Origin of the sequence: Thermococcus sp. (genome assembly GCF_026988555.1) — an archaeon.
In the GTDB taxonomy this organism is placed as follows: Archaea; Methanobacteriota_B; Thermococci; order Thermococcales; family Thermococcaceae; genus Thermococcus.
Genome location: NZ_JALSLB010000025.1, coordinates 1 through 56147, shown reverse-complemented (window position 1 = coordinate 56147; position 56147 = coordinate 1). Strand labels below are relative to the sequence as shown.

Here is a 56147-nt window from a genome sequence, read left to right as displayed (position 1 = left end):
TTGAAATCAGCGAGCCCTTTGGGAAGAGGCAGGTGGGCTCTTCAACAATGCCCCACAAGAGGAACCCCATACTGAGCGAAAAGGTGAGCGGCTTAGCGAGGGTTCTCTACTCCAACGTCATTCCTGCACTGCTCAACAATCCCCTCTGGCACGAGAGGGATCTGACGAACTCCTCTGTCGAGCGCGTTATCCTTCCTGAGAGCTTTGTCCTGCTTGACGAGATGCTCAAGAGCATGAAGAAGGTTCTCTCAGGCCTGGAGTTCTTCCCGGAAAACATTAAGAGGAACCTCTACATGACTCACAACCTCATCATGGCAGAACCGCTGATGCTGAAGCTGACGGAGAAAGGGATGGGAAGGCAGGAAGCGCATGAATTGGTGAGAGGACTGGCAATGAGGGCGTTCAGAGAGAACAGGGACCTGATAGACGTTGCCATAGGAAACAAAGATGTGAGAAAGTTTTTAACTGAGGAAGACTTTGAAAGCCTGAAGCTGGAGAACTACATAGGCATGGCACCTCGGATAGTCGAAAACATAATAGCCTGGATAGAGGAAAAAGAACGAAAAGAAGGGTTTTAATCCCTTTTTCTTTGATTTAACGCCACAATACTCTTTTTTGAATTTTTGGCCTGATGATGTCAAATGACTCTCGAATTTTTTACTAAATTTTTACTTTTTAATTTAGTTATAATAACACGTTGTATTCACAGTTCAATTTTTAATATTTTAAATATTTGCTTTTTGTTATTAAAATTTATTAGTTATAAATTACAATTTAAAAAATTAAATTTTGATGATTTTTGACCACTTGGCATAGTATAAATGGGAACGGATGTGCAGGAGTGTTCATGCTGGTGAGATGGCGCCTTCCCGTAGAAAAGTGCTACTCTGCCTATACGGCAGTACCTTCTCTCCCATGAACCCTTAGGGGAGAGTTATCATCTAAGCTTCTTAGAGTGCTAAAAGTTTATTCTGAGATCGGGCTTTCATGGAACAAAATTCGGTTACAATTAAAGGTGGTATATATGTAACCCTGAAGTCCTGGCATCATGACCCGGGTTTATCAAGTCCTTCATAAAGCAGTAGTGGGCCCAATGACAGCGGAACCTTATAGTTTTGAGTCTTGAGTTACTCCCATCACGGTGGAAACCTCTATCCGCTGGTTAGTGTCGATTTAGGAATGTACGGAGGGGTAGACCCCAAGCGCTGGGAACCTGGCGGAATGTCTGTACCAGCTGTCCTTTCTATGGACATGGTTGTACCTTAATTTTGGATATAAGGTACATTATATCCAAAACCGACGTACATTAAGATACATTATCAAGCGAGTATGAGCTTGATATAGCGCCGCGTTTGCTCCAATCTCTCATTTCTGTGCCCGCTCAAACAAAAGATCCGTTATGTAATTCGTTGCAGCTGTTAAGGTCTTAAACCGGTGTATCCCATAATGAGGTGAGCAATTGCCTTAAACGAATGGACAGCAGATAGAAACTCCAGTTGCAATGACGTATCAGCAAGGATGTCTGGGAGAATCTAGTGGAGAACGCTGGTCTCTCTCGGACGTCTCTCAAGCTTGTCCAATAACAGCAATAACGCTCGAAGCTGGCGAGAAAATAACACTCCCGCAGGTGTTCGTACTAGCTGTAGCAGAACTTTCTCATCATTATGGTTATTATAGACTCCCCCTTCTTTTTCTTTTTTAACTGGTTCACTGCACTTGTCACGTCAGAGCTGTTCATTTTACTACTTTTTCCGAACAGATATTGTAAATTTTTTGGATTTTTTACTATTATAAGTTTATTATTTAAAACTTTTATTTAATGTTATTTATTAGTGAATTAATATTTAAAAATTTTTAAACTTATATTTTAGTAATTTTAATAAAAAATCTAAACTTTTTATGTTAACTTTCTATTAAAGTTAAAACCCACTAGAAACTTTGAGGGATAAAATGGGGTTGTGAATTAGGTTAATCTAAATCTATAAATCGGCAGGAGAACACCCGGATTGGCAAATATTCGACAATAAGAACGGCTTTTAAGGGAATAACCAACTATAATTCTTCCTCGCCGGGGGTTTTTGGGACCTCGTTTCCCTGGGGTAAAATTATGAGTTCCCTCCCCTCAACCAGCATCTGGGCGACCTTCTTTCTGGCTGAGCTCAGCGCCCTCCACACCGTACCTCTGGAGACACCCATCCTCTTTCCCGCCTCCTCCTGCGTCAAGCCTTCATGGTCGACCAGTCTGAGCGCTTCGAATTCCTCATAGGTCATGAAAATCGGAGGCTTGGGCTGGCCCATCGGGGGTAACGCAGGATAGAAATGTCTAACCTCTGGGACGAATCCTATCATCCTCAGCTTCCTTCTCCTTCCCCTCCCACGGCCCCTGCCAGGTCCCATTCCCATCGGCATAGTTTATCGGATATCCTAACGACGGTCCACTTTATAGGCTTTCCGCCTCCAGTAACGGTTATAATACTTCAATCTTAGATTAACCTGGTGAGAAAGATGACGTTTAAACTTTCTGAGAGAAAGATAAGATGGCACAAGGACTTTGACAGCTCGCATTTCCTCGCCCTGCCCTACGAGAGCAAATGCCTCAGGATACACGGGCACACCTACAACGTGGACGTCGAGATATGGGGCGACCTCAACGAGAATGGCATGGTATTTGACTTCAACCACCTCAGCAGGCTTATCAAGCTCCTCGACCACAGGATCATCGTGAGCGAGAGCTGGGTGGTGGAGAGGAAGGAGGACATTATTGTCATAGAAAAGAATGGAAAACATATAGAACTGCCCGCCGATGAGGCAGTTATTCTAGATAAGCCCAACGTTACGGCAGAGTTCATAGCGGAGTGGTTCGCGGAGAGAATAGCGGAGAAGGCGGAAGACAACGTGGAGAAAATCCGTGTAAAAATCTGGGAAGACCCCCGGAGCTACGCCGAGGTAACCCTTGAGAAGTGACTGTTGGGCCGTTCTTGGTCTTCTCTATTTTCGCAACCTGTAAATAGAAAGACGTCGACTCTTCTTCGAGGCGATCTTATGAAGTGGGTGACCCGTGAACACGTCCACGTTGACCGTGTGGCGTGTCCCTGGCTTATAAAGCGTTTTATTGACCCCGAGGCGGAGTTTATCTTCGTGCCCCGCGATACAGACCCCGCAACAATCACCGGGGGAATACCCTTTGATTTTAAGGGGGTTGAGCTCGGTCATCACGATGGAAAATGCTCCTTTGATGCCTTCGTTGAGAAGTACAACATAACAGACCCCGCCGTTTTGAAGATTGCCGAGATAGTTCGGGAGGCCGACACTCACGTTGAGAATCCCCGGCCCCTGGCGGTTGCCCTCGATATACTCGCAAGAGGATACAGGATGATATGCAAGGATGACTATGAAACCCTTGAGAAGGAGTTTTACCTCTACGACGCCCTGTACGCCTACTTTAAGAAGCAAATTGAGGAAGGAAAGGCTTAACAGCCCTTCTCCCTTTTTTCGGGGAGTGCCTCCTCGGTTCCACAGGCCCTGTAGACATTTGCAAGCATTTCTCTAGCCTTCTTTTTGAGCTCGCTGAAATACTCATCCTCGAAGGTTTCCTCTGCTTCGATCGTTAGCAGGTAGGCGGTTTTCATGTATGTCAAACCCAGCTCGCAGTCGAACCTTTCCGCAATTTTCTCCGCTATATCCACGAGGTAGCCGACGAATGAATATAAGAGCCGCCTGTAATCGTTCTCGAAGCCGTTTTCGCTGAGCCAGCCCTTGAGGGTCAGGAAGACCTTAAACGCCGGCACTTCGACCTTTTCATCCCCGTAGCGGCGGTACCGGATGAGAAGGTACTGGAAGATTGAGATGAGAAACCTTCCAACGTCGGCCTTCGTTCCGCCGTTTTTCTCAACGAACTCCTCGAATTCCCTTAAGCCGCTTTTCCCGCTCTCGAAGAAGGCCATTAGCACTGCCGCGTAGGGTGTTGAGTACTGGGAGAAGTCAACCTCGCCGAATTCCGGAATCTCTGGAAAGACCCTCATTATCGCCCCTTTGATGTTCATTCTTTTCACCCAAACGGTTAAATCGGGGGAGGCTTATTAGCTTTGAGGTGAGTACCGTGAGGTTCTCGAGGGGGAGGAACTTCCTGTTCAGGGTTCCGGAGGGGGAGGAGCTCCTGAAGTTCATAAATGAGTTTGCAAAGAAAAACAACGTCTTAATTGGAACCGTCAGCGCCATTGGGAGTCTGAAAAACCCGAGAATAGGTTACTTCGATGAGGAAGCCGGGGAGTACAAGGTCATCGAGCTGACGGGTGCCTATGAGCTAGTCTCTCTCGCTGGTAACATAAGCCTCAAGGATGGGGAACCCTTTGCTCACATCCACGTTGCTTTAGGAGACTCCGACGGCATGATCTATGGAGGCCATCTCGTTGAAGGAGAGGTTTTTGTGGCCGAGATCTTTATACAGGAGCTCCTCGGAGAACTCCTTGAGAGGAAACTGAAGGAGAACGGGCTGGCGCTGTGGGATGAAGCCAGCCTTTAACCCTCTAACTCTTTTCGGCGAAGAATTTCTCCCACAGCAGCGCGTAGTGCCAGATTATCATGGCGAAGATCCCGATGAATTCGGCGATTGCAACGCCCGTGAAGATTTCGAAAGCCCATCTTGCGAGGAGGACCTCGGCGGTGAAAAGCAGGGTCGTGAAGGCTCCGAACTTCCGCAGGCCTTCGGGCCATAGGCCGGCTCCTGCTATCAGATATCCGACGCTTCCGGCCAGAAAGAACCCCCAGCTGACGTGGTAGTGGGGCTCAGTCCCCTCCGGGAAGAGCGCCACCCCGGCCAAGAAGGCCAGTCCGATCATGAAGAGGGCAATTCCAAGCCTGAAAACCCTGTTTTTAACTTCACCAAACAGACCGGCCGCGTAGTAGATTGCCAGAATCGCTGAGATGAACAGCGGAACGTTCATCACCCAATTGTACGGGAGGCCGACCTTTCCCAGGTCGCTTATCGCGTTGTCCGTGAGCCTCCACCAAGGGCGGTTTATCAGGATCGCTACGCCTATTCCGCCTAGGGCAATCGGGGGTGAGAGAATACCTGCCCAGAGTTGGCTCCTCTTCATCCCTTCTCACCCTTCGTAGAAGATCCTGTAGTGCTGAACGTACTTCTCCTTCTCCAGCAGGAAGTCGTCGTCCTCCGGATAGTACTTCGCTATCTCCGGGTTTTCCCCGGCGAACTTTTTGATGGACTCCATTGAGTCCCATATCGTGACGAGAAGGAAGTGGGCAACGTCTCCTTCATCCTTCCTCGTGAAGTAGAGCTTTAGAAGTCCATCGACGGAGCCGTAGTCCGGAACCGCCCTCTCGATAAGGAACTTTTCGTATTCGTCCGCCTTTTCGATTGGCACCCTTCCGTGCCAGAGCCTCATAACGGGCATTGAATCACCTCAATGTTATTATTAGGGTACCGTATAAAAAGCTGTCCAAAGGAGCTTCATGGCGTTAGTTTCCACCCAGCGCTCTTTACAAGGCTCATAACGGCAACAACGCTCGCAGGGGCTCAGGGATCATGGTAAGGGCAACTCCCAGCCGTGGCCCAGAACCATCAGTGTCTTAAATTTCATCCGGGATTCAAGAGGTTCAGTAAGATAGGGTGTTTAAACACGAGAACCTAGAGCACCATTTTCCCGAGGTCAGGGCTTCCCGATGCCGAGGGGGCTATGGGGGAGATAGCGGATGCAGAAGAGCACTACCCGCCGCGAAATTTAAATATTTTGAAAGCGGCTTACCAGCCGCCTCTGCCTCGGCCACCGCCCATTCCACGTCCCATTCCTCTACCTCGCCCCATGCCGCGCCCCATTCCTCTTCCCATTCCCCCACCGGCTCCACCGCCCTCAGGTCCAAACACAGCCGGGCTAAGCCCCCCATGCAGGAGGGCTTCAACGGCCTCTTTCACGGTCATAGGGCCTGGAACGGAGAATACCCTGATGCCTGCGGCCTGAAGGACACTGGATGCATTGGGCCCAAACTGAGGGGCCACAACTGTATCGACTCCAGAGTCTATGCAGAACTGGGCCGCAGTAACGCCCGCTCCTCTAGCCGACTGTGCGGCGGGGTTTGCCACCACCTGAACGTTGGTCACGTTTCCAGTTTCGTCGACATCAACAAGTGTAAACGTTGGTGCCCTCGCGAACATGCCAGCCACCTGATCGTCAAGTCCTCCCCTAACTGTCGGGAAAAGTATCCTCACTCCTATCACCTCCACGGGCATTAGGTTGGCCTAAGTTAAAAGCCTTGTGTTGAAAGGGAGGTCACCACCGGTAACCTCCGGGCCAAGCCGCCCTGCCGTACCCCCTTATTGCCCTCCAAACGAGCACGAGTACAATAAGGGCTACGAGGTAAACCGCGGCCACTATGAACAGTTTGAAGAGCAGGTATACCAGGATCACCAGGAACATGAGATCAAGTATCCCATAGAGACCAGAGGGAAACCCCCAGTACCCCCTTCCCCGCTGTCTTCCCATTCCGCGTGGCATCAACGACCCTCCTGGAGATTAAAAAGAAAGGGGTTCACCACCAGCCAAAGAACCTTGCGAGCCAGGTTCTCCTGCTTGGCTGACCGGTCCACGGGCAGTAACCGAGCTGGGCGCCCCAGCCCCTACCCCCTCCGCGTCCGAATCCTCTACCTCTTCCCCAGCCTCCTCCGCGGCCCCAGCCTCTACCCCTGCCGGGGCCGAAGCCATAACCGTATGCAGGGTATGCTGGGTAGGCCGGGGTGCCTGGGCCAGCTGTGGTCATTGGATACGGAGCGTACGTCGGTTGGTTGACGGGGCCCCCAACAGGTGGGGCCGGCACGTTGAACGTCTGAGCGCTTCCGCTCGCTGCAATCTTTACGGCTTCCTCGACTGGGGTTCCCGGTGCGACCTGGTAGAGCCTTACCCCTGCTGCCTGTAGGGCACCGAGGGCGTTTGGGCCAACCTGCGGGGCTATCACCGCTTCGACGCCCTCGTTGATGAGGGTCTGGACGGCCATTGGGCCGGCTCCGCCTCCTGCCATTGCTGCACCGTTCTGGATGGTTTTCTCGTTGAGTATGTTGCCGTTTTCATCAACGTCTGCTATGAGGAATGCGGGGGCACGTGCGAACACGGGGGCAACCGTGTCGTTGAGCCCTCCACCGTTTGTTGGTACTGCAACCTTCATAATCTACCACCTCCATCTCTTCATTATTATGTGCATATGCACAGTATTTAAATTTTTCGGTGGCCCTAACTCTTATAAATCCAAATCCCGAAGGCTGCGGTGGTGATGCTCATGAGCGAGGTGAGATGCCTTAAGGTTGCGTTCGGAATGGAGAATGACGAGAAGCTCGTGGATGCCCACTACGGCGACTCGGAGTTCTTTGGGATATACGAGGTCTGTGAGAACGGAACCGTCAGGCTCATTGGGAAGAGACTTAACAGGGCCAGGGGCTTTGAGGAGGATGAGAGTGGGGGGCACGGTGATCCCCGGAAGTTCAAGGCAGTTATGGGCCAGCTCCTCGACGTTGACGTTTTAGCCGCCTTCAGAATGGGGCCGAACTTTTTGAGAATATGGGACAAGACCAACAAGGTGGCATTCTTCACGAGAACGAGGGACCTTAAGACTGCTCTCCAGCGCGTCGTTGAGAACTTCGACGACCTCTGGGAGCAGGTACAGGTAAAGAAAGCTGAAAAGCCGCTGATAGAGGAGTGAGCGATGAGGTTCTGGGGAATAGAGCCAAAAGTCTCGTTTTTCGCAGTTCCCTACGCGCTCCTTGCCTTCTATCTTAATTCCACCTTTGGAATCTGGATTCCGAGGTTATCCAGGTCTGGAGCGGCTCTGGTTACCGTGGGGGTGGCCATGTGGCTCCTCTGTTATCTCCAGGTTTTGGGGGCTTACTCCAAGGGAAAACTGCTCACAACCGGCTGTTACTTCAGAGTCAGGCACCCAATTTACTCTATCTGGGGCCTCATGATAATCCCGGGCTTCTCTCTCGTCGTTGGAGGCTTCATGCTCGCTCTACCTTTTGTCTACTGGCTCGCGGTGGTGGGGTTTATAAGCGAGGAGGAGAGGGCCCTTGAGGAGAGGCTCAGCGATGAGTGGAGAAGCTACGTCAAAAGAACGGGCAGGTTCCTCCCGAGGATTTGAGCTCCCCCCGGTTCACCTCTACGTTCTGTTTCACCTCAGGAAAGCTGGAGTCGATTACGCCAGGATGATGGGGAAGATGAGCGGCCTTTCGGTCGAACTAATAAACGACGCGATAGACGATTTAATCGAGCTCGGGCTCGTTGAACGCGATTCTGGAAGCGCGATAAAGCGGAGCAAAGCACGCTTCAAGAAGGCCTTTGAGGTTCACAAGCACCACACCTATTACAAACTCTCGCGAGAGGGGGAGCTCTTCACCCGTTCGATTGGTGGGAAGTGGCTTAAGCAATACTTCAACGGCCTCTTTCCAGAAGGCTGGAAAGTCGTTAGAGCACTTGCCGAAAGCAGGAACGTGGAGGAAGCGGGCAGAAAGGTAAGCATTGACGGCGAGACCCTCGAAGAGCTGAGGGTTCTCCACTTCGTAACGGAGCAGGGCAGGAAGACAGAGTTCTTCAAGGCACTTTCCCGGTTCCTTGGATTCTAAAGGTTCAAGACGCTTCTTGTTCCTATCCCCAAAGACTTCTCCGGAGGTTTAAACCCTGCTAGAATCGTAAGCTTTCACTCCCTCTCAATCCTCATCGTCAGGTCGAGGGGTCTGGCGTAGTAAGGCGCGCTCGTGATGATTACGTCTGCAATCTCTGCGTACTCCACTATGTTCCGGGCGTTGATGTCGCCGGCGACGGCTATCTCAAGTGATGGGTTCAGCTTCCTCAGCGTCGGGACGAGTTCCCTGAGCTCTTCAAGTGAGAAATGGTCGAGGAGTATAACGTCAACGGTCTTGGCATACTCCACGGTCTCCCCAGCAGTCCTCGGCTCTAGTTCGACCTTCTTGAGTGCCTTTAGCTTTCCGAGCCGGCGGGCGACGCGGAGGTGGTTCTGCGTCACGAGTATCGAGTCGCTGAGGGAGTTCCTGTGAACCTCACCCCCTCCAGCCCTAACGGCTTTAATCTCGAAGTACCTCATCCCGGGGTGGGTCTTGCGCGTCGTCGCAACGATGACGTTCGGGTTGGTCTTCCTCGCGAGCTCTACGAGTCTCTTCGTCTCCGTCGCTATCGCGCAGGTTATCGAGAGGAACGTCTGAGAGACGCGCCAGACCCTGAAGAGCGTTCTCAGGTCGCCTTCGGCGCGCAGGATCGTTGAACCGGGTTCAAATTCACCCCCGCTCGGGAGTGACTCGACGTTCAGACCGAGGGAGGAAAGAAAACAGGAAAGCTCCTCGGTGCAGGCCGAGACTCCACCTTCCCTGGAGATTATCCTCATTACTCCCGCTCCCTTAACCCCAAGGAGCTCGGTCGTCTCGTCGAAGTAGGGGCAGTCCTCATCTAGGTACAGCTCAAAGAGCCTCACCAGGTTCATTTTATCACCCTCAGGGCGCTCGCTTTGAAGAGGGCGTAGAACCTCCTCCCAGGCTTTATCCCCATGAGCTCCACCGCGTTCGGGGTTACAACGGCGCGGAGGGAGAGACCGTCCAGCGAAAGGCTCAGCCAGACAAGCTGGCCCCGCCTTTCCATGGACTCAACCATTACTGGAACCACGTTCTGGGCCGAGCACTCACCGGGCTCCCTCGCGACTATAATCTCCTCCGGCCGTAGGGAGAGGATAACCTCCCCATCCGATCCGTCCGAGGTATATAGGATTACGTCGCCGACCTTAACCACGGTGAGTCCGCCCTTCCTCCCGGTGACATTCCCCCAGAGCAGGTTCGTCCCGACGAAGCCGGCTATGAACTCATCTCCGGGTCTTGAGAAGACCTCCTCAGGTGTTCCAAACTGAATGATTCTCCCTTCCCTCATCACCGCGACGTGCTTTGCCAGGGCAAAAACGTCCTCGAAGTCGTGGGTGACGTGGATCACCGTCGTGCCGTATTCAGCTATGACCCCCTTCACCAGCGAGCGGAGCCTCTCCCTCGTTTTTGCGTCCAGAGCGGAGAAGGGCTCGTCCATGAGGAGGACCTTAGGCCTGACGACGAGGGCCCTCGCGAGGGCAACACGTTGCTGCTCTCCACCGCTCAGCGTTCCGGGCTTCCGGTGGAGAATATGCTCAATGTGGAGCTCCCCAGCTATGGTTCGCACCTCTCTCTCGAGTTCTCCCTTGAAGAGTCTCTTTCTAAGGCCGAAGGCAATGTTGTCGAAAACACTCAGGTGGGGGAAGAGCATGTAGTCCTGATAGACTATGCTTATCCCTCTCTGTTCCGGCGGTTCTTTCGTCACGTCCCGGCCGTCGAGGATCACCCTGCCGGATAGGAGGGGATAAAAGCCAGCAATGGCCTCAAGGAGGATGGATTTTCCTGCCCCAGTTGGCCCGATGACCGTCAGGTAATCCCCCTCCTCAACCGAGAGCGAGATGTCCCTGAGGTGGAAGTCTCCAAGGTCTATGCCCAGGCTTTCAACCTCTAACAGAGCCATGCTTGCCACCCTCCAGCCTCTCGAAGAGGAGTATCGCGAGGAACGAGACCATGACGAGGACTATTCCGCTTGTTATTGCCATACCAATGTTGCCGTAGGAGAGGTTCAGGTAAAGCGTCACCGGCAGTATCTCGGTGTTCATGTAGCTCCCACCAGCCAAGATGAGCACGGCCCCGAAGGCGCCCATCGAGCGCGCGAACGAGATTATTGTCGAGGCAAAAAGGCCCTCCTTGGCCATAGGTAGGGTAACCCTTTTAAAGGTCTCGAACTCGGAGTAGCCGAGGCTCCTCGCGACGAGCTCGTAGCGCGGGCTTACCCCCTCGAAGGCTGTGTAGATCACCCTGACTGCGTAGGGCAGGGCAGTGAAGAACTGGGCCACAACAATGCCAAGCTTTGTGAAGACTATCTTCACCCCAAGGTCGCTGAGGGTTTCTCCGATGGCAGTCCTGCCGAAGAGGAGGAGCAGTGCCAAGCCAAGGACGAGCTCCGGAAATGCCATCGGAAGGTCAATGATTGATTTAACGGCGCTCTTCCCCCGGAACTCAAAGCGAGAGAGGGCATAGCCAATGGGGATTCCGATGAGGATGACGAGGAGGGTTGAGATCGATGCCGTTATGAGCGAGAGCTTGAGTGAGTAAACCATCTCCTCCGATTTTAGCGCCTCAAGGATTTCTCCCGGTCCGGGCACGAAGAAGAGGGTTGCTATCGCCATGAAGAGAAAAAACGTGAAGAGGAAGGCTATGAAAACGGTCAAAGCCCTGAAGCTCAGCCTTTCCACGGCCTGAACCCCCACTTCTCCCAGATTTCTGTATGGTTCGCTACGAACTCGTTGAAGGCCTTCGCCACCTCAACGTGGCCGTCCTTCTTTGCACAGGTTGTTACCGCGGTTGGAATTGTCTTAATCGAGTTCTGTTCTCCAGGTATTTGGATAACTTCGATTTTGCCCTTTGCTTGGGCCCACGTAACCATGTCCTCCCAGATTATCGCAGCATCGGCCTGTCCAGTGGATATGTAGATGAGAATCTGATTAACAGTCGGTGTGAAAACCACGACGTTAGGCTTCACTTCATCCCAGAGGCCGTTCTTCTCGAGTATCTTCTTGGCGACCTTGCCGATGGCGCAGGCCTTCGGGTCGCCGAGGACGACTCTAACCCCCGGCTTCGCGAGGTCTTCAAGGGAGTGAATCCCCTTTGGATTGCCCTTCGGAACCGCTATGACCGGAACGTGCTCCGTGACGTTTCTAACTGTGCTGTTGAGGATGTAGCCCTTCTTCATCGCCCCCTCCGTGTAGTACCAGGCCCCTGGGATGAAGACATCGCAGCCGCAGGTCGTCTGCAGGACGCCAAAGACTTCGCTGCTCCCGCCGTAGTGCACTTCGACCTTCGCGCCAGTCTCGTTCTCGAAGAGGCTTATCAGCCCGTTCATCGGCTTCATTAGACCCGCTCCGGAGCAGACGGTGAGGGTCTGACCTTCAAAGGGTTTCCCCTTCGTTGAGGCGTGTGCGGAGCTTATACAGCCGGCGCCGATGACGGCGCCGATAAGAACCAGAACGAGGAAGGGGGCTTTAACGTTCTTCATTAGACCACCCAAGAAGAAGTCTGAAGTTCGAATTTAAACGTTTGCGTAAATAAAATGGCTTAAAGTAAAACAAAATAGCTTAACCAACGTGCGTACTTCTGGATTAGTTTACCGCTTCCACCTCGTTGATGGGACTCCTCTTCTCGACATAAAGCTATACGTGCCGGAGTTTGGCATTAGGCCCCTAGGGTGGCTGGAGCGAAACGTTCACAAGCTTCCGAGGGTAGGATTACGGTAGGTTCGTGAAGGTGTGGTTGTTTTTATCTTCAAATTCGCGGATGAGCAAAAGGATATCCAGGCAAAAACTTTAAGCCAACTTTTTTATTAAGATGTCTGTCTGGGCATTTAGGGAGATGCCGAAAATGGTGAAGATTGGGATTATAATTTGTGACCGCTACCGCACCTGTGCGGGCGGCAAGTGTTTTAGGGCGCTGAGGGAACGCGAGGGGGCCTTCAGCATTTACAAGGGGCAGGATGTTGAGGTTGTCGGGTACACCACCTGCGGGGGCTGCCCTGGAGGGAACATCGAGTATGCCCCAGCGGAGATGAAGAAGAACGGTGCCGAGGTGATACACCTTGCGACGGGCTTTCTGGTGGGCTATCCACCCTGTCCCTGGATAGACTATTTTAAGAGGTTCATCGAGGAGAAATACGGCCTCAAGGTCGTCCTTGGAACCCATCCAATACCTCAGAAATACTACACGACCCACAGAGCTTTGGGCACGTGGGACTCACCCGACTGGGAGGAAAAACTGAAGTACGTCATCTGTGACGAGGCCACCAGAAGGAAATACGACTGAAAAGCCGGTGCCATGGCTGTACTCGTCGATCACGGCACCTCCACCACGTACTTCCTGTTCCCGTCTTCAAAGCCCTTGAAAGAACCGAGCTTGAGACCGAGAAGGGCCCTCTCCATATCGACAACCTTCATCGCGGCTAGGTGTGTAACGCGCGTTCCCCTTAGAAACTCCGGGAGAAGCTGGCCCGTTGGTCCCGTAAGGATGAAGAGCTCTGCCTTCCTCGCCCTATCGATGAGCATGTTAATCGTTCCATTGACTAGGCAGCTCGCGCTCGCTATCACTGCATCCATCTCCGGTAGAAGATGATACTCCAGGGCATCGCTAAAGGTTTCCCTGTCCCAGAGTCTGGCGTTCCGCTCGAAGACGAAAACGTTGAAGCCCCTCTCGCGCAGGGCCTCGGCCAGCGGCGGCATGTTGCCTATTAATGCGACTTTTTCAGTGTTCTCGTGCAGGAGCTCAAGGACATCAACCCACCGGGCGTTGTTCAGGTCTATGTGGTACTGAGAGACCGCGTTTATGGCAGCCAGGCCAAGGGTTCTCTCTATCACGTTCAGACTGTCGGCCTTTTCTATGAAAGCATCAATTGACGGCTCGCTTATCGGATTCCTGTAGCGCTGGACTTCCTCCGGTAGGGTCATCGCAACCCCCAGCGCTTTACATTTAGGTCCGCTCACCAGAACCCACGTGTACGGAAGGGCGAAGCCGAAATCCACGAGTTCAATACCATCGGCAAGCTTCAGAGCTTTCCCTTTGATACGGCTTAGGAACAAACCCACCACCGTTCTACATTCCACCATTCGGTATATGAAGGTTGCCTCAAAATGCTTATACGTATTTAGGTTTACCTAATTCTGGTGGTGGTATGATAGCGTTCGGACCCGTACCTTCGAGGCGGCTTGGCCGCAGTCTCGGGGTGAACAACATCCCCGACAAAATCTGCACCTACGCCTGCGTCTACTGCCAGATTGGGAAGACCCTGAAGATGGAGATTGAAAGGAGACCGTTCTACGAGCCAGAGCTGATTTTTAGGGAAGTTTCTGAGAAAGTCGAGGAGGCAATCGGGCGCGGCGAGAGGATAGACTACATAACCTTTGTACCGGACGGCGAGCCAACCCTCGACATCAACCTCGGAAGGGAGATAGACCTCATCGGACAGCTTGGAATAAAGCTCGCCACTCTCACGAACGCTTCTTTAATCTGGCGTGAGGATGTGAGGGAGGATCTCCTCAAGCTGGACCTCGTCTCACTAAAGTTGGATGCCGTCAGCGAGACGCTGTGGAGGAGAATCGACAGGCCGCACAGGAGTTTAAACCTTGAAAAGGCCCTCGATGGGATGCTCGACTTTGGTAGGGAGTTCAATGGAAAGCTCGTCACGGAGACGATGCTCATCGGTGATGTGGACTACGGTGATGAGTTTGAGCGGATAGCTGAATTTTTAAAGGAGCTGAAGCCGGATAAAGTCTACATAGCCGTTCCCACGAGGCCACCGGCTGAGCCTTGGGTGAAACCTGCCGGGGAGGAGGTCGTAAACCATGCCTTTCAGATCTTTGCAGAGTCCCTGGGTGAGGAGCACGTTGAGTACCTGATAGGCTACGAGGGCAACGCCTTTGCATTCACCGGGAACGTCGAGGAAGACCTGCTCAGCATCACGGCCGTTCACCCGATGCGTGAGGAAGCAGTTAGGGAGTTCCTGCGGAAGGCGAACGCGGACTGGAGTGTAGTTGAGGGGCTTCTGGCTGAGGACAGGCTCATAGAACTCGAGTACAATGGCAGAAGGTTTTACATGAGGAAGTTGAGGAGCAGGGAATGAACGGGATTATGCACAAAATTTAAAAGGAATTAGGTTGCCCTAACCCCGGAGGTGAGAGTTTGCAGATAGCGGTGAGCGGTGGAAAGGGAGGGACCGGGAAATCAACCGTTGCGATCAACCTTGCAGTAGCTCTCAAGAACCTTGGAATCGACCTGACGTTCGCTGATCTGGACGTTGAGGCACCGAACGACCACCTTTTGCTCGGCGTCGAGCTTGTCAATGAAGAGCCGGTGGATCAGTTCATGCCCCGCTTTGACTACTCTGAGTGTACGAAATGCCGCAAGTGCGCCGAGGTCTGCGAGGAGCACGCCATAATAACACTGAAGGACGGGACGCCCTTTCTCATGCCGAACCTCTGTTCGGGTTGCAGGGCCTGTGAGATAGTGTGCCCCGTTCCAGGAGCTATTCAGGAAGCATTCCGAGTCATAGGTCATACATACGTGACGGAGACGCCCTACGGATTTACCCTCGTCACCGGGAAGCTCAAGGAGGGCGAAGAGAGATCGATGCCGCTCGTCGTTGCGGCCAAGAGAAAGGCACAGGAGCTTCGGAAGGGGATTCTGCTTGTAGATACGGCTGCTGGAACAGGGAACACGGTTTCTAAGGCAGTGGAATTCTCGGATCTTCTCATAGCCGTTACCGAACCCACACCCCTTGGACTCCACGACACGGAGCTCATCCTTGAACTCGGGAACCTTATGGAGATGCCCACCTGGGTGGTCGTCAACCGCTCGGACCTCGGTGAGAAGGAGAGGGTCTATGAGCTTGCAGATAAATACAGGGCGGAGGTTGTCGCGGAGATCCCCTACAGCGAGAACATCGTGAGGAGCTACGTGGAGGGGAAGCCGGTGGTTCTGACGGAGTACCCTGAAGCCCAAATATTTGGGGGACTCGCCAGGAAGGTACTCGAGTTCCTTGGGGGTGATGAGTGATGCAACTGGCGATTGCGAGCGGCAAGGGCGGCGTCGGAAAGAGCACGATAACTGCCTCACTTCTCTACTTCTTGAAGGACGAGTATGGGTTGATAGCCGTCGATGCCGATGCTGAGGCTCCGAACCTTGGCCTTCTCCTCGGTGTGGAGCTCTGGGAGGAGGAGAGGGATCACATAGGTGCCAAAGTCGCGAGGATAGAGACCGGGAGCTGCATAAAGTGTGGCATCTGCATGGAGAGGTGTCCCTACGGCTGCATCTACATCGATGATGAAGGCAACTATGTTGTAAACGAGCTCACCTGCGAGGGCTGCAACGTCTGCGGTCTCGTCTGTCCCGTCTCCGGCACGATAACTCTAGAGGAAGTTCGCTCCGGTGTTGTGCGGAAGGCCACGACCAGGTACGGCTTTCCGATAATCTCCGCACAGCTGGACGTCGGAAGGCCGGAGAGCGGCAAGCTCGTCACCGAGGAGAAGGAGTGGGCGAAGAGGATTATGGAAGAGATGAATCTGGAACATATGATCGTTGACAGTGCTGCAGGGATAGGCTGCCAGGTTATAGCCAGCCTCGGGGGCGCTGACGCGGCAATATTAATAGCTGAACCCACACCGGCGTCACTCTCTGATGTTCAGAGGGCCTACAGGGTCGTCCAGCACTTTAGGGAGCCGGCTTACCTTATCGTTAACAAGGCGGACATCAATCCGGGCTTCACCGCCCTGAGGGACTGGGCTGAAGCCGAGGGAATTCCGATACTCGGCGAGATACCCTATGACGGGGCCATTCCGAGGAGCATGAGCCTGCTTAAGCCGATCGTTGAGGCTTTCCCGGAGTCCAGCGCATCGAAAGCGCTCAAAAAAATCGCTGAGAGGATAAAAGGGGAGATCCTTGGGTAGTTTCTCCGCCATCATCTCCTTTTTTCTAAACCCAAACCTTAAAAGCCTCCCCTCCAACCTATGCCGGTGGTGTGAAAATGGCCGAGAGAAATGAACAGCTTGAGAGGCTCGCTTACGAGTACCAGCTCCTCCGGGCCCAGACGCAGCTCCTGGCCCAGAACCTTGACCTGCTCACGATGGGCAGAAACGAGTTCCAGGCTGTGAAGGAGACCCTTGAGGGACTCAAAAAGACCGAGGATGAACGACCAGAGGTCCTCGTCCCCATAGGCGCCGGTTCATTCCTGCGGGGGGTCTTGATAGACAAGAACAACGCGATAGTCAGCGTTGGCGCCGGCTACGCCATCGAGAAGAACCTCGACGATGCGGTAACGTATCTGGACGCGCGCATAAAGGAATACGATGAAGCAATAGCCAAGACCCAGGAGGCACTCAGAAAGCTCGAAGGACAGCTGGGAGAGCTCGCCCAGAAGGCTCAGGAGCTTCAACAGAGGCAGGCGATGGGCTTCAGTGTGAAGAAATGAGAGTCCTCAAATTTTATTGGGAATTCCTCAAAATTTTGGAGATAACGTTTTAAACTTTATCTCAACCCTATTTTGTGATGTCGGGGAGATTCAGTCTTGGTTTGCTAACTGTAGTTTTAATATTACTCCTTCTAAGTTTCGGGTTAGCAGTACCCAGCATAAGCGTCAACGTGCAGGGAATAGGGACCGGGAGTGAGAAAGTTTTCTCACCAGTCTGTTATGGTGGGTACTATAAGGATAGCGGGGGGATTAGACTCCAATTTCCCTCGTATCTTCCTCCTGACTCTAAGGTATACGTGGTTCTCTACGATTCGGGGGGAAACTTTGTGGCATCTAACTCAAAAACCCTCACTGGTGGTCTCAACCCCAACACTCCAATCCTCGTCACGTTCTCCTCTACCGAGCTTTCTAATGCGGACATCTCAAAAACGCACGTGGTCGTAACAGATGGCTTTGGAAATGTGTTGTTCGAAGGAAGCATTGACGTCTCAGTTCAAAAAATCGGGGCCGGGAACTGGAGCGGTGATTTGGCCCAGCCCATAAACATAACCTATTCAGGCACCCAGGAGCTTCACAACTGGCCCGTTAGAATCGTTCTTTCGGATGATAACCCGGAAAACCATTACGGATGGGGGAATTACTATATCGACTGGACGTACCTTGGGAACAACCCCCGGGGCATCAGGTTTTATGACTCCAATGGACATCTCCTCTACTACTTGATAGAAATTTTAGACACCACCAACCATTACGCCGTCATCTGGGTGAACGTTACTGATATACCTCCTGGAGGGACCATCATCTGGATGGTTTATGGAAACGGGGACTACTCCAGCTATAACGATGGTCACAGGGTTTTTCCTTTCTTTAATGATTTTGAAACATGGAATGGCTGGGTGCAGTACGGAAGTGGTGTAGTGAAACAAGTGAATGACAACTTCGAGTACGGAGGTTCACATGCTGCTGAAAAGACCTCAAACAACGACCCAAACGGCGCGTACAAAAGCCTGGGTAGAGTTTTCAGGAGAGCAGAGTATGGTGGACTCATTTTGGAGTACTGGGACAACCGGGTTCGAGATACCGGTGGAAACCTTGACAGGGTGGGGTTGATAGACGACAACGGCAACGGTTATGGGGCCGTGCTGAACGCCATTAACGGGAACATCAGGATTGATGTACGTAGTAGCTATCGGGGATTCACAAAGGCACGGGTTAACGCCAATCTAAACACCAACACCTGGTACTTCGTCAGGTTTGAGATACTCTCAGATGGTTCCTTGATTCTCAACGTTTACGACACTTCGGGCAATCTTGTGAAGGAGACTTCGTATACTGACACATCATACACTGATTTCACGAGGGTGTATATATTTGGGGGTCAGACCTATCACGTGGATGACATTAGGGTTAGGTACTATATAGACCCTGAGCCGGAGGCTCATGTTGATGAGTGGTACAGGTTCGTTGCTTTCAACCCCGGATGCATCGCTCTCCAGGGTACCTCTGGGGGAGGTTCTGGATCAGGTGGTGGGTACATAATTCCCGTTACGATATACAACACCACATCCCCTGGAAACGGGAACTCCTATCCAAACTACGTTGTTAACTTCACCTATCCTCTCAACCCATCTGGTTACTCCAACGTCTACGTGACGGATTCCAGCGGGGACCCCCTCTATTACTGGTACGTGTACGATTCCGAAAGCGGAAAGACTTACTTCTGGGTGAACGTTTCAACCATCAGAACCGACGTGTCGCGGGTGATCTACGTTCACCTGGATGGGGATAACTACGATCCATCTTACTTCAATTCATTAAAGGTCTTCTGGTACTTTGAAGGCTCAAGTCGCGTTTTGAACGCAGGGAATTCGTACACCGTTCCATACACTATAAGCAACTTCATTAACAATGGCTATCAAGGATACGTTTTTGACACCAACGCAACTCTTGGGATTCCATCATCGGGGAATTATGGCCCGTACTTTTTAACCTACACAACATCTAACTGGGGAAACGTGGGGCTTGGGGTCAATTCGCAGGAAATAGATTGGGTTAGTGATAGCTGGGGGTACCTCACTTGGTTCAGCACCCAATCTCTGCCCTCTGGAATTCCAGAGCTCTATAGCGTGAGCATCATGACAGAAAGTCCCTACACCGTGTCAGTGTATGAGAACAACCAGTTGGTTGATAGCGATTCTTCATTGCGGAACGTTATTACAGGGATTATGCCATCCCCCACAATGGGTCAAGGGGTGGGTAGCAGTACCTACCACTGGCTCGGCCTCAGGCCGTATCTGTATCCCTCCCCGAAGGTAGTGGTTGGAACGATTCAGCCCGCTTCTGCTTTGGGGACCAGTTCATCCGGGCGGGTTCTTAGCGTTCAGAGTTTGGGGATCCCTTACGGGCTATCCAAACCCTGATGCCACTCCACCGTTTTCTTCAGCCCCTCCTCAAGGCTCCACTCCGGTTCAAAGCCAAGCCCTCTGATCCCGCTTATATCCGCGAGGCTGTGCCTTATATCGCCGGGTCTCGGCTTGTCGAAGACTATCTGCGAGTTCGCGCCCGTGATTTCAATAACTCTCCTGGCCAGCTCCAGCACCGTTGTCTGTCTCCCGGTTGCAACGTTGAAGACCCTCCCGTTGGCGCGCCTGCTCTCTGCAACGAGGAGGTTCGCCCTAACGACGTCCTTTACGTAGATGAAATCCCGTGTCTGCTTGCCGTCCCCGTAGATGAAGAGCGGCTCGTTCTTCAGGGCGCGGTTGATGAAAATGCTTATCACTCCCGCGTATTGGTTAGACCCCTGCCTCGGCCCAAAGACGTTGAAGTAACGGAGCGCAACGATGGGAAGGCCGTAGAGTTCATGATAAACCCTCAGGTACTCTTCGGCTGTTGCCTTGGTAACGCCATACGGTGAAAGCGGTTTCGGTCTTTCACTTTCTTTCAGCGGGAGGTTCGGGTTGTCGCCGTAAACTGCCGCTGATGACGCAAAGACCAGTTTCCCGTTGCCATCAAGAATGGCTTTCAGAATGTTAAGCGTTCCAAGGACGTTGACCTCCTCCGTGAAGACCGGGTCTCGAATGCTCTCCACGACGCTGACCTGGGCCGCCTCGTGGAAGACGTAGTCCGCGCTACTTATCAGCTCGGCTACCGCACTGTGGTTTCTTATGTCCACTTTAACCAGCTTCGCACCAGGGGGTACGTTCTCCTCCTTTCCGGTGTAGAGGTTGTCTATTATCACGACATCGTTGTCCTTGACAAGCTCCCAGGCGATGTGGGAGCCGATGAATCCCGCTCCTCCGGTAACGACCACCAGCTTGTTTCTCATGTTCACTACCTCCACCTTTGGTTTTTGTCAGGAGTTTTAACCTTTTGGAACGTCCCCGTGAAAGGTTTGCTGTTTATATGTTGATTTCGAAATTGTTATAAGGCTCTTCTTAACTTAAATATGGGTAAGGAGCCATGCCGAGCTACATCGTTGTTGGCGGTCAGTGGGGAGACGAGGGCAAGGGCTCTGTTATAGCGCACCTTGCCCTGGAGGATGAGCCCGAGATCATAGCACGCGGCGGCGTCGGGACGAACGCGGGCCACAGCGTTTTTATTAACGGTAAGAAGTACGCGGTCAGGCAACTTCCGACGGGTTTCATGCAGACGAAGGCCAGGCTACTCGTCGGGGCCGGCGTTTTGGTGGATCCAGAGGTTTTCTTCCACGAGCTCCATCACCTCAGGGACTTCAACATCGCCGAGAGGGTTGGGGTTGACAACCGCTGTGCAATCATCGAGGACGAACACAAGAGGTTCGACCGCTCAAATTCCTACCTCCACGAGGATATAGGAACCACCGGGAGCGGTTGCGGACCGGCAAACGCCGACAGGGTCATGAGGCGGGCGAGGCTTGCCAAAGATATTCCGGAGCTTGAGCCATACCTAACGGATGTGGCTCAGGAAATTAACGATGCTCTGGACGAAGGGAAGCTCGTACTCGTCGAGGGAACGCAGGGCTTTGGACTGAGCCTCTACTACGGCACCTATCCCTATGTCACATCGAAGGACACCACCGCTTCCGCCATAGCGAGCGACGTCGGAATAGGTCCAACGAGGGTTGATGACGTCATAATGGTCTTCAAGAGCTTCCCGACGAGGGTGGGAGCTGGACCGTTCCCGACCGAGATGAGCCAGGATGAGGCTGAGAGGCTGGGTCTTGTCGAGTACGGAACCGTCACAGGTAGGAGGAGAAGAGTGGGCTGGTTCGACTTTGAGTTCGCCCGCTACTCGGCCAGAATTAACGGTGCGACAATGCTCGCACTGACGATGCTCGACAAGTACGATAAGGATGCCTTTGGTGTCACCGACTACGAGGAACTGCCCAGGAGGGCCAGGGAGTTCGTTGAGGAGATAGAGGAGAGGGTCGGTGTTCCGGTTGGACTCATAAAGACGGGTCCCGAGCTGGAGCACATAATAGACAGGAGGGAAGTCATTTAACCGTGTACTTGCCCTCCACCTGCGCCAGCCTGAGCTTTGACGTCAGCCCTCCAGCAGGGACGAAGTCGTGCTCCAGCAGCTCGCCGGTCAGGGTGTTGAACTTGGCGAAGTACGTTCCCTTTCTTCCGACTCCTTTTATGCTCGCGTAGCCCTCCTCGATGTTGTGGGCGACCCATTCTATTGAGACGCTGTCCCTGTAGTTCTCCCCCACGAACCTCTCGAATGCCTTCGCTATGGCGCTCTCTATGTACTGGTAGTCAAAGGAAAGAACCTCCCCCGTTTCCCTGTGGATCACCAGCTTTCCGAAGGTCTTCGAACCGGTGAACTCGACCTCCCAGTGGTCCGAGAGCCTCAGCCCCTCCACCGATGGGTTGGGCTCGACCTCGGCTATTCTTTCAAGGGCTATCTCCTCGATGACGCTTCCCTTTATGAACCTGTCCGTCTCTTCCAGATTGCCTTCCCTTGACACGAATAGCTTTACTACCTGTCTCTCGTCCTCAAGGGTTACGCTGAACCCTTTATCGGATTCCTCAACGAAGACAGCCCTGAATCCTGGATAGCGCTCCAGGGTCAGCTCCACTGCCAGGTCCCGCTCTATGGCGACGTTCTTCTCGATGATCTCGCCGCTGGACCCGTCGTACGTTATGCTCGCCTTTATTCCTCTCCCCTCGAACTCCGCCCTGACAGTCTCGTGGTTCGTCACCCTGCAGGACTTGAGCTCAAGGCGACCCAATTCTGGAACGCTTCCGAGGGCCTTCCGAAGAGCCTTCACCGGCGGGCTTAGGCTTTTCTCCTCCAGAACCTCTCCGGTCCTGGGTTCAAGGGAGAGGACTTTAACGGTTCCCTCAGTTATCAGGTCCACCACGATCCTCTCAGGCTTCCTCTCGATTCCTATTACCCTGCCGTCTGAGTACCTGCCGAGCAGGGTTTCCAGTATAGCATCCTCGCTCAGGGCGGAAGAGACTCCCTTAACCTCGCCGCTGTAGGAGTTGATCTCCACCTCAAATAGATACCGCCTCGTTTTCCCTCTGAAAACTGCGAAGCGGCCCTTCTTCGTTGCCTCAATGACTTCTGGATATTCCCCTGTGGCATCAAAGACGGCCCTTCTGGCAAGCTCCAGGAGAACCTCATCGGGAAGAAGCTCCGCCTCGGCCCAGACGCGCCCCTCGTTGAAGTCGAAATGAACCCTGACCTCGTTCCTGCCCGCCCCAAGAACCAGCTCCGCGCCCTCAGGGACGTAGGCCTTCCTCGTCTGGATAACCTTCAGGTCGAGCCACTCCTTCCGGACCGCCTCCTCGATGACGAACCTCTCCGGGCCGGGCGCTTCTTTGATCTCTACCTCAGTAGCCTGGACCGTCGCGACGTCCTCCAGGAGGACCTTCATAGCTAGACCCTTCAGCTCCCCCTCCGCTTTCATTACCACACTGTCGCCGTCCACGAGGGCCTTTCCGCTATCGCTTTCCCTGCTCCATGAGACGATGTAAACGGGCCTGAGCTCCAGCCTCAGCGCCTTAACCTTCGCGGCCTCATGGGAAAAGCTGTACTTGTACGCTGCCACCCTCCTGGCCTCTTCCACGAGCCTCTTGGTGTTTAGGGGCTTCACGAGCGGCCCGTCTAAGATGAACTCCTTGAACTCGACTTCTTCCTTGCTTCTCTCTCCGATTAGCTTTTCGAGGAGCGTCCGCGGGGGTTCTATGGAGTACCTGTTGAAGGCCTCTGCCAGCCACTTGGGGCCCAACACCTTTACCCCCTTCAGTTCCAGCTCTGACAGATTTCCGTCGAGTACTATGAGAACCACCGGATAGTGCTTCTTTAATACTGACTTGAGCCACTCGCTCCTGGCCCTTCCCCTGAGAAGAGAAACCAAGAGCCTTTCCCGCCCGTGGAACGGGTTTTCCCTCTCTCCGATGACCGTGATGAGCCTGGCATCTCCCTTCTTCTTGTACTCCCTACCGGCTTCCGCGTATCCGGCCTTCCTGAGCAGTTCCGCCAGACCCTCTACCAGAAAATCGTCAGATGCCAGAAGGATTATCGACGGTTCCCACTTCACAGTACCACCTGTGTTAAAGAAAAAAGCCCCGGATAAATAGTTTGCTGGAAGTAGAACTCTTTTATCGGTCCATAAAGTACGATTTTTCAACCAGCCACTTAACAATTGTTTCGTGGAACCCCTCGCCCCATTCGGGGTCCTCGAATATCTCGTGGTAAGCTCCTTCGAACTCCCTGAGCATTTTGTCCTCAACGGTGAGCTCCTCCAGAAGCCTCCTCGAGCCCTCGGGCGGTGTTATGACATCACCGGTGCCGACGATTAGCAGCACTGGAACCTTTATCCTTCCTGCGTCTCTGTGTGCCAGCTCCATGTTCTTGAAGGTGCTCCTTCCCAGAGCTGCGGATATCCTGTCGTGGACGAGTGGGTCTTCAATGTAGCGCTTCACCGCCTCTCTGTTCCTCGATAGGAGTTCCGGCTTCAACCCGTTGGAGAGAACCATCCCCGGGGCGATTTTCCCGAGGAACTTCGCGAGGGTCACCATGAAGCCCGGAGTTTCTGGGCTCTTGGCTAGGGCAGGTGATGAGGCGATGACACCCCTTACCCTTTCCGGTCTCGTCTCAGCGTATCTTATGACGGTTAAGCCGCCGAGACTGTGGCCAAACAGGAAAGGTCTCTCGCCGATTTCAGCGATCATGGAGTCGATTATTTCCATGGTATCCTCTATAGTTGCGTGTCCCCTCTTGCCCGGGCTCCTCCCGTGACCTGGCCAGTCAAATGTGTAGACCGCGAAGCCGGCATCGTTGAGCATCGAGATGAGCCTACCGTACCTTCCACTGTGCTCGCCAAGGCCGTGAACTAGGATGACCCAGCCCCTGTCGGGTGTTCCCGACTTCAGTTTATAAAAGTCCACCTTCATCCCCCACTATAGTGCTCTGGGCATTTTCTAAGGGTCCCGGCAATAAAAGGATTGTGGGAACCAGGGTTAAGAAGAGAAAGAACTTTCGTTCAGCTTCCGGTTGGTGAAGTCGAGTATCTTTCTGACGTCTTGGTCTATGGTATCTGGCTCCGGCTTCATCAGGACGTAGAGGACATTGGTTTTGGGGGTCAGGGAAACGTGTTTGACGTTCTCCGGCTTTGACATCGATGCTATGAGTCCCCTGAGGCTTTCCACATCACGTCTCTTTTCAAAGAGGACCTCGTACTCCTTACCCTCGATCACCACCGTATCCCTCTGGAGAAGGTCCTCGTTCTCTATGTTGGGGCGCATCCTGTAGTATCCCTTCTGAATCAGGTGAATCTCATGTTTTATCTGAGAGAACGGCCTTACAACGAAGTATATCTTATCATGCCGGCTCGTTATCAACGCTATCGGGAAGTAGAGCAGGCTCTGCCTCGGGAGCAGGGTGAGTGTGTACTCGAACTTTCTCACGTTGTCCCTGTTCACCCGGTAGTTCGCACGGAATCCTATGTAGCCACCGAGCCACACGTATTCCTTGTCATCGGGTTTGACCACCTCTTCAATGGTTCTGAGGTAGTGCTGCATGATCTGAAGGTTAAGCTTCCTGCCTTTGTAGAACTGTATCGATGTGAGTGCCGCAACAACCATAAGGGCGAACAGCAGGGTCGAACTTATTTCCATGATCACCACCATTCCGGTAATACCTTATATTTGTGTCCTGTATTTCAAACTTTCCCATGCTGGGTCCGTCGGGCACGTTCTTTCCGCCTGCGTGAAAATCGACTCTGGAGTGTTTCAACTGGCCCCACGTGTACTCCCTAGTAGTCAATCTTTTCAAGCGGCTTCTGTGCCCTCCCCTTCAAAGACCATTCTCCCGAGGCGTCTGAGCCATTCCAACCCGCGCGGTTCCTCGGCGAACATCGGTATCTTCATTACCTCAATACCCTTAAACTTCCTATCTATTTCACTGAGGACTGCCTTCTGGGCGTCCATCTTGACCCTGAGCTCAGGTATCTCCTCCCTCAGGGTGATGACCTTGTTCACGACTACGAGGTTGAGCGGAATCTTGAACTTGCGCAGACTTTCAGCGGCCCTCTCAGTCTCGTAGAGCGGGAGCATCTCTGGGTTCATGACAGCCACGACGCTCGTCTTCTCTGGGTCTGTGATGATTCTCTCTACTAGCTCCACGTCCGAGCGGTATGAGAGGAGCTCCTTCATGACCGGGTCTTCTCCCTCCTCTTTTGGTAGCCGGTACTCCCTGCCATCGATGTTGTACGTCTGTTCACCCTTTATCTTGACGACGGCGTTCCTTCTCTGGAGTATCTTCCTTCTTATCTCGATGAGCTTGTCCGTCCAGATGAGTGAAATCCTCGGCAGGGCCAGAACGCGGAGAGTAAGGCCAGTTGGCGGCGTGTCGAAGACTATGATGTCCCACTGGCTATTTTCGTTGAGTATCTCCCTTACCGCTTCGAGCGTGGCGTACTCCTCTATGCCCGGGGAGTAGCTGAGGACCTCAAAGTACTTCTCTAGGTTTATGACGGTTAAGTAGCGGTACATGTTTTTGAGGTTCTTTTCAAGGTGCTTGAGATAGCCCTCTATAAGTTTCTCCATGTCGAGTTCGCTCGCGTAGAGGTTTTCAGACAGCTTCTTCGGTTTGTCCCTGAGTTTTTCCATAAAGACGTCACCAAGGTTGTGAGCGGGATCCAGGGAGACGACGAGCGTTTTGTAACCCCTCTCTGCGAGAGCGATGGATATCGAGGCGCTCGTCGTCGTTTTTCCAACCCCCCCTTTTCCGATGACAAAGATAACCCTGAAGCCCCTCTTCGGGAGCAGATAGTCGCGCATTGTACCACCCCTTCGTTCAATCTATGTCGAACATTCCCGCCACCTGGGCGAAGACGTCGTCGAGGTTCACCGCACGGCTCTCCATGACACGTATCTCGTCCGCCATATACGGCATCAGCCTGAGGACAAGGGTGGTCGGAGGAGAGGGTATGCCCACAAAGGAGCCCATTAGAACGAGGGCGAAGACGTTCTCAAGCTCCTTCAGTTCGAACTCTATGTACTCCGTTGACTGGTCTCTGAAGGCCTCTCCAAAGCCCTTTAAGAAGTCCCTTATCTTCTGCACGTGATCACCCCCAAAATTGAAAGAAAAACAAAAGGTTTATGTGGCCATCGCGGCGTACTCCTCGGAGGGTTTCTTCCACGCGGCGTACCAGTCGATGACGAGCATTATGTTCAGCAGCAGGCCGACGATGGTTATCACACTGACCCAGATTCCCGGCTTGACAACCACTAGGAACCATAGGAGGGCCGCCGTGACCGTGATCCACAGGAACAGCGCTGGTATAATGACCGCCCACTTCCAGGAGCCGTGCGGGTTCTGCACCTTGGCGACCCAGAGCGATGCCGTCATGAGGGCGATGCTTGCCAGCATCTGGTTCATGCCGCTGAAGGCGGGCCACAGGATGAGGAAGCTTCCTCCCCATGCCATGTAGATACCAAAGGCCACTAGGATAATCGAGGCGATCCACTTGTTCTTGAGTATGCTCGGTCCGTTGACCATGTCCATGATCTCCTGCCAGGCGAAACGACCGAGTCTCGTGGCTGTATCGAGGGTGGTTAAGGCGAAGGCCGCAACCCAAAGGCTCGCGAAGAGCGCGGCCGCGTGGACGGAGATTCCAAATGCATGGTTGACGCCGTAAGCATAGCTGAGGGCGAATATCTTAACCTTGAGCCCATGGGAGACAACCTGGTAGGCGTACTGCTGCCCCCAGTTACCGTAGTTTACCGGTATGTTGAGGTCCTTGAAGACTTGAAGACCAAAGACCGCTATCGAGGAGATGACTATGGTTGAGAGGAATCCCTCCGTGAACATTCCGCCGTAACCAACCATAAGGCCGTGGAGCTCGTTGTCAAGCTGTTTCGAGGTGGTTCCGGAACCGACGATAGAATGGAACCCGCTGAGGGCACCACATGCGATTACCAGCGGTATCGTTGGCCAGAACGGGGATGGCTTTATACCCGCCAGACCGAGCTTGGCGTTACCTATGACCTTGGCGCTCCACGTTGTAAAGCCCGGTACTGAGAAACCGCCGACGCCCTTGATGCCCACTATGATGAAGGCTAGGCCTCCGAGGATGAGACCGAACCACAGTATGTAAGCGTTGAGGTAGTCCCTTGGCTGGAGGAGAATCCACACGGGCAACGCAGATGCTATTATGACGTAAAGTCCGAGGGCGATGAGCCACACATGTTTGCTGGCCGCTATTGGATACTTGAATCCGATGTATATCACGGCGATGAGCATTAGAATGCCGATTATAGTTCCGAGCTTGAAGTCTACCTGCCACCTGTAGAGGAGCAGGCCGAGGATCACTGCGACGAGCATGAATAACCATGAAGCAGTCGCCGCTCCTGGTGTGCTGACGAAGATGCCGCTGATAACCGCTCCAAATGCTGCAATCACAAGAACCAGCGAGAACCAGACGTAGAGCTCGAAGGCTATTCCTGTTCTCCTGCTCATGAGCTTCCCTGCGATCCACTGAACCGACTTACCGTCGTAGCGAACCGACGACATCAGTGACAGGTAGTCGTGTACGGCGCCTATGAATACGTTCCCGAACCAGACCCACATCAGTCCGGGGATCCATCCCCATGCCATTGCCACGGCCGGACCGACGATGGGTCCCGCACCCGCTATAGATGCGAAGTGATGTCCGTAGAGGACAACGGGGTTTGCCGGGACGTAGTCAACACCGTCGTATAGCTTGTGTGCCGGGGTCGGCCTGTCCGGGTCGGCCCTGACGACCTTGTTTTGAAGGCTCTTACCATAGCTGAAGTACAGACCAACGTATAGGGCTGCCGCTATCAATACAATTACAGCAGAGTCCATATTTGCACCTCCGATAGATTTTGCACATTAACGTACACGTCCGGAATATAAATGTTTTTCGGTAAAAAAAAGTCCGAAAATATCTCGTCTTTTAACTTATGATGGAAAGTTCAGCGTTGATCCATCGGTTAAAACACTTTCATGTCGCTGAAATGAAAATGGGTAGAGGAGAGATTCGCGGGCTACCCGATTTCTATTAGTGGGTCGCCTGTGTTGACGGTGTCGTTTTCTTTTATGAGGATTTTTTTTATCACGCCGTTTTTTGGTGCTGGTATTTCGTTCTCCATTTTCATTGCTTCGAGTGTGAGGAGTCCTTGGCCCGCTTTAACCTCCTCACCCTCCTTCACGAGAATCCTCAGAATTTTACCCGGCATTGGTGCAGTAACCACACCCCCACCCGCCAAAGCCGAAGCCCGAACCGCTGGAACAGCGGGGACCGTAGAGGTCTGTACGGGTGCCGAAGCTGGAACTGCAGGAGTCTGTGAGGTGGTAGCTGGGGTGCTGGGGGAAGATGGAGCCCCCCCTATCCGGGGCAGGTATTTGAGTGCGCTCAGGTCTACTCCCTCAACCCCCACCTCAAACTCAACACCGTTCACGTATATCTTGAATTTCTGGGCCTTCTGTGGGATTTCCGACCCTTTTCTTCCCTCCTGCCTTGTCCTGAAGAACCCGACCGCCACCTCCGGGAACAGGCAGTAGGTTAGAACGTCCTCCTCTTTCCCAAGGTAGCCGAGTTCCTCAAGCTCTTTCCTGCACTCCTCAACCCTGGGACCGAGCAGGTTTGCCGGTTTTTCAGTGGTGGGTTCCGCCTTCCCGATGATTCTTCTTTTGATATCCTCTTTTATGGGGGCCGGTGGCCGTCCGTAGAGGCCCTTCACGTAGTCCTTTACCTCCTGCGTTGTGCGTTCGTACCTGCCGAACAGGACGTTCAGAACGGCCTGCGTGCCCACTATCTGACTGGTTGGGGTCACGAGCGGCGGCCAGCCTAGGTCTTCTCTTACATGGGGTATTTCATGCAGCACTTCGTCCAGCTTGGCTATGGCCTTCATCTCCCTCAGCTGGATCAGCAGGTTCGAGTACATACCTCCGGGAACCTGGTACTTGAGAACGTAGGGGTTCACCATGAGTGTCTCTTTGTGGAGCAGTCCGCCGTACTTCTCCTCCAGGAGTTTCTTGAGATAGCGTGATACCTCATGAATCAGTTCGCGGTTTAGGTGGCCAAGGGTCTCGGGGATCGCGTGCCATATCGTCTGTATCCCTGGCTGGGCGGTTCCGAATGCTAGGGGGCTTATCGCGGTATCCACAAAGTCCGCTCCACCTTCTATTGCCTTGAGGTAAGTGGCCACTGCCATCCCGGTGGTTGCATGGGTGTGGACGTTTACTGGGACCCCATAGGTCTTTTTTATCTCGCTTACGAGTTCATAAGCCTTCCAGGGCGTCAGCAAACCTGCCATGTCCTTTACGGTGATGACGTCAACGTCCAGCGCGAGGAGCTCCTCGACCTTCTTGAGGTAGTACTCCAGGGTGAAGACCGGCCCCGTCGTGTACGCTATGGCCCCCTGAACCTCGGCACCGACCTCTTTGGCCTTTTTTATCACAGTCTCCATGTTCCTGACGTCGTTGAGGGCATCGAAGACTCGGAAGATGTCTACTCCGTTCCTATGGGCCAGCTCTACAAACTTCTCCGCAACATCGTCGGGGTAGTGGCGGTAGCCAACGAGGTTCTGCCCCCGTATGAGCATTTGGAGTTTCGTCTTTCTGATCCTCTCCCTCAGGAGCCTCAGCCTCTCCCAGGGGTCCTCCTGAAGGTACCGGATGCAGACGTCGAACGTTGCCCCTCCCCAAACCTCCATCGAGTAAAACCCTATCCTGTCCATCGATTCCGCTATACGGAGCATATCCTGGGTCTGAAGCCTCGTGGCCAGGAGGGACTGATGGGCGTCCCTAAACGTCGTGTCTATTATCTCCACCATAGATATCACCTGCTTCCGTGCCGTCACTAATTTATAAGCCCCCTAAATGTCCATGTGTTTAAAAAAGTTCCGACGGAGGTTGAACCTTATTTCGGCGATGAACGTAAAAAAAGGTTTAGAGGAGCCCTTCTGCCTTGGCGGCTTCTTCCGGCTCCTCGTTGCGGTGTATCACCCTTAAGAGGGCCTTTATCATTGGTTCGGGGTTCTCGCGCTGGAAGATATTCCTGCCTACGACGGCTCCAGCTCCTCCTGCCTCAATCACCCCACTGACCACCCTGAGGAAGTCAAGGGGGTTCTCCGCCTTTGCGCCCCCGCTGAGGAGAACCGGAACGCCGGCGGCGGCATCAACCACCTTGGAGAAGGTCTCCTTTGAACCGGTCCAGTAGGTCTTTATCATGTCGGCACCGGTCTCGGCGGCCGCCCTTGCACCGTACATGACGACGCGGTAGTCCTCCTTCCTGCCGTACTTCTCCGTTATGTACGGCCCGCGCGGGTAGGCGAACTGAACGACGGGGAAGCCGAGGTCGTGGGCGTAGTTCGCCACCTCCGCAAACTGACGCATCATGACGTCCTCGGCGGGACTGCCCCAGTAGACGGTGGCTGCTATCGCATCTGCGCCGAGCTTTATTGCGTCTTCAACAAATGCGAGCTGGCTCTGGAGAAGCTGGCCATCTCCGGGTCGAAGGGCGGTCTTGCTGGTCAGTTTCACCATGAGCCCCCTCTGCCCTCTAACCTCATCGGCGGCCACCCTAGCGATCCCGGGGAGCATCATGACGCCGTCCACACCGGCCCTCGTGACCTTCTTTATGATGACCTTCGGGTTGACGTGCTCCCAGACCGGCTCGAAATCGGTCGGACCGTGCTCAAAACCATGGTCCATCGCGAATATAAGCGCCCTCCCGTTTCTGCGGAAGAACCTCCTCATCCTTCTTCTTATCCCGACGCTCTGGTATGCGTCCACATTAATCACCCGGGGTGATATATATTTCGGGGGATTTAAGGTTTTTGCCTCGTCATCCTCGTGTTCATGTTTGCGTGACAATCCGCGGGTTGTTTGGGCGTCCCTTCTGGACGATACGACTATGGGGCATTAAGTAGGCTTTATATACATTGACGTCTAAAGATAGACGGCATGTGCCTGCTGGGTGCATTGCCTGACGTTCGAGGTGTCGGCCATGGGACTCCTTAGGAGGTATCTCGACTATCCGGTTCTGCAGAAGATACTCTGGGGTCTGATTCTGGGTGCGGTCGTGGGACTTATCCTCGGGCACTACGGGTATGCAGGGGTCGTCAAGACTTACGTAAAGCCGTTCGGTGACCTCTTCGTTCGCCTGCTGAAGATGCTGGTCATGCCAATAGTCCTCGCGTCCCTTGTGGTGGGAGCGGCCAGCATCAGTCCAGCGCGGCTGGGCAGGGTTGGCGTTAAGATAGTGGTCTACTACCTCTTGACCTCTGCCTTTGCAGTGTTCTTCGGTCTGCTAATGGGCAACCTGTTCAGGGTTGGAACCGGTATAAACCTTGGAACCGGTCAGGGGAAGGCGATAGAGGCTTCGTCACCGTCCCTTGTTAAAACCCTGTTGGACATAGTGCCGACCAACCCCTTCGGCTCGCTGGCTAACGGGGCCGTTCTGCCGGTGATATTTTTCGCCATAGTCCTTGGCATAGCCATAACCTACCTGATGAACAGAGAGGAGGAGCGCATCAGGACCAGTGCCGGCGTGTTGCTCAAGGTCTTTGATGGTCTTGCCGAGGCGATGTATCTCATAGTCGGAGGGGTCATGCAGTACGCCCCGGTGGGTGTCTTTGCCCTTATCGCCTACGTCATGGCGGAGCAGGGGGCCAGAGTTGTCGGTCCACTAGCAAAGGTCGTGCTCGCGGTGTACGTCGGTCTGACGCTTCAGATTCTACTGGTTTACTTCGTGCTCCTTAAGGTGTTCGGTATCGACCCGCTCAGGTTTATCAAGAAGGCCAAGGACGCCATGGTGACGGCTTTTGTGACGAGGAGCTCCAGTGGTACCCTGCCCGTTACGATGAACGTGGCCGAGGAGAAAATGGGCATCGACAGGGGTATATTCTCCTTTACACTGCCGCTGGGGGCAACGATAAACATGGATGGAACTGCCCTCTACCAAGGGGTTACTGTACTCTTCGTGGCCAACGCCATAGGTCAGCCGCTGGCACCGAGCCAGCAACTTGTGGTCGTCCTAACGGCGGTTCTGGCGTCAATTGGAACAGCGGGAGTTCCCGGTGCGGGGGCCATCATGCTCGCCATGGTTCTCCAGAGTGTTGGCCTCAACCTGACATCGGGAAGCCCTGTGGCCCTTGCCTATGCCATGATCCTTGGAATCGATGCCATCCTTGACATGGGCAGAACGATGGTCAACGTAACCGGTGATCTAACTGGAACGACGATAGTGGCCAAGACCGAAGGGGAGCTGGACAAAAGTAAATGGCAGTGACCTTCCCTTTATTTTTGATTCCGGTGGGTTCTGGAACAAGGTTTTAAGCCGGAAGTCCCAGTCCCATATGGGTGGGTTCTGTGGAAGAGCTTAAGCCAAGGATACTCCGGCTTGAGGAAGTCGATTCGACAAACGAGTACGCCAGGAGAATGGCCCCCGATGTACCCGAGGGGACGGTGGTCGTCGCCAGGAGGCAGACCTCAGGAAGGGGCCGGGAGGGCAGGTCGTGGGCCTCGCCCGAGGGCGGGCTCTGGATGAGTATGATACTGAAACCGAAGAAGGTTGATCCCAGACTCGTCTTTACAGGTGCCCTCGCGGTGGGCGATGTACTGGATGAGTTCGGGATACGGTCGGGGATAAAATGGCCCAACGACGTCTGGGTTGGTGGGAAGAAGATAGCGGGCGTGTTAACGGAAGGGAAGGCCGGGCGTTACGTGATCCTCGGTATTGGACTCAACGTCAACAACTCCCTGCCTGCGGAGCTCAGGGAAACCGCTACCTCGATGATTTACCTGACCGGTGTTGAGGTTCCGCTGGATAAGGTCCTTGAGCGGCTTGTCTTCCATCTGAACGCTTGGTATCGCCTCTACAAAGCAAGACCGGATCTTTTGATGGTGAAGGTCAGGGAAAGGACTTTTATCCTCGGGAGAACCGTTGAGGTCTCTCTGGATGAATCATCTTTCATCGGAAGGGCCGTGGACGTTCTGGACGATGGTTCGTTGCTGCTGGACGTGAACGGTGAGCTCCGCAGGGTTGTCTATGGAGATGTCTCGCTCAGGCCCCTCTGACTGTATCCGTGCATTGTAGGAAAGGTTAAATACCCCCCCGTCTTTTTAAGACAAGTAGCTGTTTGGAGGTAAACTGAATGAAGAGATTGGTGTTTGGTGTTCTGTTGCTTCTGGGGATTGGTCTCATCCTGGGGCCTGCACTGGCTCTGGAACCCTATTCGGAGAAACAGGAGCAGTACTACACCGTTCATGAGGATGGTTCGGCTAACGTCACTTTCATAAAGACCTTTTACGGTCCGGAGAATCTGCTCAACAGGACCAAAGAGAGCATTATGAACATGAGTCTGGAGAACGCCACAAAGCTCCTCATTGGTCAGGAGGAACGGATCCTCAGCAAGCTGGGTTTGACCGTGGAGAACGCCAGTCTTGAGATCCGGGGGTACAACACCACGGGCCCCCTTGTCGAGATATTCAGGGGGGTAATACCTCATTTCTCAAAGTACTACACGTACGACAACGTATGGGAGATTTCCCTCGACCTGCTGAGGGCGGCGGATCTGGCCAACATAGACGTGACCAAGATGAATCAGACGCTTGATTTTGACAACTATTTCGTGGTCCAGCTTCCAGCCGGTGTCAACGTGACAAAGCTCCCGAAGAACTACGAGAGTGAGTCCCACGGTAGTTACATAAAGATAGAGGTCAGAACGGAGGGCAACACCGTGTACATCCATTCGAGACTGCACTTCGAGAAGGGTGCTACCCCTGAGGACATCAACAAGATATACGGCAACCCACGGAGCTTCATAATCCAGTATCGGGGCCAGAAGGGAGTTGAGAACTACACCTCCTGGGTCCTTAACGTGGACAACAACATAAGCATCGGGAAGGACGTCACGGTTCTCAACCGTGAGGAGCGCTATCTGAAGCCCGAGAGCTACGTGTCCTATCTGAAACTTCAGCTCATGTACCAGGGGTTGAAAACAGCCGAGCAGGGGCTGATGCAGAGCTACGCCAAGAAGTTTGAAAGTGAGGGAATGACCGTCAAGAGCGGCAACGTGACGATACTCAACGCCAACAGCACCGGTCCGCTGGTGGTCCTCTACCACTGGGAGCTCACAAACTACACCAAGTACAGCAACGGTGTTTACATCTACACGTACGATCCCTCTCTGGAGTTGGGTAATATCTCCTTCCTCAACAGGCTCGACGCGTCCATCAACCAGACCACAACCACCAGGATAACCCTGCCCAGTGGCGGGAAGTTCACGCAGGTTCCGAAGGACATAGTCATAGACGCAAACGGCAGTCGCGTGGTTATGAGGATCGAAAAGAAGAGTGATCGTGAGATAATCATACACAGCAATGTCTACCTCAGGTACGGTATGCTGCGGAAGGACTACTCCGCCATGATGGCCAAGGTTCCGACTCAGGTTAAGATCGAGTACACACTTCCGTCGGGATCCAGGGGCGGCATTTGCGGTCCGGCTGCCCTTATTGCGCTTGTGATAGTGCCCCTTCTTCTAAGGAGGCGGCGTTGACAGGCTTTCCTTTTTCTTCCTTTTCGATACTCATTTAAATGATGAATGCCAATCCTCTGGGGTGATAAAGGTGACGCGCAAGCTCTACTACGAGGATGCATACCTCAAGGAAGCGAAGGCAAAGGTTCTTGAGATAAAGGAGAACGCTCTCCTCCTCGACGGGACGATTTTCTATCCGACCGGCGGCGGACAGCCCCACGACAGGGGGACGATAAGCGGGGTGGAGGTCCTCGACGTTTACAAGGAGGAGGGGGGAAACGTCTGGCACGTCGTTGCCGAGCCGGAAAAGTTCAAACCCGGTGACAAGGTCGAACTCAGGCTCGACTGGGACTACCGTTACAGGCTCATGAGGATTCACAGTGCGATGCACCTGCTGGAGCACGTCCTTAATGAAGTCCTTCCCGGTGAGTGGAGACTCTACGGCAGCGGTATGAGCGCCGAGAAGGGGAGATACGACATAACCTACCCGGAGAACGTGAACGGGTGGAAGGAGCAGATCATTGAGACCTTCAACAGGCTCGTTGATGAGGGCGGTGAGATGAAGATATGGTGGGAAGGGGAGACCCGCTACACGCAGATAAGGGACTTCGAGGTTATACCCTGCGGCGGGACTCACGTGAGGGACATAAAGGAGATAGAGCACCTGAGGAAGTTCAAGCGCTCCAGTCTCGGAAAGGGGAAGCAGAGGCTGGAGATATGGCTTGAGGACTGATATTTTTCTTTTCCGAACCTTGCCCCGTTAGGGGGTTAGGAGGTCAGTTTTTAGCCGGGTTATCCACGGAAACTTTGGTTCCGTACTCCCCAACGTGGAGGGATTTTATAACCGTTAAGATGAGGTCATTTCCGGGGCATTCCAGACTCAGTACCCTGCTGGCGTGTTCCCTTAACTCCTTTAATGTTTGTAGTCCTACAAGTCCTGTGTTTATCATGTAAACCGTCGTCCGCTCTTCGTCCCCCAGGTGGGGTCTGATCAGGTAGCCGAATATCCTCTCCAGCTCGCGTGGATCGTTTTCGTAGCTTCTTATAACCTTGTCAAATCCCAGAACCAATCGAAACCTTCGTTCCTCACCGAGTTTTTGGAGCGTTTTCTCGTACCTCCTCTTTCTTACGGGTGGTTCCTCTGTGAGCTCCACCCTTCCGATGACGTTGCCGGTGTTGAGAACGCCTCCGAACTTCACCACTTTGGTCTCGTCTATTATGGAGGTGTCCAGCCCGGAGAACCTGAGGTGGGTTTTGAAGATGTGGAGCTGGTCGAGTTCATCGATTATAATGAAGCTTCGCCCGATCTCCTTGAGCCCCGTTACTATGGAGTAGAAGAGCAGGTGTGTGGGATTCTCGGAGCAGTATTCGATTATGAGGTCCTCCCCCATATCAAGTTCTCTCAGAAAAACCGCCAAGGGAATGGTTTGATCCTCGGTCATGATACCCCCTCCTATACATCTTCAGAACGGGAGAATAAAAAGGTTTTTATTACCTCGAACCGGAGTATAAGCGGTTTAGAGGGTTCTTTTTGGTTTTATCATTTCTTTAACACATAGAAATACCTGTCCAGGCTTTTGTGCACCCTCTGGTAATACTTTCCAGCGAGTCTGAAACCTACCTCCACAGCTTCCACCTCTCCGTCAAAGCTCGCCGGAAAGGCTATCGCCAGCCTTCCGCCCGGTTTTAGGACATTGTAGATGCTCTCCAGCACCTTCCTGTACAGCTCGTCCCTTTCTCTACCGGCGAGCGTCGCCGAGGTTCCGTAGGGCGGGTCCGTTGCCATAGCCTCGAACTTCTTCCCCTGGAACAGCTCCTCCAGCTTCGTGGCGTCGCCGAGTTTGAGCTCGTAGTCTTTTATCCCGTAGTGCCTGAGGTTCATTTCAGCGCCTTCGATCATCTCCGGCCTTATGTCCACCCCGTAGACCTTCAGTCCGAGAAGGCCTGCCTCCATGAGTATCCCGCCGGCTCCCATCATGGGGTCGAGGAGTTCTTTCCTTGCCCTGGTCAGGTTCACGAGAGCGCGTGAAACCCTCGGGTGGAGGGAAATCGGCCTGAAAAACGGCCTGTAGTGGGCTTTTCTACCCTCGAAGTTCTTGGGGTCGAAGAATCTAAGCCGTATCCCGGCGTAGAGTCTCTCGCCGCAGTAGACCCGGATGACCGTATCCGGTTTTGAGAGGTTAACACGGAAACCCTGGGTGTGTATAACAGCGCCGAGCTTTCTGGGGAGGTTGAGGACGTCATGTTTGCAGTTGGCCGTTGTCTCTGTGTCGACCTTAAATGACCCCTTGATAGGCCAGGCCACTTCACTCGCCTTCTGGAGAAGCTCCCCTGTGGACTCTGCCTCCACGATGAGCTCACCGTACTCATGGCTCAGCCCCAATCTGTTCAGATATGGGAATGCTCTCTCGTCGCCTTCAGCCTTCAGGAGAAGGTAATCCTGACCGGTCATTCTTCCTCCTGCCAGCTCCAGCATTGCCTTTACCTCGTCCCTTGCCATCTCCGGCAGGTTCCCGAGTATTCTGATGTAGAGCATGATAACACCTCGTTAATTACTCTCGGCGTTGTGTCGTCTTCGGCCTTTAAAAACTTCCCAGTCACGGGTTGGTCTTCTGGTCCCTTCTCTCCCCTGTCACGGTGGGTAGCTCCCTGATATTCACCAGCACCAGGATGGATGCCGAGACCCACAGGATCGTGGTCAGTAGATAGACTGTAAGGTCGAGGAGCATCATACCCCTGCCGTTGCCCCTCAGGTAGCGCAGCCATGAGAAAAGCACGAGCCCCCAAGCGGCAGTCCTCAGGAGGAGTTTTGGCCCCCTCTGTGTGACCCCCAAGTACCTGAGTCCGTTTATCAGGAGCACTATAGATAACAGAGAGCCCAGGTTCACCACCTCATGGCTTAGCTCATTCCCGCTGGCCATCAGGAGACTGAGCGTTATCAGCGTGGACTGGAGGCCAAGCTCCCACGTCGGCTTGATTACCCGGGACTCCATCAGGGAGTACCCGATTATAACGGGGCCCAGGAGAACCAGGGAGGTTGTAAGAGTGCCGAGGGCCGGACTCTCATTGACTCCATCAACGGCAAATCCAAGGGCCGTAAGGACTCCACCCACGAGTATTAGCGTTGGAATTCTGGTCCTCCCCAGGAATCTAACTTCCAGTTCCCTCGAGAGTATCCAAAGAAGGAATATCCCGAAAAGTGTTAGCACACCACCCACACCCATTATTGTAAAGTATAACTCCGACATACCCCTCTCTCCATTCCAACAAACACCATTGGCTGCTATGCCTAAAAACCTTCCGCTTTTTCGCCGTTGGTTAGCCCTCCAAGCACGCCATGCGTGAACCTTTATTTTTCAACCTCTGGTTCTAATGAGGCTTTTAAAGTAAGAGTTCCATAGAGATGCGGTGGTTTCAATGGCCAGGTACAAGGATATGAAAATTGCGGTGTCGGGGAAGAGAATCGGACCTACCAAGATGGTGGTTAAAGCAGGGGACTTTGAAATAACCGTTGATAAACTCGGCGGGGAGGCCCCCAGCCCGTTGGACTACATCCTCGCAGCCCTAGCCGGCTGTATGAACATCGTGGGGACCCTTGTCGCTAAAGACATGAAGATAAACATCGAGGACATTGACATTGAGATAGAGGGCACATTCAACCCCGGAAAGCTCTACGGCAACGGTTCCGAACGGGCCGGCTACAAGGACGTCACGGTCAGGGTGAAAGTCAGGAGCGATGCTGATGAGAAAACCCTCCGGGAGTGGCTTGAGAGGGTTGAGGAACGCTGTCCCGTCAGCGACAACCTGGCGAACGTGACCCCGACTCTGGTGAGGGTTGAAAAGCTCTGAACATGCGCATATCCTTTTCAAATTTTAGCATGGGTGCAGAATACCTTTCTCGGTCACGGGGATATCCTGACTCTCTCGGCGGCGTCCCGCTCCAGCAGAACCTCGGCTATCTGACGAGGTAAAACGGCGAGGTCTCCAGCTTTGAACGGGCCGTATTCCTTGAGTTCGGGATCCAGAATCTTGGGCAGGTCAATTTTAACGATATACGCCTCGCGGACGCCCGCCTTGGTGGGTTCCTCAACCCTCTCCCCCTTGGTGGATTCCACCTTTTCCTCAGGAAGCCCCGTGGGGAGCTCCTCACGTTCGATGAAAGCCCTCAGAACCGTGAAGATCCTTCTCTCCTCGGCGGTCATGGAGTACGGTAGGCCCTCAACGGCGAGGTCAACTATTTTGTGCAGCCTGACCCTTATGATGTCCCTCATCAGGCGTTCGGCTATGCTGAGCTGGGCGGTGTACAGGTGCTCCTCTATGTCGTCGCCGCGCTCATGTGAGTTCTCCGCGTTCAGCTTCAACGCCTTTATCAGGCTGTCGTACTCTGAATAAAAATCATCGTCGAGGGATACCAGGTCCCCCGATGAGAACTCCTCCTCAAGGAGCTCCCTGAGCTTGACGATGTCCATTACACCACCGCCTCGGAGGGAAAAATGGAGATCAGTCCTCCACGCGCGGTGCGAGGAGGAACGTAAGCCTACCCTCGTCCCTTATCGGGTAGTCCATCTGAAGGGGCATCTCGTTGCCGAACTGGATTATCACCTCGTCGGCTTTGCCGATGCCCTTAAGCATGTCCGCCAGGTAGCTGATTCCGTAGGCGCTCTTGGTATCTTCCTCAACCTCTAGGTCGAGAAGTCCCTCGTCCTCAAGGGTGAGTTTAATTTCAACCTCGTTGGTCTCGCCCTCTGCCTTCATGGTGAACTCGTTCTCGGTGGCCATGAACTTAATCGCGTCGCTGACAAGGGAAGCGTCCTTAACGGCCTCCTTGAGAACCTCACCCAGGACGGTGACCTTGGCCGTGAACGGGAGCTCCGGAAGGTCGAGTTCGAGTTCCTCAACCTCGATGAGCGGGAGCTTGAAGGTTCTCTTTGCCGTTCCCTCGAAGGTGACCTCTAGGAAGTTCTCGTCGCCCTTCCTGAGGATGAGCGTGTCCTTGTTCTTGCCGCGCTTGAGTATCTTCTTGAAGTGATCCATGTTCAATCCAATAGTCTCGATCTCCTCGACCTCGTACTTGGAGAATATGCTCTCCGGAAGGTTGAGGTCTATGAGAACGACCCTGCTTGGGTCCATGGCACGCATGCTGATACCGTCTTCGGTAACCTTGAACGCGGCCTCGTCTATGAGGTTGCTTGCTGTGGATATCAGGTCTGCAAAATCTTTGGCACCATCAAAAACTATCTCGAACGGCATCTTTATCACCTTCCAGCATCTTAAGCATGAGCTTAACCCTTTCTTTACCTCTCCATAGATAAGTTTTTCCGTTGTCCGTATCTGGAACCCTGCGGTAGGCCTCATCAAGCTCCTTCAGGGCCTTCTGCGCAAGCCTTTTCAGGACCTCACGTTCCGCCCCGTTCACTCGTAGGCCCTCCACACGTAGCCGCACTTGGTGCACTTGTAGAATATCGTGCTCGGCTCATCGCCGGCCCTCGTCTGCATCTCCCACCAGTAGGCGGTGTCGTTGCCGCACTTCGGACATGTTACCTTGGTGGTCGGCAGTGTCGTGACGTCCTGCTCAACGACGATGATTCCCTCGTCAGGTTTATGTTCTATCTTCTGGGTGATCTTTGTCTTCTCTCGGTCTTTCTCCTCGTCGAAGGGCTCTTCGTAACCGCATGAGCGGCAGACCCAGACTTTTCTTTTCCTGTCCGGAAGCATGAGGTTGCCGCATTTTGGACAGAACTTCATTTTTTCTCACCCCTTTAGCCGAGGGTTCAGTATGTGAAAGGAGGATAAAAAGTTTTGCCAGAACCGTTAGCATTCGGAGGGTGCCCCCCTCCTCGCCAAGGCGACTTCATGCCTGTTGGTTATTCCCACAGCATCGATTCATCCTCCCACCTTGAACCCACCTTGAACTCGGCGTGTTCGTAGAAGCAGACCCTCTCCGAGCATATCCGCTTTTCGATTCTGTAACTTCCACTTTCTAGGTTCAGCTTTGAGAGGTCTATCCTCTGCTCCCAGCTTTTACCGGGCCCCACCTCTACCACCACAGCTGGAAAGACCAGGTTCAGCTGGACTTCAACCCAGCCTCCGCTTTCCCTGCGGTAAAGCCTGAACCCGTACCCTGTCTGGAGGGTTGAATTTTGGTGGTTGACAATGGTTAAAATCAGGGTATCCCCAGGTGAGTACACACACTTATCGAGGTGGATAACGGTGGATGTGTTCTCACAGAACACTATGGGGCCGAGGGTTTCGTTGAGGTTGACATGCCCCTTTTTTAGATTCCCCTCTCCTTGAAGGCTGCTGTGAATTGGGAGTACTTGGTAAGCGAAGGTAAATCCGAATAGGAGCAACATCACGAGGATCACGCGCTTCATCTTCATCGTATCAATCTTTGCACTTGCGGGTATTAAACGTTGCGATGGTTTCAAGACTCGGAGAACGCAGGGACAAAGTGGAAAAGAGAAGGTCACTCCCTGAGCGGGAGTCCGTAGTCGAAAGAGTAGTAAGCCTTCTGGAATCCCTGCCTGAAATAGTAGACGTCCTTCTTGACGCTGAGAGGCTCTTCCCTGTTGATGAGGACGCGTTTGATGAAGCTCGCTATTTCTTTCATGTCGTCCTCCATCATTCCAACGCGGGTCATCTCCTGGACGCCTATGCGCAGGCCGCTCGGCTTCTCGACCTTTTCAAGCGGGTCCCAGGGCAGGAGGTTCTTGTTGAGGATTATGCCGGCCTCCTCGAGGAGAGGTGCCGCCCATCCACCGGCCGCTTCGTGGAGGTCGCTGACATCGACGATGACCTGGTGACTCTCGGTGTAGCCCTTGTCCTCACCGATGACCTTGAAGCCCTCCTCGGCCATAGCCTCCGCGAGGGCTTTCGCGTTCTTGACGACCTGGGCCGCGTACTTCTGGCCGTACTCGAGCATCTCCGCGGCGGTGATGACCTTACCTGCCATGTGGTGGAGGTGGTGGTTGCTCAAAACACCGGGGAAGATAGCCCACTGAAGCTTTGCCGTGTCGTCCCCAATGTTCTTATAGATTATAATGCCGCCCTGCGGTCCGGGGAAGGTCTTGTGGGTGGAGGCGGTTATTATCTCTGCCCCCTCCCTAAGCGGGTCCTGGAACTGGCTGCCGGCTATGAGGCCGAGGACGTGGGCACCGTCGTACATCACATGGGCGCCGACTTCCTTGGCCACAGGTGCCAGCTCCTTGACCGGGTGCGGGAATGGGTAGAGCGAGCCGCCGAAGACGACCAGCTTGGGTTCTACATCCCTTATGAGCTTCTCCGCCTTGTCGACGTCTATGTTAAACTCCTCGTTGTCGAAGGGCCAAGTGTGAACGTTGAGGCCACGCATTCCGGCGCTTCCGAAACCTGCATGGCTTATGTGGCCACCGTGGCTTGTGTGGAGGCTTATTATGTGGTCACCAGGCTGGGTTAGGCCAAAGAACACCGCCTGGTTGGCGTTAGTTCCGGATATGGGCCTTAGGTCCGCAAAGTCACTCTTGAAGAGCCTGCAAAAGAGATCAACGCCGATGAGCTCAACCTCATCGATGTACTTGCACCCCTGGTAGTACCTGGCCCTCGGCCATCCCTCAGCATACTTGTGCATGAACCCGCTCGCGACGGCGCGGGTGACGCTTGGTGAGGTTATGTTTTCGCTGGCTATGAGGTTTATTGTGTGGCTCCTCCAGTTCTCGTGCTCCTCAATAAAGTTCAGAACCTTGTCCCTATACTCTTTGTACCCTTCACTCATGGGAAACACCTCGGTGGTGATTTGAGTGTTGTGGATATAAATCTTACCGCGAGAGAATCCATCGGTGCATGTGACTCTAATTGGTCATCGATGTACTCCAGTGGAGGTAGAAATCTAAAATTGGGGAGGATCAGCTCCTCCCCCTCATCCGGTGAACGACGTATATTAGAACCGGCAGGATTATGAAGGCCATCATGTCCCCCGTGTCCCCGGCGAAGGCCAGAACGTCCGCGAAGTTCTTGACACCGGCGAAGTAAACGAGGGCGGGAGGGGCCACGGTAAGGGCCCAGGCAACCGGCCTCTTAAGCTTCACGAACTCCTCGCTGTTGCTCTGCTGGGCGAGGGCTATACCGATGTAGCTCGTTGTTATCGCCAGGAGGGGTATCAGGTTGCCCACCAGCCTTCCAACGTGGCCGTAGAGGCTCTGGAGGCCCTGTGTGGCTATCTGGGGGGTGTTCCTCCCGAAGACCATGAGGAACGCCATCATAAAGACGGCGTAGATGACCGTTGGTATGATGAAGGCCCAAACGACGACCTTCTTTGTCTCCTCGTAGCTGCCAAGCCCCTTGTACACGTCGGGTATCACGGTGTGACAGCCGAGGGCGAAGATGGCGACTCCCGTTATTGCGAGGATTCCCGATGGGTTCGTGTACAGGGCCTTCCCCGGACTGGCACGGGGGGCCAGCATCGCCGTGACTCCGATGAACAGGAAGAGCATCACGAAGCTCATTATTAGCTCGGTCTTTCCACTGGCCTCCAATCCCTTGTAAACTACGAGCGATGCCAGGACCCAGAAGATGAACGCTCCCATGTTTTCACTGACCCCGAAGAGGCTCGCGAATACGCTCCCCATTCCTGCTATGTAGGCCAGGATTGCGCCGAAGCTCATGATGAAGATGCTGATGTACATCAACCAGCCACCCGTTCTTCCGAGAACTCTCTGGGCGATGGTGCTCATCTGGGCCCCCCTCATGTCGGCGCTGAATCTCAGGACGATAAAGGCGGTCCATAACATCAGGAGCATTACCCCGAACAGTATTCCAACCGCCGGCAGCAGACCAACCTTGCTGGCCGCATACGGCAGTCCGAGGACCCCCGCCCCTATCTGGGTCCCCACGAGTATCGCCAGGGCCTCTCCCTTGGTTATATGCCTTTTCTCGACTCGGATGGGGGTGGTTCTCAACCCCCTAGTGACCTTTCTTCTACGCACCAGCTGTATTAGGTTTATCTTTTTCCTCCTCTCGGATGCCAGCCTCTCGTAGTAATATCTTCCATGTGACGTGGTGACCTTTTTCTTTGAAACCCCATCACTCACGGGCATTCTCTCACCTCCGTACCGATGAATACATTTAATCAATTTAAACCCTTGCACGGGGGGATGACATTGAACTCAAAGATTATTCGGTGGACGGAGGTGTCCCCCAAAACGATGGGCAGTATTTTTAAGGAACGCCGAGTATGTGGTACCATGCTGGGAGAAGCGGCCCGGTTGCTGGTCCGTTCGAAGTTCACCATAGCCTTTACCGGTGCGGGAATAAGTGCCGAGAGTGGTGTACCGACTTTTAGGGGTCCCGGTGGTCTCTGGAAGCATTATCGGGCGGAGGAACTTGCCACACCTGAAGCCTTTGAACGTGATCCAAACCTTGTCTGGGAATTCTACAGATGGAGGATGAGGCTGATAGAGGGAGTAAAACCTAACAGAGCCCACTATGCCCTTGTGGAGCTGGAGCGAATGGGCCTGCTGAAGGCCCTGATAACTCAGAACGTCGACAACCTCCACCGCGAGGCGGGAAGCAGAAAACTCATAGAACTCCACGGCAACATCTTCCGCGTCAGGTGCCCCTCCTGCGACCACCGCGAAGACCTCACGGAAAGCGGGGGGCTCGGTAACTTCCTGGCCCGGAGAAGCCTTCCAAAGTGCCCGAAGTGCGGTTCATTAATGAGACCTGACGTGGTGTGGTTCGGGGAGTCCCTCCCAAATGCCCCCCTGGAGGAGGCTTTTTCACTCGCAAGGAGGGCAGACCTGGTTTTGGTGATCGGAACGAGTGGCGTGGTGTACCCTGCGGCCTACATCCCGTACATGGTCAAGGAGAACGGAGGCACTGTAATTGAGGTCAATACCTCAGAAAGCGGGATAACCCCTATAGCGGACGTGTTCCTCCGGGGGAAGGCAGGGGACGTCATGGACAGACTGTTAAAAAGGATTCGGGGTGTTGTGGATGGATGAGGGTGTTTTCCTTATAGGTTTCTCAGAGGAAGAGGTCCAACGGATCAAGGGTGCCCTGAAGGGTGTAAGTGTCCACGAGGTGCCCAAGGAGTGCCTCACCTGGAGGCTGGGGGAGATAGTGGAGAGAAGGCCCGATGGAAGGGGTAACTGGCACGAAAGGAGGTTCTTAATAACCCACGGGGACAACGAGCTTATCAAACGCGTTATCTCGGCGGTGAGGAGCCTCAGGCTGGGGAGGGTAATCTTCGTCTCCACGACCCCGATTTCTCTGGGGAGGACACTGGATGATCTCATACAGGAGTGGATCGAGGAGGACGAGTACTTCAGGGCCTATCAGCGCGCCAGGAGGGGGATAAAAGGCAGGGGGGGACCGTTCCTCGATATCAAGAAAGGTTAAATAATGCGTGGAGAAAAAGGCTTAGGTGAATGCTGGATGATCAAAGTTGTGTTCTTTGACCTGGACGATACGCTGATCGACACGTCTAAATTGGCTGATATGGCGAGAAAGAACGCCGTTGAGAACATGATACGGCACGGAATGCCGATGGACTTTGGGGTAGCATATCATGAGCTCATGGAGTTGATAAACGAATACGGAAGCAACTTCTCCAGACACTTTGATTACCTCCTCCGGCGCTTGGACCTTCAGTACAACCCGAAATGGATCGCCGCCGGTGTCATAGGTTATCACAACACGAAGTTTGCTTACCTGCGGACGGTTAAGGGGGTCAAGAAAACGCTTCTCAGACTCAAGGAGATGGGCCTCCAGCTTGGGATAATAACCGACGGGGATCCCATAAAGCAGTGGGAAAAAATTCTACGGGCGGAGATAGATGACTATTTTGACGTGGTGTTCATCTCGGACTTTGTGGGCGTTAAAAAACCCCACAGGAAGATCTTTGAGAAGGCCCTAAAGCACTTTGACCTGATGGCTGACGAAGCATTGATGGTTGGGGACAGACTTTACTCGGACGTGTACGGGGCTAAGCAGGTTGGTATGCAGACCGTTTGGTTCAAGTACGGCAGGCATGCCAACAGGGAGCTGGACTACCTTGAGTACGCTGATTTCACGGTGCGCTCTCTGGAAGAGCTTCCGGAGATAGTGAGGGGGCTGAACATTGAGGAGAGGGAAGAGCGTTCAGATAAGGAAGTTCCTGCTGATTGACAGCGCATACAAATCGAGAATCCTGCGTGGGGACAAGGTCACCACGATACGCTACGGGGACTACGAGGCGAGGCCAGGAAGTGAAATCTATCTGGTCATCACCCCGAGCGATACCGCAGTGGCGAAGATAAGAATAACGGGGGTTAGGAAGAAGAAGGTCAGGGAACTCACCAACGAAGACGCCAGGCTAGACGGCTTTTCCGACGTGAAGGAACTCCTCAGGGAGCTTAACAGGATATACGGCGAGCTTTACGGCGACGATGAGGTCACGATAATAGGCTTCGAGGTCGTCAAGCGCTTTGACGAGGGAATCCCCTTTAAGTGGTTGAAGGGCCTGAACTACCGTGAGCCGACGGAGATAGCGAGGCTTTACCTCGAGAACCAGGAGAAACTTAACCTCAACCGCGAAATGGACTTTATAATGCGCCGCATCTACAACGAGGGCCTTGGAAGGGCCGTCAGGACCTTCGGACCCAAGAAAGTCCAGAACGCGCTGCTTAAGGGTTACCACGCCCTCCACAACAGGGGAATGATTTAGAAAAGCTTTTGAACATCTCCCCCTTTACCTAACCCATGTCCCGCGAACTCCTGAGAGACCGAAAATTCCTGCTAAACACGGCGTTGCTAATACTGATATTGTTCCTCCAATTTGCATGTCTGATGAGGGGTATTAACGCGAGAATCGACTCATTACTCCCCTCTCCGAGCTCCAGTCTGTTGAGCGTTCTGACGGCATTTGGAAGCGATTTCTTCCTAATCCCCTTTGCGGTTGCGGTTATCTACCTCGACATCAGGAATTTCGGAAAGCTGTCTCGGGAAACACTGATTTTCCTCGCCTCAGTTTTCATCGGCCTTGTGATAGTTGGAATCCTCAAGGTCGCAATTAACGAGCCGAGACCCCGCAACCACGGAGGCTTCTCGTTTCCCTCAGGTCATGCGTATCGCGGGGCGATTATTGCGGTCTACACCTCAAACCGCTGGAGGAGGCTCGTGCCCCTAGCCGTTACCTTTGCCATCGGTGTTGCAATGACGAGGTTGCTCCTTCACGTTCACTGGTTCGGCGACGTCCTCTTCAGTCTGCTCCTTGCGCCCTGGATCTACAGCATCGTCGATGCAACTCAGGACTCGTGGCTTTCCCTCTACAGGAGGATAGTCTCAAGGCTTGGCTTGGGGGTGTTCGACGTTGAATAATCCCCTCGAAATCTTCTTGCTTTCCCTCGTCCCGACCTTTGAAGGCAGATACGCCATAGTCTACGGCATAGGTCGCGGTTACCCCCTCTGGGGAACCCTCCTGGGCGCGTCCCTCGGAGTTCTGCTCCTCTCGTTCCTCCTCCCCGTTCTGCTCCCCTACATAGACAGGCTGATGCTCTGGCTTGAGGGGACTTCCCTCAGGAAGATAGCCCACCTCTACCTCTACTACGTCGAGCGGGTCAGAAAGAAGGCCCACCCCTACGTTGAGAAGTGGGGCTTCATCGGGCTGACGGTTTTTGTGGCAATACCGCTCCCAGGGACTGGAGTCTGGACCGGGGCTTTGGCGGCATACCTTCTGGGAATAGGCCTGAAGCGCACGATCCCGGCTTTGGTTCTCGGTGGACTCCTCAGCATGCTGATAATCCTCCTCCCAAGTTTGGGCCTATGGGGGTGATATCATCTTCAGCGTCTGCATGCGCGACTGCTACGACACATGCTCGATGGTGAGCGAAGTCAAGGACGGCCGGCTCTCGGTTAGGGGGAACCCCGAACACCCGATAACGGAAGGTTTCCTCTGCCCCAAGGGTGCCCTTCTGCCGAGGTGGTTCCACGCAAAAGATCGTCTGAAACCTCCGCTCATAAGAACCGGCAAACGTGGAAGCGGCGAGTTCAGGGGAGCCACCTGGGATAAGGCAATCGGCCTTGTTGCCAGAAAGCTGAGAGAGGCCATTGAAGAGCACGGGAGCGAGAGCGTCCTAGTTTATCAATATGCCGGGGACAGAGGGGTTGTAAACTACGCCTTCCCGCTGAGGCTTTTCCACTACCTCAACACTGCCATGCTCGACTACGGCATCTGCGACAGGGCCGGGCAGGAGGCTCTGAAGGATGTCTACGGAACCGCAATTGGTATGGATCCGGAGAAGCTTAAAAACCAGGGGCTTATCGTTTACTGGGGCATCAATACATTCTGGACGAACCTTCACGGCTTTGCCCTGGCCAAGAGACACGACCTCGAAATATGGACGGTTGACGTCGTCAGAACGGAAACGGCAAAGCGCTCCGACAGGTTCTTTCAGATAATGCCCGACAGCGACGTCCTCTTTGCCTTAGGCGTTGCTAAGGTCATAATCGAAGAGGGACTCTACGACAAAGACTTCGTCCGCGAGAACATCTACGGTTTTGAAGAATTCAAGAACTATGTAAAAACATTATCGCTTGATTATATAAGCAGAGAAACGGGGATGGGTATTGACGAGATAGGAATCTTCGCGAGGGAATTCGCCGAGAAAAGGGGCATCATCCACATAGGCTACGGCTTCCAGCGCTCCCTGGCAGGCGGTGAAGCGGTGAGAGCGATTGCAGTCCTTCCAGCCCTGGTCGGTCATCGCTTCGGCTTCATCTACGACATGAAGACGATAGACAAGTCCTATGCCGAGGGCGCCTTTCTGCGGACCAAACCCGCCAAGAAGATCCCCCAGATGAAGCTGGCCGAGTACATCGAAAGGGGAGAGATTAAGTTCCTCTACATATACAACTCCAACCCCCTCGCGAGCCTGCCGAACCAGAACCGGCTGAGGAAAGCACTGGTGGAAAACGACGTTTTCGTGGTCACACATGATATCTTTCTGACCGACACGGCCCTCTACTCCGACGTCGTCCTGCCGGCGAACACCTTCTTCGAGCGGCTGGACATAGCCGATTCCTACTACCACCGCTACGTTGCACTTAACGAGCCTGTTGCTAGGCTTTACGGGAAGAGCAACAGCGAGGTAACGAGGCTTCTGGCGAAGGCCCTCGGGATAAAGGAGCCCCATCTCTACGAGAGCGACGAGGAGGTCATCAGAAGGGTTCTGGAGCGTAACGGCATAAGCTGGGAGGAGCTGAAGACTAAGGGTTTCGTTAAAGTTCCAGAAAAACCGAGAAAATGGAAAACGCCGAGCGGGAAGATCGAGTTCTACTCCCGGAGAGCGATGGAGAGGGGCTTAAGCCCGTTCCCCCGGTATCGGAAGCCCGAAGGGAAATACCCTCTTCGTCTGCTCACTCCCACCCACAGGATGACGATAACGAGCCAGTACCACAACACCCACGGCATGATCGACTCGAACCTCTACATCAACCCCGCCGATGCTACTGAGAGAAACATTGAAGACGGTGACGCCGTTGAGGTCTTCAACGACCACGGCAGAATAAGGACGAGGGCTAAGCTTAGCGAGGACGTTCCGCAAGGAGTCGTTCTGCTCTACAAGGCGTTCTGGGTTAAAATTCTCGGATGGAACGCTAACTTTCTGACGGCCGACGAAACCGTCGAAAAATACGGAAACTCTTCGGCGTATCATTCAACGTGGGTCGATGTTGGGGGACTGGATGGATGACCTCTCTCATCAAAGCTCCAGCTTCTCCAGTTCCCTCTGTAGCATCGCCATGTGCTTTTTGGAGTACGCTGGGGGCTCAACGGTGGTGACCAAGGTTCCGTTGTACTTCATTACGGTGTCCTTCATGGAGATCAGGAACTTAAACGCGTTTTCAAAGCCGTTCTCTATCATGAGGTACTCGAAGCAGTCGAGCACCACCAGGGAGTGACCAGTTTCGAGGTACCTTCTGACGAGATCGAGGAGAATGCCCATGTCTGTGGGGGATACCGCCATGATGTTCTCGTCCATCTGGCCGGAGGTGGCCCTGGTCACCCAGAACACCGGAAAACGTGGTTTAATGTCCCGAAGACGGTTTCTGGTTATGAGTATTCCGTTTCCGCTGGACTGCATCTTTCTGAGAAGGACGTTAAAGGTTCTCTTGCCGGTGGAGTAGAAGGCACCGGTGGGAAGCTCGGTTATGGGCATCTCCGGGGGTTTTACCTGTAGAAACGCGTACTTGATCATCCCTATGAACATCATCGCCCTGAAGAACGCTCCCAGTCCGTAGAGGTAGGTGGCCAGAGGGGTTCTGATCGTCAGAGGGTACGTTAGGTTGATCACCCCGAGCAGAAACGCCCCTATTGGAAACAGGGTGGCTGCCGTCCTCAGACCAACTTCCTCTTTGATGAGTGAATAACTCAGGACCATCAGGGAGAGCCCCATGAACGGAACCGGGAGTGCCATGAAGACTACTGAGGACGCCCCCAGGAGGGTGGCGAGGAGGACGTAAGTGGGGCCGGCTATAACGCACGTGAGTATCAGGAACTGGTTTTCCCTGGTATCGAGCTGTCCCCGGATGGAAAAAGATGCGGCCATCAGGAGTACTCCATTGAATACGGCCATGATGGACATGAGGGGCAGTAAGGCAGTCGGGTTTGGACTCCAGCCAAGCTTCGAAATCACCTGCTTCTGGGCTAGGGCCGCCAAGAAGTCCATCCAGAGTCCGAGACTCATAAAAAGCATAAACCTCTCGTTTCTCTTTCCCCATCTGTAAGTGGCGAGGCCCCATGTGAAAAACCGCATGATCACGTTTAGTATCTCCAGCATGTTCCAACCTCGCGTTCTTGGTTCAGGTTAGGGCATATTAAGGTTTCCGTCCCGGCATAGTCACGTGGGTATCTGGACAGAAAACATGAAAAACATGGCCAGGCGGACACCTGAACCCGGTGTTGGTGAGATATCACAGTCCCTCCATCCTTTTGAGGACTACCACCTTGGCCCCGTCTATAGCCAGCATCCACACGAGGGCGTAACCCCAGATGAGTCCGGCGAGTTTCCAGCCTATCGGTGTCACGAATATACCGTAAACCACTATCAGGGTTGCGAGGAGTTTGGTGATTACCGCCGACCAGAACAGCAGACCGCTGGGGTATGGCCTCTCCCAGAGGTGCCCTCTGGCCCTCGTGACGAATATCGTGAGATGACCGGCGACGGCCAGCTTGAGGAAGATGAAAGACTGGATCTCCGGTCTGCTCAGTAGGAGAACCCTATCAGCTATGTAGAACAGGAGGAACGAGCTTACCACTCCGACGAAGCCGAGGAGTGTGGAGAGGACGAGAACCTTGTACATATCCCAGCGGACGGGTTTGCGTGGGGTGACCACATTGTCGTACGCTATGGCCAGTATCGGGGCGTCGTTGAAGAGTGCCAGCAGAACTATCATGATGGCCGTTATAGGATAGAAATTGAAGACCAGTATGGCGAACGTGACGAAGAACAGCACCCTTATCGTCTCGGTTATCCTGTAAACAACGTAGCTCTCCATCCTCTGGAAGATCCTCCTCGCCTCCTCAACGGCGTGGGCTATAACCGAGAGGCCAGGCTGGAGGAGGACGACATCGGCCGCCGCCCGCGCGGCATCTGTCGCCCCCGAAACCGCTATGCCGCAGTTGGCCTTCTTCAGCGCGGGAGCGTCGTTAACGCCATCGCCGGTCATGGCCACCATATGCCCGGTTCTCTGAAGTGCGTCAACGATCCTGAACTTATGCTCTGGAAAGACCTCGGAGAACCCGTCGGCCTTCTCCACCAGATGCTCCACCTCTGAGTCCCTCTTCGCCTTGAGAAGCTCCGTCATAGAAACTATCCTCGTCCCGAGACCCAATATTTTAGCGATGTGCCTTGCTATGGCTATGTGGTCACCCGTGACCATCTTGACGTTGACGCCGAGCTTTCTTATCGCCCGGATGGCCTTCGGTGCATCGTCCCTCGGAGGATCAAAGAGAGGAATTATCCCGACAAACTCCCATCTTCCCCCCTTCGTCCTGGCCACGCCCAGTGCCCTGTAGCCTTCCTCGGCCAGCTCATCAACTTTCTTGATTGCCTCCTTTTTGAGCCCTTCTTGGACATCACATAGGTCGAGGATAACCTGTGGGGCCCCCTTGGCAACCTTAAACCTCTCGTCGTTGCTTATCTCCGCCTCGGTTCTCTTTATGACCGGGTCAAATGGGGTAAAATGGGTCTGTCTAAACTTCCTGATAGCTTCCTTGAGGCCGAACCCCTCCAGTGCCCTGAGAATGGCAAGGTCTATGGGGTCGTTGTCCTCTTCCCTGCTCGCCAGGGCCCCGTACAGGACGACATCACTCTCCGAGTAACCGTTGAATGGAACCGTGTCGCCAACGGTGAGTTCGTTCTTGGTTAAGGTTCCGGTCTTATCTGAGCAGAGGACGTCAACCCCCGCCAGTTCCTCGATGGCAACCAGTTTGGTAACCACCGCCTGCCTCTTGGCGAGGTTCAGCGCACCTATTGCCATTGTTATGGAGAGAACAGCCGGCATCGCCGCCGGGATCGCCGCCACTATAAGGACGAGACTGAAGCGGAGTGCCTCGATAAGGCTCTCGTGCCGATGGATCGCAACAAGGAAGACGACCGAGACGAGGAGAAGGGAGAGTATTATGAGGTAGTCGCCCACACGTATGACCATCTTCTGGAATGAGCTGACGGTCTTGGCGCTCTCAACGAGCTGGACGGTCTTGCCGAAGTACGTGTTCAGGCCGGTTCCCGTAACGACGGCGGTCATCTCACCTTTCTTGACGAGTGCACCAGAGAACGCGATGTCCCCTGCCTTCTTCTCCACGGGCAGGGACTCACCGGTCAGGGCTGACTCGTCCACCATGAGGTACTCCCCGTCCGTCAGCTTAACATCGGCTGGGATGATGTCCCCCATCCGGAGACGGATGATATCGCCGGGTACAAGCTCCCTGGCCGGTACGACCTTCCATTTGCCGTCGCGGAGAACCCTGGCCTGGAGGGCCATCTTCTGCTTCAGGAACTCTATAACGTTCTCGGCCTTGTGCTCCTCCCAGAATCCGACAACGCCGTTGAGCGCGAGGAGAATCATGATTATCCAGAAGTCCGCCCAGTGCCGGACAATCGCGGAGAGGACAGCTGCTATCTCTATCATCCACGGTATCGGCCCCCAGAAGTAGGAGAGGAACTTCATTATAGGGTTTACCTTCTTTTCCGGAATTTCGTTTGGTCCGTATTCCCTTAATCTTCTTTCTGCCTCCTCCGTTGAGAGTCCCTCACCTGATGTTCCCAACTCTTTAAAAACATCCGTAACACCCATATGCTTGTAATCCTTTTCGGTTACCATGTTCACCGCCAGTGAAAATAATATGCAAATAATATATACGAATTTCGTTACAATGATAAAAACGCGTGTTCTTGCACCCTGGCTGAAAAATATTCACTAATATCCCGATATTTGGCCATCTTCGCAAAGAACTCAACAACTGCTTAAAAATTAACTCGAATTTTCACGACAAAAATTAAAAAATTTTTAGAAGGCAAGTCACTTGGTGGCCCTCGTTATTCCGACGTCCCCCACGAGCACGTAGGGCGTTGAGACCGGCGTGTTGACCTCCCACCAGTGGATGTGATGGCCCTCCTTTCCAAGGGCCTTGATCCCCTCGAGTACCCTCTGGAGGTTGTCACTGACGCGGATGTTCCTTACAGGCCTCAGCCCGCCATTCTCAACGAGGAATATTCCATCCCTCGGAATGGTCGAGAAGTCGCCTGTTACGTAGTTCTGGAAGCGCGTGTACCAGACGTTGGTGATGTATATGCCCTTCCTGACCTCGCTGAAGAGCTCCTCTCTGGAGTATTCACCGGGCTCTAGGACGATGTTCCACGCGTGGGGCATAGTCAAGCCAGCGTTGGCCGTTGTCTCCGTCCCGTACTTCTTCGCCATGCTCGTGTTGAGCAGGAAGCTCTTGAAGGTTCCGTTCTCGATTATCGTCGTTTCCCTCGTTGGAACTCCTTCGTCGTCGAACTTCCTCGTTCCGTAGCCGTTGGGCATGTTGCCGACGTCCTTTATCGTGACGACCTCGTTGGCAACCTTCCCCCCGAGCTTGTTCACCAGGAAGCTAAAACCGGCCTCTGCCGCGTAGGCCGATGTCATGAAGCTCATGTAGCTCAGCAGGTTGGCGAAGGCTAAGGGGTCAAAGATGACGTCGAACTTCCCTTCCGGCCCCTGCTCCGGGTTCTGAGCGAGCTTTGCAATCTCACCGGCCTTTCTTCCGGCACTTTCAGGGTCGAACTTCTTGAGAACGCGAACCGAGTTCGTCCCGTGCCCGCTCTCAAGGTCACCGATGAATGCCCTAACGCTTATCTCTATCCCCGTCCCCTCGTCGAAGGCTTCAACGCCATTGCTCGTGGTTAAGTAAAGCCTGTTGTGGTCGGTGTAGAGAACTCCCGCCACCCTCTTAGCTCCCTCCTCAAGTGCAGAGTTGATTGCCCTCTCTACGTACTCGTTCGGCTCGTCCAGCTCGACTATTGCCCTATCGAAGGTCTCCGGGATATCCCTATACTGGAACGGCCCCTCGGCGATGCCGTAGTAGTCCTCCTTCGGCGCCATTCCCTTCATGTTGTTCAGGAGCGTTTTCAAGGTCCGCTCGATGTTCTCCTCGCTCAGCTCGGTTATAGTTGTACCAGCTACCCTCTTCTCCAGCTCCACGAAGAGCTCGACCTTCCTCTCGTGCCAGTTCTTGGCGACGGTTATCTCGTTGTTGGCGAAGCGGACCTGGCGCCTGTTCATCTCGTAGCCGAGAACGACGACGTCGCCGAAGCCGAGCTCTTTGGCCTTCTTAAGGATGAACTCGTTAACGTCAAACATCCCCACCACCTCACGGCCTCCTCAGCGGTATGTCCCTGAGCCTTGCATGCGCCCCGCCCATCCAGACGGGCACTCCCTGCCCGGGCTCGCCTTTGCCGCAGGTTCCCGGGAAGAACTCGACCTCTTTGCCGACGGCATCGACGCTGCTCCAGAGCGCCCTCGTCGTTATCTCAAGGATAGGCCTCCTGACAGGGTGCTTTATCTCGCCGTTCTCGATGAGGTAGGCCTCCCTTCCGATGTACCTCTGCTGGTAACGCCTGTCGTCGATGTTCCACTCGTTGAAGGACACCATGTAGACGCCGAGCTTGACCTCCTCAATCAGCTCCTCGAAGGAGTAGTCACCGGGCGCGAGGTAGGTGTTGGCCATCCTCACTATCGGCTCGCGATTGTAGTTGATGGCTCTGGCTGAAGCGTTTGACCGCTGCCCGAGCTTTGCCGCGTATTCTCTGTTGGTGAGGAACTCGGTGATGATTCCGTCCTTGATGAGGTAGCGCGGTCTCGCCTTGACGCCCTCGTCATCGTAGAGGTAGAACCCCCAGCTGTTCGGTATCGTCGGGTCCTCTATGACGGTGACGGCTTCACTCCCGATCCTCTCGCCGAGCATGTCCGGCTTTACGAAACTCTCCCCGGCCTGGGCCGCTTCCCTTCCGAAAATCCTGTCGGCCTCGTATGGATGGCCGACGCTCTCGTGGACGGCTATCCCAGCGACCTCTGGGCTTATGACCAGATCCACTTTCCCCTCCGGTGGCTTCTGTCCCTCATAGATGAGCTTCTTTAGGGCCTGGACGTCCTTAACCGCCCAGCTCCACGGCTCGTCCTTCTCGATGAGCTCCAGCCCACCGGAGAACGCCCTCTGGACGAAGGGGGCCTGCTCCATCTGGCCGTTTTCAAAAACCACGAGGTTGTAGGTTATGGAAACACGCGGGATTTTGCTCTTCACATATGCTCCCTCGCTGTTGATGAAGATCTTCTTCCAGAGCCCGTCGGAGTAGCCAAGATATCGCATTGGCACGTTTACGCCCGTTGCTTTAACTTCCTCCTCGACCTTCCTGAGGAGCTCCATCTTTTCCTCCGGGGAGACATCCCTGAAGTCCTTCTTCATCTTGACCTTGTAGGAGACGCGGTGGAAGTCCTCCTCGCTGAAAACCATCGGCTCGTTTCTAACGCGGGAGGCAGCTCTGGCCAGCTTGACGGCCTTCCTGACGGCTTCACTTAC

General features: G+C 53.8%; 61 protein-coding genes (1 of these 61 running past the window's edge). 26 read left to right on the top strand and 35 right to left on the bottom strand.

The features are described from left to right. Nucleotides 1–578, top strand: the 3' end of a protein-coding gene (gene purB / locus MVK60_RS03140; protein WP_297436380.1) for an adenylosuccinate lyase. 778 nt of this gene lie to the left of the window's left edge; only the last 578 of its 1356 coding nucleotides appear in the window; the start codon falls outside the window, past its left edge; its stop codon occupies nt 576–578. A 1474-nt stretch (nt 579–2052) separates the two neighbouring features. Here purB and MVK60_RS03135 read toward each other — a convergent pair. Beyond that, nucleotides 2053–2409, bottom strand: coding sequence for a DUF134 domain-containing protein (locus MVK60_RS03135; protein WP_297436346.1), 357 nt, complete (start codon nt 2407–2409; stop codon nt 2053–2055). Nucleotides 2410–2505: 96 nt separating this feature from the next. On the opposite strand from MVK60_RS03135, the gene MVK60_RS03130 reads away from it, so the two are divergent. Both MVK60_RS03130 and MVK60_RS03125 read left to right on the top strand, forming a co-directional pair. Then, entirely contained in the window at nt 2506–2964 is a 459-nt protein-coding gene (locus MVK60_RS03130; protein ID WP_297436378.1) for a 6-carboxytetrahydropterin synthase, read from the top strand. A gap of 78 nt (nt 2965–3042) precedes the next feature. Then, nucleotides 3043–3474, top strand: coding sequence for a chromate resistance protein ChrB domain-containing protein (locus tag MVK60_RS03125; RefSeq protein WP_297436344.1), 432 nt, complete (start codon nt 3043–3045; stop codon nt 3472–3474). On the opposite strand, the gene MVK60_RS03120 is transcribed toward MVK60_RS03125, so the two are convergent. Further along, nucleotides 3471–4043 carry a hypothetical protein gene (locus MVK60_RS03120; RefSeq protein WP_297436376.1) on the bottom strand — a complete coding sequence of 191 codons (573 nt, stop codon included), beginning with the start codon at nt 4041–4043 and terminating at the stop codon, nt 3471–3473. The genes MVK60_RS03125 and MVK60_RS03120 overlap by 4 nt on opposite strands. Before the next feature lie 56 nt (nt 4044–4099). Here MVK60_RS03120 and MVK60_RS03115 point away from each other — a divergent pair, with 56 nt between their 5' ends. Further along, complete coding sequence (locus tag MVK60_RS03115) at nt 4100–4522, top strand: PPC domain-containing DNA-binding protein (RefSeq protein WP_297436342.1); 423 nt, start codon at nt 4100–4102, stop codon at nt 4520–4522. A gap of 4 nt (nt 4523–4526) precedes the next feature. On the opposite strand, the gene MVK60_RS03110 is transcribed toward MVK60_RS03115, so the two are convergent. The 5 genes from MVK60_RS03110 to MVK60_RS03090 all read right to left on the bottom strand — a co-directional run bounded on the left by MVK60_RS03110 (nt 4527) and on the right by MVK60_RS03090 (nt 7173). Then, on the bottom strand, nt 4527–5096 hold the full coding sequence (locus MVK60_RS03110; RefSeq protein ID WP_297436340.1) for a DUF998 domain-containing protein: 570 nt from the start codon (nt 5094–5096) through the stop codon (nt 4527–4529). Nucleotides 5097–5102: 6 nt separating this feature from the next. Beyond that, nucleotides 5103–5411 carry an antibiotic biosynthesis monooxygenase gene (locus MVK60_RS03105; protein WP_297436338.1) on the bottom strand — a complete coding sequence of 103 codons (309 nt, stop codon included), beginning with the start codon at nt 5409–5411 and terminating at the stop codon, nt 5103–5105. 347 nt (nt 5412–5758) lie between these two features. Beyond that, nucleotides 5759–6223 carry a NifB/NifX family molybdenum-iron cluster-binding protein gene (locus MVK60_RS03100; protein ID WP_297436374.1) on the bottom strand — a complete coding sequence of 155 codons (465 nt, stop codon included), beginning with the start codon at nt 6221–6223 and terminating at the stop codon, nt 5759–5761. 61 nt (nt 6224–6284) lie between these two features. Further along, nucleotides 6285–6509: a hypothetical protein gene (locus MVK60_RS03095; protein ID WP_297436336.1), complete on the bottom strand. Its 225-nt coding sequence runs from the start codon at nt 6507–6509 to the stop codon at nt 6285–6287. 34 nt (nt 6510–6543) lie between these two features. Further along, nucleotides 6544–7173 (bottom strand): NifB/NifX family molybdenum-iron cluster-binding protein, encoded by a 630-nt coding sequence (locus tag MVK60_RS03090; protein WP_297436334.1) that lies wholly within the window; start codon nt 7171–7173, stop codon nt 6544–6546. Nucleotides 7174–7293: 120 nt separating this feature from the next. Here MVK60_RS03090 and MVK60_RS03085 point away from each other — a divergent pair, with 120 nt between their 5' ends. Genes MVK60_RS03085 through MVK60_RS03075 form a run of 3 tightly spaced genes read left to right on the top strand, consistent with a single transcriptional unit; the run spans nt 7294 to nt 8620 of the window. After that, on the top strand, nt 7294–7704 hold the full coding sequence (locus MVK60_RS03085) for a NifB/NifX family molybdenum-iron cluster-binding protein (protein ID WP_297436373.1): 411 nt from the start codon (nt 7294–7296) through the stop codon (nt 7702–7704). 3 nt (nt 7705–7707) lie between these two features. Next, the gene (locus tag MVK60_RS03080) at nt 7708–8139 is read left to right on the top strand and encodes an isoprenylcysteine carboxylmethyltransferase family protein (protein WP_297436333.1); all 432 of its coding nucleotides are present in this window, start codon (nt 7708–7710) and stop codon (nt 8137–8139) included. Further along, nucleotides 8087–8620, top strand: a complete 534-nt coding sequence (locus tag MVK60_RS03075; RefSeq protein WP_297436331.1) for a DUF2250 domain-containing protein — start codon at nt 8087–8089, stop codon at nt 8618–8620. The genes MVK60_RS03080 and MVK60_RS03075 overlap by 53 nt, the downstream gene beginning before the upstream one ends. 74 nt (nt 8621–8694) lie before the next feature. On the opposite strand, the gene MVK60_RS03070 is transcribed toward MVK60_RS03075, so the two are convergent. Genes MVK60_RS03070 through modA form a run of 4 tightly spaced genes read right to left on the bottom strand, consistent with a single transcriptional unit; the run spans nt 8695 to nt 12119 of the window. Further along, nucleotides 8695–9492: a hypothetical protein gene (locus tag MVK60_RS03070; protein ID WP_297436329.1), complete on the bottom strand. Its 798-nt coding sequence runs from the start codon at nt 9490–9492 to the stop codon at nt 8695–8697. After that, nucleotides 9489–10541 carry an ATP-binding cassette domain-containing protein gene (locus MVK60_RS03065; protein ID WP_297436327.1) on the bottom strand — a complete coding sequence of 351 codons (1053 nt, stop codon included), beginning with the start codon at nt 10539–10541 and terminating at the stop codon, nt 9489–9491. Before MVK60_RS03065 ends, MVK60_RS03070 begins: the two co-directional genes overlap by 4 nt. Continuing rightward, complete coding sequence (locus MVK60_RS03060) at nt 10522–11319, bottom strand: ABC transporter permease (RefSeq protein WP_297436325.1); 798 nt, start codon at nt 11317–11319, stop codon at nt 10522–10524. The genes MVK60_RS03065 and MVK60_RS03060 overlap by 20 nt, the downstream gene beginning before the upstream one ends. Next, nucleotides 11307–12119, bottom strand: coding sequence for a molybdate ABC transporter substrate-binding protein (gene modA, locus MVK60_RS03055; RefSeq protein ID WP_297436323.1), 813 nt, complete (start codon nt 12117–12119; stop codon nt 11307–11309). The genes MVK60_RS03060 and modA overlap by 13 nt, the downstream gene beginning before the upstream one ends. Nucleotides 12120–12472: 353 nt before the next feature. Between modA and MVK60_RS03050 the strand changes: the two genes are divergently transcribed. Then, nucleotides 12473–12919: a CGGC domain-containing protein gene (locus MVK60_RS03050; RefSeq protein ID WP_297436321.1), complete on the top strand. Its 447-nt coding sequence runs from the start codon at nt 12473–12475 to the stop codon at nt 12917–12919. 29 nt (nt 12920–12948) lie between these two features. Here the strand turns inward: MVK60_RS03050 and MVK60_RS03045 are convergent, their stop codons facing one another. Next, nucleotides 12949–13689, bottom strand: coding sequence for a DUF364 domain-containing protein (locus MVK60_RS03045; RefSeq protein ID WP_297436371.1), 741 nt, complete (start codon nt 13687–13689; stop codon nt 12949–12951). 92 nt (nt 13690–13781) lie between these two features. Between MVK60_RS03045 and MVK60_RS03040 the strand changes: the two genes are divergently transcribed. The 5 genes from MVK60_RS03040 to MVK60_RS03020 all read left to right on the top strand — a co-directional run bounded on the left by MVK60_RS03040 (nt 13782) and on the right by MVK60_RS03020 (nt 19492). Continuing rightward, entirely contained in the window at nt 13782–14729 is a 948-nt protein-coding gene (locus MVK60_RS03040) for a radical SAM protein (RefSeq protein ID WP_297436319.1), read from the top strand. A 59-nt stretch (nt 14730–14788) separates the two neighbouring features. After that, on the top strand, nt 14789–15661 hold the full coding sequence (locus tag MVK60_RS03035) for an ATP-binding protein (RefSeq protein WP_297436317.1): 873 nt from the start codon (nt 14789–14791) through the stop codon (nt 15659–15661). Beyond that, entirely contained in the window at nt 15661–16551 is an 891-nt protein-coding gene (locus MVK60_RS03030; RefSeq protein WP_297436315.1) for an ATP-binding protein, read from the top strand. The genes MVK60_RS03035 and MVK60_RS03030 overlap by 1 nt, the downstream gene beginning before the upstream one ends. 77 nt (nt 16552–16628) lie before the next feature. Continuing rightward, nucleotides 16629–17072, top strand: coding sequence for a prefoldin subunit alpha (pfdA, locus tag MVK60_RS03025; RefSeq protein WP_297436313.1), 444 nt, complete (start codon nt 16629–16631; stop codon nt 17070–17072). A gap of 77 nt (nt 17073–17149) precedes the next feature. Beyond that, complete coding sequence (locus MVK60_RS03020; RefSeq protein ID WP_297436311.1) at nt 17150–19492, top strand: DUF2341 domain-containing protein; 2343 nt, start codon at nt 17150–17152, stop codon at nt 19490–19492. Here MVK60_RS03020 and MVK60_RS03015 read toward each other — a convergent pair. Beyond that, nucleotides 19471–20397, bottom strand: coding sequence for an SDR family oxidoreductase (locus MVK60_RS03015; RefSeq protein ID WP_297436369.1), 927 nt, complete (start codon nt 20395–20397; stop codon nt 19471–19473). The two genes, MVK60_RS03020 and MVK60_RS03015, sit on opposite strands and share 22 nt — an antisense overlap. Nucleotides 20398–20531: 134 nt before the next feature. Between MVK60_RS03015 and MVK60_RS03010 the strand changes: the two genes are divergently transcribed. Then, nucleotides 20532–21551 (top strand): adenylosuccinate synthetase, encoded by a 1020-nt coding sequence (locus MVK60_RS03010; RefSeq protein ID WP_297436309.1) that lies wholly within the window; start codon nt 20532–20534, stop codon nt 21549–21551. On the opposite strand, the gene MVK60_RS03005 is transcribed toward MVK60_RS03010, so the two are convergent. The 8 genes from MVK60_RS03005 to fba all read right to left on the bottom strand — a co-directional run bounded on the left by MVK60_RS03005 (nt 21544) and on the right by fba (nt 31328). Then, nucleotides 21544–23601, bottom strand: a complete 2058-nt coding sequence (locus tag MVK60_RS03005; protein ID WP_297436307.1) for a hypothetical protein — start codon at nt 23599–23601, stop codon at nt 21544–21546. The two genes, MVK60_RS03010 and MVK60_RS03005, sit on opposite strands and share 8 nt — an antisense overlap. 61 nt (nt 23602–23662) lie before the next feature. Beyond that, nucleotides 23663–24457: an alpha/beta hydrolase gene (locus MVK60_RS03000; RefSeq protein ID WP_297436305.1), complete on the bottom strand. Its 795-nt coding sequence runs from the start codon at nt 24455–24457 to the stop codon at nt 23663–23665. Between the two features lie 66 nt (nt 24458–24523). Then, nucleotides 24524–25180 (bottom strand): hypothetical protein, encoded by a 657-nt coding sequence (locus tag MVK60_RS02995; RefSeq protein ID WP_297436367.1) that lies wholly within the window; start codon nt 25178–25180, stop codon nt 24524–24526. A gap of 153 nt (nt 25181–25333) precedes the next feature. After that, nucleotides 25334–26344, bottom strand: coding sequence for an ArsA family ATPase (locus tag MVK60_RS02990; RefSeq protein ID WP_297436303.1), 1011 nt, complete (start codon nt 26342–26344; stop codon nt 25334–25336). A gap of 16 nt (nt 26345–26360) precedes the next feature. Beyond that, a complete protein-coding gene (locus MVK60_RS02985; protein ID WP_297436302.1) occupies nt 26361–26627 on the bottom strand; it encodes a hypothetical protein in 267 nt (88 codons plus the stop codon). A gap of 36 nt (nt 26628–26663) precedes the next feature. After that, the gene (locus MVK60_RS02980; protein WP_297436300.1) at nt 26664–28394 is read right to left on the bottom strand and encodes a carbon starvation protein A; all 1731 of its coding nucleotides are present in this window, start codon (nt 28392–28394) and stop codon (nt 26664–26666) included. A gap of 182 nt (nt 28395–28576) precedes the next feature. Next, nucleotides 28577–30367 (bottom strand): pyruvate/oxaloacetate carboxyltransferase, encoded by a 1791-nt coding sequence (locus MVK60_RS02975; protein ID WP_297436365.1) that lies wholly within the window; start codon nt 30365–30367, stop codon nt 28577–28579. Between the two features lie 115 nt (nt 30368–30482). After that, on the bottom strand, nt 30483–31328 hold the full coding sequence (gene fba / locus MVK60_RS02970; protein ID WP_297436363.1) for a class I fructose-bisphosphate aldolase: 846 nt from the start codon (nt 31326–31328) through the stop codon (nt 30483–30485). A gap of 214 nt (nt 31329–31542) precedes the next feature. On the opposite strand from fba, the gene MVK60_RS02965 reads away from it, so the two are divergent. The 4 genes from MVK60_RS02965 to MVK60_RS02950 all read left to right on the top strand — a co-directional run bounded on the left by MVK60_RS02965 (nt 31543) and on the right by MVK60_RS02950 (nt 35807). Next, nucleotides 31543–32826 carry a dicarboxylate/amino acid:cation symporter gene (locus MVK60_RS02965; protein WP_297436298.1) on the top strand — a complete coding sequence of 428 codons (1284 nt, stop codon included), beginning with the start codon at nt 31543–31545 and terminating at the stop codon, nt 32824–32826. Nucleotides 32827–32897: 71 nt separating this feature from the next. Further along, the gene (locus tag MVK60_RS02960; protein ID WP_367270819.1) at nt 32898–33614 is read left to right on the top strand and encodes a biotin--[acetyl-CoA-carboxylase] ligase; all 717 of its coding nucleotides are present in this window, start codon (nt 32898–32900) and stop codon (nt 33612–33614) included. Nucleotides 33615–33691: 77 nt separating this feature from the next. Continuing rightward, the gene (locus MVK60_RS02955) at nt 33692–35095 is read left to right on the top strand and encodes a CGP-CTERM sorting domain-containing protein (protein WP_297436296.1); all 1404 of its coding nucleotides are present in this window, start codon (nt 33692–33694) and stop codon (nt 35093–35095) included. 70 nt (nt 35096–35165) lie between these two features. Further along, nucleotides 35166–35807: an alanyl-tRNA editing protein gene (locus tag MVK60_RS02950; RefSeq protein WP_297436359.1), complete on the top strand. Its 642-nt coding sequence runs from the start codon at nt 35166–35168 to the stop codon at nt 35805–35807. Between the two features lie 43 nt (nt 35808–35850). Here the strand turns inward: MVK60_RS02950 and MVK60_RS02945 are convergent, their stop codons facing one another. The 3 genes from MVK60_RS02945 to MVK60_RS02935 all read right to left on the bottom strand — a co-directional run bounded on the left by MVK60_RS02945 (nt 35851) and on the right by MVK60_RS02935 (nt 38322). Continuing rightward, nucleotides 35851–36516, bottom strand: coding sequence for a DUF257 family protein (locus tag MVK60_RS02945; protein ID WP_297436294.1), 666 nt, complete (start codon nt 36514–36516; stop codon nt 35851–35853). A 98-nt stretch (nt 36517–36614) separates the two neighbouring features. Next, nucleotides 36615–37610 carry a TIGR01177 family methyltransferase gene (locus MVK60_RS02940; RefSeq protein ID WP_297436292.1) on the bottom strand — a complete coding sequence of 332 codons (996 nt, stop codon included), beginning with the start codon at nt 37608–37610 and terminating at the stop codon, nt 36615–36617. A 61-nt stretch (nt 37611–37671) separates the two neighbouring features. After that, nucleotides 37672–38322, bottom strand: coding sequence for a hypothetical protein (locus tag MVK60_RS02935; RefSeq protein ID WP_297436291.1), 651 nt, complete (start codon nt 38320–38322; stop codon nt 37672–37674). Between the two features lie 169 nt (nt 38323–38491). On the opposite strand from MVK60_RS02935, the gene MVK60_RS02930 reads away from it, so the two are divergent. Next, the gene (locus MVK60_RS02930) at nt 38492–38923 is read left to right on the top strand and encodes an OsmC family protein (RefSeq protein ID WP_297436358.1); all 432 of its coding nucleotides are present in this window, start codon (nt 38492–38494) and stop codon (nt 38921–38923) included. A 53-nt stretch (nt 38924–38976) separates the two neighbouring features. Here MVK60_RS02930 and MVK60_RS02925 read toward each other — a convergent pair whose 3' ends face one another. The 7 genes from MVK60_RS02925 to MVK60_RS02895 all read right to left on the bottom strand — a co-directional run bounded on the left by MVK60_RS02925 (nt 38977) and on the right by MVK60_RS02895 (nt 44145). Next, complete coding sequence (locus MVK60_RS02925; protein WP_297436289.1) at nt 38977–39543, bottom strand: hypothetical protein; 567 nt, start codon at nt 39541–39543, stop codon at nt 38977–38979. Between the two features lie 31 nt (nt 39544–39574). Then, nucleotides 39575–40324: a DNA polymerase sliding clamp gene (locus tag MVK60_RS02920; protein ID WP_297436287.1), complete on the bottom strand. Its 750-nt coding sequence runs from the start codon at nt 40322–40324 to the stop codon at nt 39575–39577. Then, the gene (locus MVK60_RS02915; protein ID WP_297436285.1) at nt 40302–40490 is read right to left on the bottom strand and encodes a hypothetical protein; all 189 of its coding nucleotides are present in this window, start codon (nt 40488–40490) and stop codon (nt 40302–40304) included. Before MVK60_RS02915 ends, MVK60_RS02920 begins: the two co-directional genes overlap by 23 nt. Next, nucleotides 40487–40819, bottom strand: coding sequence for a transcription factor S (locus tag MVK60_RS02910; RefSeq protein ID WP_297436283.1), 333 nt, complete (start codon nt 40817–40819; stop codon nt 40487–40489). Before MVK60_RS02910 ends, MVK60_RS02915 begins: the two co-directional genes overlap by 4 nt. 119 nt (nt 40820–40938) lie before the next feature. Next, nucleotides 40939–41454 (bottom strand): immunoglobulin-like domain-containing protein, encoded by a 516-nt coding sequence (locus MVK60_RS02905; protein WP_297436282.1) that lies wholly within the window; start codon nt 41452–41454, stop codon nt 40939–40941. 86 nt (nt 41455–41540) lie between these two features. Beyond that, nucleotides 41541–42824, bottom strand: coding sequence for a serine hydroxymethyltransferase (gene glyA, locus MVK60_RS02900; RefSeq protein ID WP_297436280.1), 1284 nt, complete (start codon nt 42822–42824; stop codon nt 41541–41543). 130 nt (nt 42825–42954) lie between these two features. After that, entirely contained in the window at nt 42955–44145 is a 1191-nt protein-coding gene (locus MVK60_RS02895; RefSeq protein ID WP_297436278.1) for an aromatic amino acid transport family protein, read from the bottom strand. Between the two features lie 147 nt (nt 44146–44292). Between MVK60_RS02895 and cobB the strand changes: the two genes are divergently transcribed. The 7 genes from cobB to MVK60_RS02860 are packed head-to-tail and all read left to right on the top strand — an operon-like array spanning nt 44293 to nt 49779. Further along, nucleotides 44293–45051, top strand: coding sequence for an NAD-dependent protein deacetylase (gene cobB / locus MVK60_RS02890; protein WP_297436276.1), 759 nt, complete (start codon nt 44293–44295; stop codon nt 45049–45051). Beyond that, entirely contained in the window at nt 45044–45448 is a 405-nt protein-coding gene (locus MVK60_RS02885; RefSeq protein WP_297436274.1) for a DUF3783 domain-containing protein, read from the top strand. Before cobB ends, MVK60_RS02885 begins: the two co-directional genes overlap by 8 nt. A 36-nt stretch (nt 45449–45484) precedes the next feature. Continuing rightward, nucleotides 45485–46216, top strand: coding sequence for a TIGR02253 family HAD-type hydrolase (locus MVK60_RS02880; RefSeq protein ID WP_297436272.1), 732 nt, complete (start codon nt 45485–45487; stop codon nt 46214–46216). Continuing rightward, nucleotides 46170–46754, top strand: a complete 585-nt coding sequence (locus MVK60_RS02875) for an ASCH domain-containing protein (protein WP_297436271.1) — start codon at nt 46170–46172, stop codon at nt 46752–46754. The genes MVK60_RS02880 and MVK60_RS02875 overlap by 47 nt, the downstream gene beginning before the upstream one ends. Nucleotides 46755–46789: 35 nt before the next feature. Then, nucleotides 46790–47407, top strand: a complete 618-nt coding sequence (locus tag MVK60_RS02870; RefSeq protein WP_297436269.1) for a phosphatase PAP2 family protein — start codon at nt 46790–46792, stop codon at nt 47405–47407. Further along, nucleotides 47400–47861 carry a COG2426 family protein gene (locus MVK60_RS02865; protein ID WP_297436267.1) on the top strand — a complete coding sequence of 154 codons (462 nt, stop codon included), beginning with the start codon at nt 47400–47402 and terminating at the stop codon, nt 47859–47861. Before MVK60_RS02870 ends, MVK60_RS02865 begins: the two co-directional genes overlap by 8 nt. Before the next feature lie 19 nt (nt 47862–47880). Next, the gene (locus MVK60_RS02860; protein WP_297436264.1) at nt 47881–49779 is read left to right on the top strand and encodes a molybdopterin-dependent oxidoreductase; all 1899 of its coding nucleotides are present in this window, start codon (nt 47881–47883) and stop codon (nt 49777–49779) included. A gap of 9 nt (nt 49780–49788) precedes the next feature. On the opposite strand, the gene MVK60_RS02855 is transcribed toward MVK60_RS02860, so the two are convergent. From MVK60_RS02855 to MVK60_RS02840, 4 genes are all read right to left on the bottom strand, one after another. Continuing rightward, nucleotides 49789–50865, bottom strand: a complete 1077-nt coding sequence (locus MVK60_RS02855; RefSeq protein WP_297436263.1) for a DUF835 domain-containing protein — start codon at nt 50863–50865, stop codon at nt 49789–49791. A gap of 133 nt (nt 50866–50998) precedes the next feature. Continuing rightward, nucleotides 50999–53410: a plasma-membrane proton-efflux P-type ATPase gene (locus MVK60_RS02850; RefSeq protein WP_297436261.1), complete on the bottom strand. Its 2412-nt coding sequence runs from the start codon at nt 53408–53410 to the stop codon at nt 50999–51001. Between the two features lie 198 nt (nt 53411–53608). Continuing rightward, nucleotides 53609–54931, bottom strand: a complete 1323-nt coding sequence (locus tag MVK60_RS02845) for a TldD/PmbA family protein (RefSeq protein ID WP_297436356.1) — start codon at nt 54929–54931, stop codon at nt 53609–53611. Nucleotides 54932–54941: 10 nt separating this feature from the next. Next, nucleotides 54942–56147 (bottom strand): TldD/PmbA family protein (locus MVK60_RS02840; RefSeq protein WP_297436259.1); only part of this gene is annotated, 1206 nt, incomplete at its 5' end.

Coding starts and splice junctions, on each gene's coding strand:
- glyA (WP_297436280.1), bottom strand. CDS start 42,824: ATGAGTGAAGGGTACAAAGAGTATAGGGACAAGGTTCTGAACTTTATT.
- MVK60_RS02895 (WP_297436278.1), bottom strand. CDS start 44,145: ATGCCCGTGAGTGATGGGGTTTCAAAGAAAAAGGTCACCACGTCACAT.
- MVK60_RS03040 (WP_297436319.1), top strand. CDS start 13,782: ATGATAGCGTTCGGACCCGTACCTTCGAGGCGGCTTGGCCGCAGTCTC.
- MVK60_RS02905 (WP_297436282.1), bottom strand. CDS start 41,454: ATGAAGATGAAGCGCGTGATCCTCGTGATGTTGCTCCTATTCGGATTT.
- MVK60_RS03000 (WP_297436305.1), bottom strand. CDS start 24,457: ATGAAGGTGGACTTTTATAAACTGAAGTCGGGAACACCCGACAGGGGC.
- pfdA (WP_297436313.1), top strand. CDS start 16,629: ATGGCCGAGAGAAATGAACAGCTTGAGAGGCTCGCTTACGAGTACCAG.
- MVK60_RS02850 (WP_297436261.1), bottom strand. CDS start 53,410: ATGGTAACCGAAAAGGATTACAAGCATATGGGTGTTACGGATGTTTTT.
- MVK60_RS03110 (WP_297436340.1), bottom strand. CDS start 5,096: ATGAAGAGGAGCCAACTCTGGGCAGGTATTCTCTCACCCCCGATTGCC.
- MVK60_RS03070 (WP_297436329.1), bottom strand. CDS start 9,492: ATGAACCTGGTGAGGCTCTTTGAGCTGTACCTAGATGAGGACTGCCCC.
- MVK60_RS02995 (WP_297436367.1), bottom strand. CDS start 25,180: ATGGAAATAAGTTCGACCCTGCTGTTCGCCCTTATGGTTGTTGCGGCA.
- MVK60_RS03030 (WP_297436315.1), top strand. CDS start 15,661: ATGCAACTGGCGATTGCGAGCGGCAAGGGCGGCGTCGGAAAGAGCACG.
- MVK60_RS02930 (WP_297436358.1), top strand. CDS start 38,492: ATGGCCAGGTACAAGGATATGAAAATTGCGGTGTCGGGGAAGAGAATC.
- MVK60_RS02975 (WP_297436365.1), bottom strand. CDS start 30,367: ATGGTGGAGATAATAGACACGACGTTTAGGGACGCCCATCAGTCCCTC.
- MVK60_RS02860 (WP_297436264.1), top strand. CDS start 47,881: ATGCGCGACTGCTACGACACATGCTCGATGGTGAGCGAAGTCAAGGAC.
- MVK60_RS02955 (WP_297436296.1), top strand. CDS start 33,692: ATGAAGAGATTGGTGTTTGGTGTTCTGTTGCTTCTGGGGATTGGTCTC.
- MVK60_RS02935 (WP_297436291.1), bottom strand. CDS start 38,322: ATGTCGGAGTTATACTTTACAATAATGGGTGTGGGTGGTGTGCTAACA.
- MVK60_RS03090 (WP_297436334.1), bottom strand. CDS start 7,173: ATGAAGGTTGCAGTACCAACAAACGGTGGAGGGCTCAACGACACGGTT.
- MVK60_RS03130 (WP_297436378.1), top strand. CDS start 2,506: ATGACGTTTAAACTTTCTGAGAGAAAGATAAGATGGCACAAGGACTTT.
- MVK60_RS03105 (WP_297436338.1), bottom strand. CDS start 5,411: ATGCCCGTTATGAGGCTCTGGCACGGAAGGGTGCCAATCGAAAAGGCG.
- cobB (WP_297436276.1), top strand. CDS start 44,293: ATGCTGGGAGAAGCGGCCCGGTTGCTGGTCCGTTCGAAGTTCACCATA.
- MVK60_RS02870 (WP_297436269.1), top strand. CDS start 46,790: ATGTCCCGCGAACTCCTGAGAGACCGAAAATTCCTGCTAAACACGGCG.
- MVK60_RS02965 (WP_297436298.1), top strand. CDS start 31,543: ATGGGACTCCTTAGGAGGTATCTCGACTATCCGGTTCTGCAGAAGATA.
- MVK60_RS03120 (WP_297436376.1), bottom strand. CDS start 4,043: ATGAACATCAAAGGGGCGATAATGAGGGTCTTTCCAGAGATTCCGGAA.
- MVK60_RS02920 (WP_297436287.1), bottom strand. CDS start 40,324: ATGCCGTTCGAGATAGTTTTTGATGGTGCCAAAGATTTTGCAGACCTG.
- MVK60_RS02980 (WP_297436300.1), bottom strand. CDS start 28,394: ATGGACTCTGCTGTAATTGTATTGATAGCGGCAGCCCTATACGTTGGT.
- MVK60_RS03125 (WP_297436344.1), top strand. CDS start 3,043: ATGAAGTGGGTGACCCGTGAACACGTCCACGTTGACCGTGTGGCGTGT.
- MVK60_RS02945 (WP_297436294.1), bottom strand. CDS start 36,516: ATGACCGAGGATCAAACCATTCCCTTGGCGGTTTTTCTGAGAGAACTT.
- MVK60_RS02845 (WP_297436356.1), bottom strand. CDS start 54,931: ATGTTTGACGTTAACGAGTTCATCCTTAAGAAGGCCAAAGAGCTCGGC.
- MVK60_RS02990 (WP_297436303.1), bottom strand. CDS start 26,344: ATGCGCGACTATCTGCTCCCGAAGAGGGGCTTCAGGGTTATCTTTGTC.
- MVK60_RS03050 (WP_297436321.1), top strand. CDS start 12,473: ATGCCGAAAATGGTGAAGATTGGGATTATAATTTGTGACCGCTACCGC.
- MVK60_RS02925 (WP_297436289.1), bottom strand. CDS start 39,543: ATGGACATCGTCAAGCTCAGGGAGCTCCTTGAGGAGGAGTTCTCATCG.
- MVK60_RS02940 (WP_297436292.1), bottom strand. CDS start 37,610: ATGCTCTACATCAGAATACTCGGGAACCTGCCGGAGATGGCAAGGGAC.
- MVK60_RS03015 (WP_297436369.1), bottom strand. CDS start 20,397: ATGAGAAACAAGCTGGTGGTCGTTACCGGAGGAGCGGGATTCATCGGC.
- MVK60_RS03080 (WP_297436333.1), top strand. CDS start 7,708: ATGAGGTTCTGGGGAATAGAGCCAAAAGTCTCGTTTTTCGCAGTTCCC.
- MVK60_RS02910 (WP_297436283.1), bottom strand. CDS start 40,819: ATGAAGTTCTGTCCAAAATGCGGCAACCTCATGCTTCCGGACAGGAAA.
- MVK60_RS03010 (WP_297436309.1), top strand. CDS start 20,532: ATGCCGAGCTACATCGTTGTTGGCGGTCAGTGGGGAGACGAGGGCAAG.
- MVK60_RS03135 (WP_297436346.1), bottom strand. CDS start 2,409: ATGCCGATGGGAATGGGACCTGGCAGGGGCCGTGGGAGGGGAAGGAGA.
- MVK60_RS03095 (WP_297436336.1), bottom strand. CDS start 6,509: ATGCCACGCGGAATGGGAAGACAGCGGGGAAGGGGGTACTGGGGGTTT.
- MVK60_RS02880 (WP_297436272.1), top strand. CDS start 45,485: ATGATCAAAGTTGTGTTCTTTGACCTGGACGATACGCTGATCGACACG.
- MVK60_RS03075 (WP_297436331.1), top strand. CDS start 8,087: ATGAGTGGAGAAGCTACGTCAAAAGAACGGGCAGGTTCCTCCCGAGGA.
- MVK60_RS02885 (WP_297436274.1), top strand. CDS start 45,044: ATGGATGAGGGTGTTTTCCTTATAGGTTTCTCAGAGGAAGAGGTCCAA.
- modA (WP_297436323.1), bottom strand. CDS start 12,119: ATGAAGAACGTTAAAGCCCCCTTCCTCGTTCTGGTTCTTATCGGCGCC.
- MVK60_RS02855 (WP_297436263.1), bottom strand. CDS start 50,865: ATGCTGGAGATACTAAACGTGATCATGCGGTTTTTCACATGGGGCCTC.
- MVK60_RS03020 (WP_297436311.1), top strand. CDS start 17,150: ATGTCGGGGAGATTCAGTCTTGGTTTGCTAACTGTAGTTTTAATATTA.
- MVK60_RS03065 (WP_297436327.1), bottom strand. CDS start 10,541: ATGGCTCTGTTAGAGGTTGAAAGCCTGGGCATAGACCTTGGAGACTTC.